Source organism: Sphingobium sp., assembly GCF_041987595.1.
Classification (GTDB): domain Bacteria; phylum Pseudomonadota; class Alphaproteobacteria; order Sphingomonadales; family Sphingomonadaceae; genus Sphingobium.
The window spans coordinates 1-52,187 of the sequence record NZ_JBHIWJ010000009.1; the positions used below are offsets into that span (position 1 = coordinate 1).

A 52,187-nucleotide genomic window follows, 5' to 3' on the forward strand; every position below is an offset into this window, starting at 1 on the left:
GCGGCAAGCTGATCGCGCTCGACTGCGTCAATGCCGTCAAGGACTATGTGCAGGGCCGCGCCCATGTGATTTCCGGCGCCGTGCTGGATCAGGCCCAGCTGGCGGATTCGAGCGTCCCGCTCAAGGAAGTCGGCCTCGCCTGAACTTTGGCGATGAAGGTCAGCCCCTGAAGCTGGCCTTCATCGCCAGTTCCCAAGGCCCGCCGCGATAATGCCAGGCGGCAAGGCCGGCAATCGCGAGCGGCCTTGCCCGGAAATCCTGCCGCAGGTCCGCCGCCAGCGCCTTTGCCCGCGCCGCTTCCACCTTGTTCTGCACGGTGATGTGAAGGCGCGGCCGCCCTTCGTCCTGCGGTATCAGCAGCCCGGCGAAGGCCTCAGCCAGTTCATCGCGCATCGCCATCAGTTCGGCACTCTCCACCCGATAGGCGACGCCCCGCCCCAGCATCATCACTTCCGCCAGCTTCGCGCGCGGCGCCGGCCCGCCGCAAAGCCGCTTCAGCCTTCCCGCCACCTCCTCCAGCGCCGAGGGCGGCAAATGGTGAAACAGGGTGATGTGCGCCGGGACCAGATTGCGCTCCGCCGGGAAATGCGCGCGACGCAGCCCCTCCGCCCAGGCGAAATCATCCGCCCCCATCAGGGCCGTGACGATGATCGGCGCCGCGAGCAAAGCTGAATCTCCTTCCATTTTCACCCCTTCCCGCTTCCGAACGGCCCCGTCAGACTGTATGATGCGCGTCGGCGGCTTCACCAGACCGGCCGCCGACGGAGGGGGAAAAACCATGACCGCACCGCGATCAGTTTCGGCGATCGGTATCATCCTGCTGTTCTGGAACATGATAGGCGTCGCCGCCTTCATCATGCAATATAGCGCCGATCTCAACCAGTTGGCGAAGACCGACGCCTATACCGCGCGCATCTTCGCGCAGATGCCGGGATGGGCGTGGACCGCCTATGGCGTCGCGGTCGGCGCGGGCACGCTGGGCGCGATCCTGCTGCTGTTTCGCAAGGCCGCGGCCGCGCCCGTCTTCCTGCTCTCGGTCATCGCCGTGATCGCGCAGTTCGGCTACAGCTTCCTCGGCACCGACCTGCTGGCGGTCAAGGGCGCCACCGCCGCGATCTTCCCGGCCGTGATCCTCGTCATCGCCGTCTTCCAATGGCGTTATGCGCGCAGCCTGACCGCCAGAGGCATGCTGCGCTAGGGCAGTCGATCCTATCCGCACACACCCTTAAGCCGCCAGCGACGCCTGCCCCACCGCGCCCAGATCGAACGGCGCGGTCTGGTACATTTCGTTGATCCAGTTGCCGAACAGCAGATGCGCATGGCTGCGCCAGTGATTTTGCGGTTCCCGCGCCGGATCGTCGTCGGGGAAATAATGAGCGGGCAACTGCCCTGCCCCGTCGCGCAGATATTCGTCGGCCAGCGTCCGGCTGTCATATTCCAGATGATTGAACATGTGCAGGAAACCGCGCGCCGGATCGCCGATCAGGCAAAGCCCCGATTCATCGCTCTCCGCCAGAATCTGCAAGCCGCGCCCTTCGGGGATGGACTCCCGCCGCACCTCCGACCAGCGCGACACCGGGACGCAGAAATCATCGGACAGGCCGCGCATCCACGGCGAGGACGGCAGATGGTTGCAATGCCGGAACACGCCAAAGGCCTTGCGCTCCAGCGCATGCTTTTCCACGCCGTGAAAATGATGCAGCGCCGCCTGCGCCGCCCAGCAGATGGACAGGCTGCGATGCACATGGGTCTGCGTCCAGTCGAAGATCGTCCGCAACTCGTCCCAATAGCTGACCTGATCGAAGGGCAGCGTCTCCACCGGCGCCCCGGTGATGATGAAGCCGTCGAACCGATCGTCCCGCACATCGCTCCACGGACGGTAGAAGGACGCCATATGGTCCGCCGAGGTGTTGCGCGACACATGATCGCTGATCCGCACCAGCGTCAGTTCGACCTGCAAGGGCGTCGCCCCCAACAGCCGCGCCAGCTGCGTTTCGGTGCTGATCTTGTTGGGCATCAGGTTGAGCAGCGCGATCCGCAGCGGCCGGATATCCTGCCGCACGGCGTCGGCTTCGCGCATGACGACGACGCCTTCCGCCTCCAATGTGCGGCGGGCTGGCAGGTCGTCGGCTATCTTGATCGGCACGTCACGTCATTCCCTGTTGCGGAACGACGCTGATGATGTGGCTTGGGTCCGTTGGATTGCCGGATCGGCCACATCCTCCCGTTAAGGAGTGCCACCTTGCCCGGATCGGCAGGTTGGCGTCGGGCGTCGCCCCAACTCTTGATGCTGGGGCGTATCTAGGCGCGCAGGATCGGTTTGGCAACCGCTGCTTTACGAAAGAAAAGGAAAAGTTTGCGCGTCAAGGCCCTGCCGGTCAGCGGCGCTTCTTCTTCGGACAGGGCCAGGCCTTGCGCGTCGCCGCAAAGACCAGCGCGGAGGCAGAACCGCTTCTTTCGCCGGGATTGTCGCGCAGATAGTCGACCGTGACAGTCTTCAACTGGTTGATCGTCACCTGGGCAGGGATGCAGCTTTTCAGCCTGTTGACCTCCCGCGTCCTGTTGAACGCATCGACGGCCCCGGTGATATAGCCGATGCATTCATAGGTCTTTTCGAAATAGGCCTGACTGTCGCGCCCGGTCGTGCACACCTCATAAAGCGTGTCGCCGGTGTAGAAGCTGGCCCCCGCGCCGGCCGACAAAAGCCCCAGCGCAGCCGACGCCGCAAGATGGCAGGATCGGCGAGCGACCATCAAAGCTCGCCCCGCGCCCGGCGAATTTCGAACCATTTGCGCACATTCTCATTATGCTCTTGCAGCGTTTCGGCAAAGATATGCCCGCCCTTGCCGTCCGCCACGAAATAGAGCGCCTTCGTGTCCGCCGGATGCAGCACCGACAGGATCGACAGCTTCCCCGGATTGGCGATCGGCCCCTTGGGCAGCCCGGTCATCGCGTAGGTGTTATAGTCGTTGACCGCCGAGATCTCCGACTTCCTGATCCGCCGTCCTAGCGGCTTGCCCTTGGTGATCGGGTAGATGATCGTCGGATCCGCCTGCAACATCATGCGGGTCTTGAGGCGGTTGCCGTAGACTCCCGCCACCATCGGTCGCTCGGAGGGAACAGCGGTTTCCTTCTCAACGATGCTGGCCAGGATGATCGCCTCACGGGGCGTCCTGGCGACCGTATTGGGCGCCCGCTCCGCCCACATGGTGCCGAGCGCCTTGCTCATCGCATCCTGCATGCGCTTCAGCACCGCGGCCCGGCTCTCGCCCTTGTCGAAGGCGTAGCTGTCGGGCAGCACGCTCCCTTCCGCCGGCACCTTGATCTCACCGGTCAGCTCTTCATTGGCCATCAGCCGCTCATAGACCAGGATGGAGGGCATCCCCTCCGGTATGGTCACGAGCCGGGTCAGCGTCTTGCCGCCGCCCAATATCCTGAAGATGTCGCTGTTGCTCGCGCCCCTGGGGATCAGGAACTCCCCCGCCTTGATCGACTTGCCGCGCCCGAAGACCTTGGCGCGGGTCAGGAAGGCATCGGCGGAGCGCACCGCGCCCTTTTGCTTCAGCAGCACGGCGGCATCGGCGATCGTCGCGCCTTCGGGCACGACGATCGTGATGTCGCTCTTCGCCGGTCCCGCCTCGGTCCATCCATAGACGAAGCGGAACGCGACGAACGCCGCGACGGCCAGACCGATAGCCAAAATGCTCCAGCCAAGTCGCCGCATCAGAATTGTCTCAGACCGCCTTCATGATGAGCGAGGCATTGGTGCCGCCGAAACCGAACGAATTGTTCAGCACCGCGCGCACCTTGCGCTCCTTGGCCACATGAGGAACCAGATCGACGCCCTTGCAGCTTTCGCTTGGCTCGTCGAGGTTCAGCGTCGGCGGCACGATCTGGTCGCGCAGCGCGAGGATGCAGAAGATGCTTTCCACCGCCCCCGCGCCGCCCAGCAGGTGGCCGATAGCCGACTTGGTCGAGCTCATCGACATGGTGCTCAGATGCTCGCCGAACAGACGCTTGACCGCGCCCAGTTCCAGTTCGTCGCCCAGCGGGGTCGAGGTGCCGTGCGCATTCACATAGTCGATGTCGGCAAGGCTGAGGCCCGACTTTTTGAGCGCCATCTCCATCGAACGGTAGCCGCCATTGCCCTCCGGATGCGGAGCGGTGACGTGATAGGCGTCGCCCGACAGGCCATAGCCGATGACCTCGGCATAGATTTTGGCGCCGCGCGCCTTGGCCCGCTCATATTCCTCCAGCACGACCACGCCCGCGCCTTCGCCCATGACGAAGCCGTCGCGGTTGACGTCATAGGGGCGCGACGCCTTTTCCGGCTGATCGTTGAAAGCGGTCGAAAGCGCGCGTGCCTGCGCGAATCCGGCGATGCCGATGGGGCAGATCGCGCTTTCCGCGCCGCCCGCCAGCATGACGTCGGCATCGTCCATCGCAATCATCCGCGCCGCGTCGCCGATCGAGTGTGCGCCCGTCGAGCAGGCGGTCACGACCGCGTGATTCGGCCCCATCAGGCCATATTTGATCGAAACCTGACCCGAAATCAGGTTGATGAGGCGCCCATGGACGAAGTGCGGGCTGACACGGCCCGGCCCCTTGTTCGCCAGCACCAGCGATTCGCTTTCGATACCCGGCAGACCGCCAATGCCCGACCCGATCGAGCAACCGGCGCGCAGGCGCTCTTCCTCGCTCATATTGTCGAGACCCGCATCGCGCAGCGCCTGGCTGGCGGCGGAAATGCCGAAGACGATGAACGGGTCGACCTGGCGCTGGATCTTGTGGTCGACGTCCAGCCCGGCGTCATAGCCATATTCGTGATCGGCCGGCTTCACCTCGCAGGCGATGCGGCACTTATACTCGCTGGCGTCGAAGCGCGTGATGGTCGCCGCGCCGGATTTGGACGCGATGATGTTCTTCCAGGTCGTTTCCACATCCCCGCCGAGCGGGCTGACCATGCCAAGGCCGGTTACGACAACACGACGCATATGCTTGCTCCGAAAAATTCTCTTTGGCTCAACGCCGCCCATCTAGCCATTGAAAGCCGGCTTGTGAACGGGGACCAGATACGAAAAGGCTCCTCACGACCGGGTTTTGCCGGACAGGAGGAGCCATTTCCTTTGGCAAACGCAGCGGCCACCCTTTGCCGGGCAGGCCGCCAGACGCTCTTACTGCTTGCTGTCGATATAATCGATAGCGTCCTTGACGGTAGCGATCTTCTCGGCCGCATCGTCGGGGATTTCGACGCCGAACTCTTCTTCGAACGCCATCACCAGCTCAACGATGTCGAGGCTGTCAGCGCCCAGATCGTCGATGAAGCTCGCGTCCTCGGTCACTTTTTCGGCTTCGACGCCCAGATGCTCGACGACGATTTTCTTTACGCGATCCGCGGTCTCACTCATGAGTGGTCCTTCTTACTGGGTATCGTTGATGGTTCTGAATATTTGTTAAGGCATGCCCTAGAGGCAAGCCCCTGCATAGGCAAGAGGCAAGAGACAATCGGGAAGCAACTTCCCGTCCGCCTGCATTCACCCCTCTTTACCCCGATGGCACAAGCCGGCGGCTTTGCAAATGCCCAAATTTTCCGGGCGGCATGGAATAAACTGTCGCCGCCGACAATATCAGATCATTGCCATGCCGCCATTCACATGCAGCGTCTGACCGGTGACGTAACCGGCTTCCCTGCTCGCCAGATAGACGACGGCGGCGCCGATATCTTCGCCCGCGCCCAGATCGCCTGCCGGGATCTTGGTGAGAATCGCGCCCTTCTGCGCGTCATTGAGCGCATCGGTCATGGCCGACCGGATGAAGCCCGGTGCGACGCAGTTCACGGTGATGCCGCGGCTCGCCAGTTCCTGGCCCAGCGATTTCGACATGCCGATGATGCCTGCCTTGGACGCGGCATAATTTGCCTGCCCCGGATTGCCGGTGACACCGACGACCGAGGTGATGGAGATGATGCGGCCGAACCGCGCCTTCATCATCGGCTTGGCCGCCGCGCGGGCGAGGCGGAACGCCGCCTCCAGATTGACGGCGATCACCTGCGACCATTCCTCGTCCTTCATGCGCAGGATCAGATTGTCGCGGGTGACGCCGGCATTGTTGACCAGAATGTCGAGCTTGCCGCCCAGCGCGTCGACAGCCTGCGGAACCAGCGCATCGACGGCGGCCGGGTCGGACAGGTTGCAGACCAGTATCTTGTGATCCCCGCCCAGTTCCGCCGCGAACGCCCTGAGCTTCTCCTCGTTGCTCCCCGAAAGGGCGAGCGTGGCGCCCTGCGCGGCAAGGGCCCTGGCGATGGCGGAGCCGATGCCCCCCGAAGCGCCCGTCACCAGCGCCGTCATGCCTGTCAGATCGAACATGTCTCTCATCCTTATTCTGATCAGAAAGCGGCCAGCGCCGCCTCGATATCGTCCATGGTCACGATGCTGCGCACGGTCGCGTCCGGCGCGATGCGCTTGACCATTGGCCCCAGCACCTTGCCGCCCAGCTCGACAAAGTCGGTCACGCCCGCATCCCACATGGCCGCAACGGATTCGCGCCAGCGCACCCGGCCTGTCACCTGCTCGACCAGACGCAGCCTGATCTCCTCCGGATCGGCGATCGCGCTCGCCAGCACATTGGCATAGACCGGCAGCAGCGGCGCGTTGATCGCCGCCTTGCCCAAGGCCTCCGCCATCGCCTCGGCGGCGGGCTGCATCAGCGGGCAGTGAAAGGGCGCCGACACCGGCAACAGCACGCCACGCTTGATGCCATGATCCTTCACCAGAGCCACAGCGCGCTCGATCGCGCCGCGATGGCCGGAAATCACGACCTGCGTCGGGTCATTGTCATTGGCGACGGTGCAGACTTCACCCTCGGCAGCGGCTCCGGCAAGCGCAGTCGCCTTTTCGATGTCCGCGCCCAGCAGCGCCGCCATCGCGCCCTCGCCCACGGGCACGGCCGCCTGCATCGCCTGACCGCGCAGCTTCAGGAGCTTCGCCGTGGTGCCGACATCGAACGCCTCCGCGGCGCAGAGGGCGCTATATTCGCCCAGGCTGTGCCCGGCAACGAAATCGCCCTTCTCGGCCAGCGAAAAGCCGCCTTCCTTCTGCATCACCCGCAGCGTCGCCAGTGCGTTCGCCATGATCGCAGGCTGCGCATTTTCGGTCAGCGTCAGGTCGCTTTCCGGCCCCTCCACCATGATGCGGAACAAATGCTGCGACAGAGCGTCATCGACCTCCTGAAACAGCTCCCTCGCGGTCGGGCTCGCCTCGACCAGCGCCTTGCCCATGCCGACCGACTGGCTGCCCTGCCCCGGAAAAAGAAATGCCCTCATCATCCACCTTCTGACACACAGGCGCTACAAAAGCGCAATTTTTCAAAGTCGTTACACTTTGAGACACAAATGCCGTTGAGGCATTCGGCTCGCTGCCCCACGTTAAATGAAGGCGTCCCTTTAACGATGACGGAGTGCAAGGAAAAGGTGCGATATAAGAGTCTGTGGATCACGGGAAGCGCGCTGGCGGTTTCAGCCTGCGCAGCCGGTCCCGACTATCGCGCCCCCGCCCCCGCAGCGCTGGGCGTGCCGGCGACCTATGGTCAGGCCGACGGCGCAACGGGTTCGGCCGCGATCAGCGAAGCCGATCTGGCCACCTGGTGGACCCGTCTCAACGATCCTGCCCTGAGCAGCCTGATCGATCGGGCGATCGCCAACAATCTCGACATCGTGCAGGCGCAGGCCCGGCTGCGGCAGGCGCGGGAGTCGCTGCGTCAGGCCAACGCCTCCTTCCTGCCGCAGGTCAGCGGATCGGCCAGCGGCGGCAAAAATTACCGTAGCCAGGCGGGCGGCACCCGCGTCGACGACAGCGGCAACGTCATCAGCACCGGCGCCAGCAACTGGTCGAGCAGCTATTCCGTCAGCGCCAGTGCCAGTTGGCAGATCGACCTGTTCGGCGAACTTTCCCGCTCCGCCGAGGCCGCCCGAGCCGATCTTGCCGCTTCCGGCTATGATCTTGCCAATGTGCGGACGACGATCATCGCCGAACTCGTCACCAACTATGTGCAGGCCCGGCTTGCGCAGGAGCAGCTGCGGGTCGCGAGAGAAACGCAGGCAATCCAGCAGGACAATTACAATATCGCCAACTGGCGGCTTCAGGCGGGCCTTGCCTCCTCGCTGGACGAACAGCAGGCCAGGGCGCAGCTGGCCCAGACCAACGCCGCCGTCCCGCAACTGGAAGCCAGCCTCAAGGGCAGCCTCAACCGTGTCGCAGTTCTGACCGGACAGGCACCGGGCGAAGCCACCCGCGCGCTCGAAACCCCCGCGCCGATCCCCGCCGCCTCGACCCGGATCGCCACCGGCATTCCCGCCGACACCCTGCGCCAGCGCCCCGACGTGCGTTCGGCCGAACGCGCCCTTGCCGCAGCCACTGCCCGCATCGGGGTGGCGCAGGCCCAGCTCTACCCCTCGCTCGGGATCAGCGGAAATCTCGGCACCACGTCCAACAGCTTCAAGGATCTGTTCAGCCTGATCACCGGCGGCGTCTTCGCCAATGTCGCGCAGGTGATCTTCGACGGCGGCCGCCTCGCTTCGCAGCTTCGCTCGCAAAAGGCCGCCGCCGACGCCGCCTTCGCCGCCTACAAGCAGACGGTGCTGACCGCACTGGAGGATGTGGAGAACGCCATGGCCACCCTGGCCAGCGCCCGCGCTCGCAAGGCTGAATTCGCCACCGCCTTCGAAGCGTCCAACAATGCCGCGATCATCGCTCGCAGCCAGTATCAGTCGGGCCTGATCGACTTTCAGACGCTCTCGACGACCGAAAACACCCTTTTGAACGCCCGCAACAGCCTTGCCTCCGCGCGATCGGACGAGGTGTTGGCCATCGCCCAGCTCTACAATGCGCTGGGCGGCGGCTGGCAGAATATGGAAAGCCGCCCTCCCAATGAGCCAACCCATGAGCAATGATGTGACGCAGGATCAGGACATCAACGACTTTCTGGGTGCCGCACCTGCAAAGCCCCGACGCAAATGGCTGATCCGCGCCGCGATCGGGCTTGCGCTCCTGCTCCTCATCCTCCTCCTGGCGCGCTGCTTTGCGGGAGATGACAAACCCAATTACGCGACCCGCGAGGCGCGCAAGGGCGATCTCACCGTTTCCGTTTCGGCGACCGGCAATCTGAAGCCGATCAATCAGGTGGATGTCGGGTCCGAACAATCGGGCAAGATCACGGCGGTCTATGTCGACGTGAACGACCGGGTGACCAAGGGGCAGAAGCTGGCCGAACTCGACACGCGCCGTCTGGTCGACACGATCAACCAGAACCGGGCGCAGGTCGCATCCTCGCAGGCCAGCGTCGCGCAGGCGCAGGCGCAGGCCGCGCTGGCCAAGGCAACGCTCGACCGGCAACTGAACGTCTACAGCCTCTCCGGCGGCCGGGTCCCAGCCAAGACCGAACTGGATTCGGCCCGTGCCGATTACAGCTCCGCCCTCGCCAATCTCCGTTCGGCGCAGGCGCAGGTCCGCGTGGCGCAGGCGCAGCTGTCCACCGCCCAGACCAACCTGTCGATCGCGCAGATCGTCTCGCCCGTCACCGGCGTCGTCCTGTCCCGCGACATCGAGCCGGGCCAGACCGTCGCCGCCTCGCTGAACGCCCCCGTGCTGTTCACCATCGCGGAGGATCTCACCAAGATGGAGGTCGAAGTTTCCGTCGACGAAGCCGACGTCGGGCAGGTGAAAGAGGGCCAGACCGCCAATTTCACGGTCGACGCCTTCCCCGGCCGCACCTTCCCGGCCACGGTCACGCGGGTCAATGTCGGCTCGAACAGCTCCAGCAGCAGTTCCTCTTCCTCCGGCTCCTCGACCAGCTCGACCAGCAGCACCAGCGGCACGGTCGTCGCCTATACGGCCGTTCTTTCAGTCGACAATGCGCAGGAAATCCTGCGTCCCGGCATGACGGCAACGGCCGATATCGTGACGCAGGAACTTCACGGCGTGCTGCTGGTGCCCAACAGCGCGCTGCGCTTCAAGCCCAGCGCGGACAGCAAGGGAGGCGGCATCACCAGCCAGATCGTCCCCGGTCCCCGCCGCTTCCGTCAGGGCAACCAGCGTCAGGTCAGCTTCGGGATCGGCAGCAGCCAGACACTCTATGTCCTGGATGAAGCCGGGAATCCCAAGGCGATCAACGTCACCGTCGGCGCCAGCGACGGTGCCCGCACGGTCATTACCGGCGGCAACCTCAAGCCCGGCATGAAGGTCATCACCGGCCAGCTCGCCAGCGGTCAGCAGGCGCCCGCCGAGGACCAGAATGGCGATCCGGACAAGGCCGGCAGCCAGCCCCGGGACCGCAACCGCAGGGCTGGAGAGCATAATGCCGCCGACGGCAGCCCGGCCACGGTAGGCAAGCTCGGCAATTCGGGCGATGCGGTGCCCGAAACCGCACCGGTGGCGCCTTCGGTGCCGCAGGGCCGCAGCGGCGAATCGCGCACCGGCCGGCAGAGCGGGACCTGAGGATGACTTCTCATTCTTCCGGCGACCCCATCATCTCGCTGCGCGGCGTCACCAAAGTCTATGGCTCCGGCCCCACGGCCTTTCAGGCGCTCAAGGGCATCGACCTCGACATCGCGCAGGGCGATTTCGTCGCCGTGATGGGGCCGTCGGGTTCGGGCAAGTCGACGACGATGAATATATTGGGCTGCCTCGACGTCCCTTCAGCGGGGGAATTCCTGTTCAAGGGCCGCCATGTCGAAACGCTGGACCGCGACCAGCGCGCTCTGCTCCGCCGTCGTTATCTCGGCTTCGTGTTTCAGGGCTTCAACCTGCTCTCGCGCACCACGGCGCTGGAGAATGTGGAACTCCCGCTGCTCTATCGGGGGGAGGACAAGAAGACCCGCTATGATGCGGGCATGGCCGCGCTGGACAAGGTGGGCCTCAAAGACTGGTGGGATCACACCCCGGCGGAACTGTCCGGCGGCCAGCAACAGCGGGTCGCCATAGCCCGCGCCATTGTCACCCAGCCGGACGTACTGCTGGCCGACGAACCGACCGGCAATCTCGACTCCGAACGATCGGTGGAGATCATGGAACTCTTGACCGACCTCAACCACAACAGCGGCATCACGGTCCTGATGGTGACGCACGAGCCGGACATGGCCGCCTATGCGCGCACTATCGTCCACTTCAAGGACGGGCATGTGGATGGCATCGAAAATGGGGTGAAGGCCTGATGCTGGGCACCACCGTCATCCTCGCCTTCCGCGCGATCAACCGGCACAAGCTGCGCAGCTTCCTGACGACGCTGGGCATCATCATCGGCGTCGCGGCGGTCGTCACCATGGTCACGCTGGGCAATGGCGCTACCGCAGCCGTGCGCGAACAGATCAGTTCACTGGGGGCCAACGTCCTGCAACTGCGACCGGGACAGGGTTTCGGTCGCGGCGGCGGCGGCCCGCGCCCGCCCGATTTCAAGCCCGCCGACCTCACTGCCATAGAAAACCAGCTTACCGGGGTCCGCGCCGTCGCTCCCATGATCCAGTCGAGCGGCACGGCGATCTACGAAGGCAGCAACTGGTCGACCACCGTCTACGGCACCACCGCCGCTTATTTCGAGGTGCAAAGCTGGAAGGCCGACACCGGGCGCCTCTTCATGCCCGAAGAGGAAGCTGCCGGAAAACCCGTTTGCATCATCGGCAATACGGTCCGCACCAATCTCTTTCAGGGCAACGACCCGGTCGGCAAGCGGATGCGGATCAAAGGAGTATCCTGCCAGGTGATCGGCACGCTGGCGACCCGGGGACAGGGCGGCTTCGGCGATCAGGACGATGTCGTCGTCATGCCGATCAAATTCGTCCAGCGCCGTTTCACCGGGGACCGCGACATCAGCCAGATCATGGTCGCCGTGGACGACGCCTACGACACCAGCGCGGTTCAGTCGAGCCTGGAAGAACTCATGCGCGAACGCCGCAAGATCAAGGGCGGGCGGCAGGACGATTTCAATATCTTCGACACCAAGCAGATCAGCGACACGCTGACCGGCACCACCACCATCCTGACGCAGATCGTCGCGGCGGTGGCAGCCATCTCTCTGCTGGTCGGGGGCATTGGCATCATGAACATCATGCTGGTATCGGTGACGGAGCGAACCCGCGAAATCGGCATCCGCCTCGCCATCGGCGCCATCGCCCGCGAAGTGCTGATGCAGTTTCTCGTCGAGGCGATAGTGCTGTCCTGTCTGGGCGGCCTCATCGGCCTGTTCCTCGCCCTTATCGCCTCTGTCGTGATCGCGCCCCTGATGCAGGTGCCCTTCATTTTCGACGTGAAGGTGAACCTCATCGCCTTCCTCTTTTCCGCCGCGATCGGCGTCGTATTCGGCTATTTCCCGGCACGGCGGGCAGCGGCGCTCAATCCGATCGACGCGCTGCGCCACGAATAGCGATGACGGCCGGGGGGGGGACCCTGGAAAACCGTAATTTATGAACGGCCGTTCAGACTAATTCCGTTCCTGTTACAATTTCCGACATTCTTTGACATCCCCCGGCACAAGCCTGCGACAAATGCCTCCTATCCCTGTCTTCAACGCCGGGAACGGCGGGACGAGATCAAGAAGAAGGAGCAAGTTCATGTTCAAGAAGTTTCTGATGGCCCTGACCGTCACCACGATGGCCGCCAGCCCGATGGTCGCGTCACAGGCTGAGGCCGCGCCCCAGCGCGAAGTCCATCAGGTCGTGAAGCAGGGTTCCCACGGCCGCACGGTCACCAAGACGACCGTGATCCGCAAGGATAACCACCGCCGCTGGGCCAAGGGTCAGCGCTTCGACCGTCGCCACGCGACCAACTATCGCGTGATCAACAACTATCGCGGCTACCGCCTGAAGGCCCCGCCCCGTGGATATCACTGGGTCCGCTCGGGCAATGATGCGGTCCTGGTCGCAATCACCAGCGGCATCATCGCCTCGGTCATCACCGGCGCAATCCGGTAAGCCAGAAACGCCCCGGATATCGTTTCCGGGGCGTTTTTCTATACCAGACCAGTCAGATAATAGACCGCAATCACCACGAACACGGTGAAGGTCTTGATCAGGGTCAGCGCGAAAATGTCCTTATAGGCCTGTCGATGGGTCAGGCCCGTCACCGCCAGCAGGGTGATGATCGCGCCGTTATGCGGAAGGCTGTCCATCCCCCCGCTCGCCATCGACGCGACCCGATGCAGCACCTCGCGCGGTATCCCCGCCGCATCGCCCGCCGCCGCGAACTGCTCCGCCATCGCCGCCAGCGCGATCGACAGTCCCCCCGAAGCCGACCCCGTAATCCCCGCCAGCGACGTCACCGTAATCGCCTCATTGACCAGCGGATCGGGCACGACCTTCAGCGCCTCCTTCACCAGCAGAAAGCCCGGCAGCGCCGCGATCACCGCACCGAAGCCATATTCCACCGCCGTATTCATGCCTGCCAGCAGCGCCCCGCCCACGGCCGCCTTCGACCCATCGGCAAAGCGCCGCGCCACGGGACGGAAGGCAAAGAGCATGATCGTCCCGATCCCCAGCAACAGCGCGCCTTCCACTGCCCAGAGCGCGGCAACCTGCGCCACCTGCACCACCACCGGCCCGGACAGGCCGATCAGCGACACGCTGACCTCCTCCCCCGGCACGATGCGCGGAATCATCATGGTCAGCGCCAGATTGCCCAGCCCCACCACCAGCAAGGGCAGCAGCGCGATCAGGGGATGAACGCCGCCATGCTCCTCCTCCGCCACCGCCTCCGGCTCATTCACCAGCGTCCCGGGCGCGCCATAGCCTTCCCCCGCCGCCATCAGCACCCGCTTGCGCCAGCCCAGATAGGTCAGCCCCATCCCCATGATGCAGACCGACCCGATCAGCCCCAGAACCGGCGCCGCCCAGGCGGTGGTGCCAAAGAAACTGGTCGGGATGATATTCTGGATCTGCGGCGTCCCCGGCATCGCATCCATGGTGAAGGTGATCGCGCCAAGACCGATGGTCGCAGGCACCAGCCGCTTGGGAATGTCGCCCTGCCGGAACATCTCGGCAGCGAAGGGATAGACGGCGAACACCGCCACGAACACCGACACCCCGCCATAGGTCAGCAGCGCCGTCACCAGCATGATTGCCGGGATCGCCCGTTGCGCACCCACCAGCCGGATCACGGCCGTCACAATCACCCGCGAAAAGCCCGAAATCTCGATCAGCTTCCCGAACAGCGCCCCCAGCAGGAACACCGGGAAATAGAGTTTCAGAAAACTCCCCACCTTCTCCATGAACAGGCCTGAAAACACCGCAGGCACAGCCCCCGGATCGGTCAGGAACACCGCCAGCATTGCCAGCAGCGGCGCCATCACTATGACGCTCATGCCCCGATAGGCCGCGATCATCAGCAATATCAGCGACAGCGCCGCGATCCCGACCGCCATTCCACTCCCCCTCGCGTCTCCTGAGCCAGCTTCTATGCATTCCGCAGCAGGACGCCAAGTCTTCCCGCTTTTCTCACCCTTGCCTTTCCGCAGCATTTCCGTCATAGGCGCCGCTTCGCACGACACGGGGTGACTCGCGGCCGTGCGAAAGAATGATTTGAGACGACAGCCGGAGGGGCGTTTCGCATGGGGCGGACGTCAGCGATCGGCCAACAGATGAGGCAATACCCATGGCTCTTTATGAGCATGTGTTCCTTGCGCGCCAGGATCTGGCACAGGCGCAGGTGGACGCGCTGGCGGAAACCGCCACCAAGATCGTCGAGGACAATGCCGGCAAGGTGACCAAGGTGGAAACCTGGGGTCTGCGCAGCCTCGCCTACAAGATCGCCAAGAACCGCAAGGCGCACTATGTGATGCTGAACATCGACGCCCCCGCCGGCGTCGTTGCGGAACTGGAGCGCCAGACCCAGATCAACGAAGACATCATCCGCTACATGACCATCAAGGTCGATGAGCTGGAAGCCGGCCCGTCGGTCATGATGCGCAAGCAGGAACGCGCCGAGCGCGGTCCGCGCGGCGATCGTGGCGATCGTGGTCCCCGCGAAGATCGTGGCCCGCGCCGCGATCGCGAAGAAGCCCCGGCTGGCGAATAAGGAGATCTGAACAATGGCACGCCCGTTTTTCCGCCGCCGCAAGAGCTGCCCCTTCGCCGCCAAGGATGCGCCGAAGATCGATTATAAGGACGTCCGCCTGCTGCAGGGCTTCGTGTCCGAGCGCGGCAAGATCGTCCCCAGCCGCATCACTGCGGTTTCCGCCAAGAAGCAGCGCGAGCTGGCCCAGGCCATCAAGCGCGCCCGTCATCTGGGCCTGCTGCCCTACATCGTGAAGTAAGGGAGAAAGACCCATGGAAATCATTCTCCTTGAGCGCATCGAAAAGCTGGGCGCCATCGGTGACGTCGTCACCGTGAAGGACGGCTATGCGCGCAACTTCCTTCTTCCCAACAAGAAGGCCCTGCGCTCGAACGCCGCCAACAAGAAGGTCTTCGAAGCCAACCGCGCGAAGATCGAAGCCGACAACGCCGCCCGCCGCTCGGACGCCGAAAAGTCTGCCGAAGGCGTCAACGGCAAGCAGATCGTCCTGATCCGCCAGTCGTCGAACGCCGGCCATCTCTATGGTTCGGTCGCCGTCCGTGACGTCGTCGAGGCGCTGCATGCCGAAGGCATCACCAACGTCACCAAGGCGATGGTCGTGCTGGAACGCCCGATCAAGACCCTGGGCGTCTTCGACGTCAAGGTCGCGCTGCACCCCGAAGTCGCCGTCACCATCACGGTGAACGTCGCCCGCTCGCCGGAAGAAGCCGATCTTCAGTCGCAGGGTGTCGACGTGATGGCCGACCTGTTCGAAAAGGACGAGAGCGGCTTCACCGAAGATTATGATCCGAACGCGGAACCTGGCGAAATCGCCGTGGAAGCCGAAGAAGCCCCGGCCGAAGAAGCCTGAGTTTCCAAAACGGACCGAACAGAAAAGCCGCCCCTCACCGGGCGGCTTTTTTATTGGGATGTGACATAAGGCTGCGGCCTGTTCTGGTGGTTAAGGACTGTCTGGTTACAGCCATAAATGCTGGAAAGCGGACACTGAGCCGCTTGGGATTCCGATATGACGGAACGCGATCGATGGATACTCCACATTAAGGAATTACGTGAGCGGCACGGCATCAGCATTTTCGATGCTGAGCGCCTCGCCTTGGTCGACCCACAATGGCGACGCTGGGTGGAGCGTCAGATTAACAATGATGATCGATGCCGCCGGATGGCACTAAGCCATATTCGATATAACCGCGAAATGGCATTGATCGAGAGACAGGGTGATCGCCTCGTTATCCGATAGGGGTGGATTGCGGTCAGGCAAGTTCCGCACGAGCATAGTGGAAAGCGGACACAAAAGCTGGCAGTAATCGGGCATGAAGCACGATCGCCTTTGCGCCATAGGGCATAACCTAGCTGACTCGATGGCCAGCGGTTTAGGGTTTGTGATCGGCTATTATCCCATGGATGTCTTTGGCGAAGCGGCCTTCTCTCCCATGGGTGCGATTGAGGTTGACTTCCTCAACGGACATATCCTGCGGGGCGAAGCATCAGATAGCTTGCAAGCCGCTGCCGCGCACTATGCTGAGGCGCTTCCGGAGTTTTGTCGTGCTAACGGGGCAGACCCTGCGGACTTCGAGAATTTGTCCGCAACATTCGACTCAACCGCGCTCGAACGTCGGGTTGTACTTAAGGTAACAGACCGTCGCGGGCGAAGCTCGACTACGGAATATGCGGGAGTCCCGCTTAAACGGCTGCGGGTGCTGGATAGCCTAGGACGCATTAGGACGACGCCAAGACGAGCAGGGTTGGCAAGCTAAAGAGCGTCGGATTTTAAGGCATCATTGGAAACACAGCAGCGGCAAAAACTGGTCGCCCGCCGCCATTACACGCCCAGCCACTCCAACCCGCCCGCAAGCTCATCTGCCGAGTAATCGATCTGCAAGACTCGACGGTGGCCCATGACGCTCGCCGCCTCCGAGGCATGTAGAATGGGAGTTGAATACACCCACACGTCGCCAGCCTTGGCGAGGCAGGTGTAAATGCCGGATTGGGCAACAACATCATCATATTGTTCGACCGGTACGCGCCCACCGACATGAGAGCCTGGAGCAATCAACAGCGGCGAATTTTGAGCGGGCACGTCGTCCAGATGAACCCGAAGGGTCAACATCCGGGCCAGCAGTTCAAACGGCGGCGCGACATGCTGCATTCCGCCTTTGATCGTCCATGGCCCATAACCCTCGACATCGATCCGCCGCTTCACGCAGATTGTGCGGTCCTGATGCCATCCCAACGACCAGTTCGTTGCAGCGGTTTTGTCAAACAGGATTGCACGAACGGGGCGGCATCGCGATCCAAGAAATTCTGCTGCAACGGAGCCTATTGCGCCTTTTGCAGCCAGAAAAGGCCGGAGGCCTTGGATGCCGTGGATACGAACGCCTGCCTGCTCATGAGGAAGTTCGCGCAACGCCGCACATATGTCTGGAAGCAGCGGCAATACAGCGGCGGGAATGTGCTGTGCCCCGTCTTTGGCGAGAGTAAGGTTGTCGAGGTGCGCCGCTTGCTTCATCGCACCATGTAAAGCACTGACCTACGCCGCAGCAATGTCTGGTTTCGGATCGCTTGCACGGAAGGTGCGAGCAGCAAGAAATGGTCGGAGACGGACATACTTCCTCCGACATCGCTGGCCTGAACCGGGAGCCCGTTGTTTTGGGCTGGCACGCAAAAAACCGGCCGACCGCGCGTAACCCAATGACCACAGTCACCTGAAAAACCGTCCTATTTCTCCAACAGATGTAATATTGCCTGTCCTATTTCCGTGCAGACCTGTTTATCCTGCATCGCTCTTTCAAACACCCCGCAAATCGCGACGCGCCGCCTACGCGCGCCCGGGCACGCGCGCGCATGCACCGTGAACTTCGACGCAAACCGGCGCATTTCCGCCGCTTTTTCCATCAGCGCAATTCCCCTTCCCCCCTTTCCTATCCGCCCCAACCTGCTCTATGGCGGGTGCCACTATTCCCAAGGGGAACGACAACTTGATCCTGGACCTTGCCGCCGCCGCTTCGGGCGCCATCCGTTTCGACCAGCTCGGCCTCAGCCCCGTCGCGCTCGATCTCGGTTTCTTCACGCTGAAATGGTACAGCCTCGCCTATCTGGCAGGCATATTGATCGGCTACTGGTATTTGCTGAAGCTGATCGCCCAACCCGGCTCACCCATGGCGCGACGCCATGCCGATGACATGATCTTCTATGCGACGCTGGGGATCATCATCGGCGGACGGCTGGCCTATGTCTTCTTCTATCAGCCAGAAATCCTGGCGCACCCGCTGGACATCTTCAAATTGTGGAACGGCGGCATGTCCTTCCATGGCGGGGCGCTCGGCGTGTCGCTTGGCATCCTCTACATGGCCCGCAAGGAAAAGCTCAGCTGGTTGAGAATGCATGATTTCATCGCCTGCTGCGTTCCCTTCGGCCTGTTCTTCGGCCGCCTCGCCAATTTCGTGAACGGGGAACTCTGGGGCAAGGAAACCGACGTGCCCTGGGCGATGGTCTTCCCGACCGGCGGCCCCTTCGCCCGCCATCCGAGCCAGCTTTACGAGGCGTTTTTCGAAGGCATCATCCTGTTCCTGATCCTCGCCTTCGCCTTCTGGAAGACCCGCGCCCGCTACAAGCCCGGCATGCTGGTCGGCATTTTCCTGTTCTGCTACGGCATCTTCCGCTTCGGCGTCGAATATTTCCGCGAGGCCGACGCCCAACTCATGGAATTCGCCGCCCGCACCGGCCTGCATATGGGCCAATGGCTTTGCGTTCCGATGATCCTTGGCGGCCTCTATCTGATCGTCACCGCGAAGGGGCGCCGTATCAGGGTCGAACCGATCGCAGGCGGCGCGAGTGTCAGCTGACCTCACGCTTTCGGAGAGACTCGCTCGCCAGATCCATGCGGGCGGCCCGATTTCGGTCGCCCATTATATGGCGGAGGCGAACCAGCATTATTACGGCACCCGCGATCCGCTGGGCGCGGCGGGCGACTTCACCACCGCGCCCGAAATCAGTCAGATGTTCGGGGAACTGATCGGCCTTTGCCTTGCGGATGTCTGGATGCGTTCGGGCAGCCGCCCCGAGGCCTTTTATGTGGAACTCGGCCCCGGCCGCGGCACGCTGGCGTCCGACGCGCTGCGCACCATGGCCGGCGCGACGCTCGTTCCGCGCGTGCATTTCGTTGAAACCAGCCCCAGCCTGCGTGGAAGGCAAAGGGCGCTCATCCCCAACGTCTTCCATCATGAAAGCATTGCCGGTCTGCCCCAACAAGGCCCGCTGCTGGTCGTGGCCAATGAATTTTTCGACGCCCTGCCCGTCCGGCAACTGGTCCGCGTCGGTCAGGAATGGCGCGAACGGGTTGTCGTTCATCCCGACCCCGATCAGCTTCATCAGTTCGCCGCCATGCCCGGCTATCGCCGCATCGAATCGGACATTCCCGCGGTAGCGGCCGATGCCGCCGAAGGAACCATATTGGAAACGCCCCTGGTCGGCGCGGCCATCGCTCTGGAACTGGCCCAGCGCATAGCCCGCCAGGGCGGCGCAGCGATCATCATCGACTATGGTTATGAAGGTCCCGCCGTCGGCGATACGCTTCAGGCCGTGAAGGATCATCAGTTCGCCGACCCCTTTCTCGAGCCGGGCGAAAGCGATCTCACCACCCATGTCGATTTCACCCTGATCGGCAACATGGCTCGACAGGCGGGATTGCGGGTGCTGGGTCCAGTCGGCCAGGGGACGTTCCTGCGACAGCTCGGCATTGACGTGCGCGCCGATCAACTCGCCCGCGCATCGCCCGCCCGCGCCACGGAGATTGAAACCGCCCGCAACCGGCTGGCGGCGGACGATGCGATGGGGACTCTGTTCAAAGCCATGGCCTGGGTCCATCCCGACTGGGCCGGACCGGCAGGCTTCGATCATTCTTCCTGATGATAGCGGCTGAGTTTGCGGATGAAGCCGATGAGGCCGGTCTGACGGCTGCGCTTCATGCGCTCGGCGTGCAGGATCGTCTGCACGCGCTGGAAACAGTCCTCCGCATCGACATTGCACAGAACATAGTCATAGCCGTCCCAGTGCGCGATTTCGTTGGCCGCGCGCGACATGCGCCCTTCGATCACCTCCTCGCTGTCGGTCGCCCGTCCGCGCAGGCGGCGCTCCAGTTCCTCCATCGAGGGGGGCAGGATGAACACGCGCACCACATCGCCGCCAGCGATCTGGTGCAACTGCTGCGCCCCCTGCCAATCGATGTCGAACAGCACGTCGCGACCCGCCTTCAGCATCGCCTCTACCGGCGCGCGGGGCGTGCCATAGCGCTGACCGAAAACGTGCGCCCATTCCAGAAACTCATGGTCCGCCGTCATCCGGCGGAATTCTTCCAGATCGACGAAATGATAATCCTTGCCCTCAACCTCTCCGGGCCGCATCGGCCGCGTGGTCGCGGACACGGACATTGCCAGATCAGGCTCAGCGGCGAGCAGCTTGCGCGCAATGGTGGATTTACCCGCGCCCGAAGGCGAGGAAAGAACGAAAAGGACGCCGCGGCGCTTGAAATCGGGCGTCTCGATGGAGATGCTGTCGGCCATGGCCGCTAGTGGCGCCATGGACGGCATTTGGCAAGAGGTTGTGAACGTCCTACCCTTTACGGGCCTTACGCGCCTCATCGATCAGGATCGGCTGAGCTGCCCTGTCAGGCAACGCCCTGGCCTCTCGCTTCCGGTCGGCCTCGCGTTTGGCTTCGTAAATCTTCCCCGCCATATAGGCCCCGGTCACGAACAGTGCGCCCGCCGGATAGCGCATGATGAGCCGCTTGGCTCCCATCCCGGCGAGCAGGCCGATCACGCCCTTCTTGCCCGTATCCGCAGCCACGCGGGCGGCAACCACCGTGGCCCCGACGCGCGCTGCCTTTTTAAGCAGCCCGGCCTTGCGCGGAGGGCGAACGGCGATCAGCGGCTGGTCAGGGGATTTCTTCTTCATAAGGCGTCAATGTATCGCAGGACGCCGGGTTCCGCCATGCTGATCTGGATCACACCATTTTTTCGGGTCTCACCAGCCGTTCAAAGGTTGCTTCGTCCACCAGCCCCAGCCGCAAACCGGACTCCTTCAGCGTCAACCCTTCCGCATGCGCATATTTCGCAATCTTGGCGGCATTGTCATAACCGATCTCCGGCGCCAATGCCGTCACCAGCATCAGCGAGCGATCGAGCAGTTCCGCTATACGCTTTTCATTCGCCTCCAGCCCCTCAACGCAGCGTTCGGCAAAGCTGTCCATGCCAACGCTCAGCAGGTGAATGGAACGCAGGACCGCCGCACCGATCATCGGCTTGAACACGTTCAGCTCCATATGCCCCTGCAGGCCGCCGACCGTCACCGCCTGATGGTTGCCAATCACCTGAGCGGCCACCATGGTCAGCATTTCGCATTGAGTTGGATTGACCTTGCCCGGCATGATCGAGCTGCCCGGCTCATTGGCGGGCAGGTCCAGTTCGCCAAGCCCCGAACGCGGTCCAGACCCCAGCAAGCGGATGTCATTGGCGATCTTGGTCAATGCCACCGCCAGCGTTGCCAATGTCGAGGACAGATGCACCAGCGGATCGTTGGAAGCGAGCGCCTCGAATTTATTCTCCGCGGTTCGAAAGGGAAGCCCCGTCAGAGCCGCGATTTCCTTCGCGACCGCCCCATCGAATCCTTTTGGGGCGTTCAGCCCGGTGCCGACCGCCGTCCCGCCCTGCGCCAGCGCGGTCATGCCATGCAGGGCCGCCGGTTCGATCCGCTTGCGGCAGCGATAAAGCTGATGGACATAGCCGGAAAATTCCTGTCCCAGCGTCAGCGGCGTCGCGTCCTGCAAATGGGTGCGGCCAATCTTGACGATGGCGTTCCAGGCCTGCACTTTGGCATCGAGCGCCGCATGGAGCCTGTCGAGCGCCGGAAACAGCTGATCCGTCACCGCCCGCGCCGCCGCGATATGCAGCGCGGTGGGAAAGCTGTCGTTGGACGACTGCCCCATATTCACATGGTCATTGGGGTGGACCGGACTCTTGCCACCGCGTTGGCCGGTCAGCGCCTCATTGGCAATGCCCGCGATCACCTCGTTGACGTTCATGTTGGACTGGGTCCCGCTGCCGGTCTGCCAGATGACCAGCGGGAACTGATTGTCATATTGACCCGCAATCACCTGAGCGGCGGCGGCCTCGATCGCATCGGCAAGGCCCGAGTCGAGTCCATGACCCCGGTTCACGCGAGCAGCCGCCAGTTTCACGATCGCCAGCGCATGAACGATGCCGATCGGCATCTGTTCATTCGCGCCGAAGGGGAAATTTTCGATGCTGCGCTGGGTCTGTGCGCCCCAATAGGCGCTGGCGGGCACCTCAATGGCGCCGATACTGTCTGTTTCAGTGCGGGTGTCGGTCAAGGCAGGCACTCCCTCTTATTTTGGAGTGCCGCCAATCTGGGGGCCTTAAGCCCCAGATTCCAGTGCTTATTTCTTTTTGCCGAAATCCACCGTGACGACATTGGAGCCGTCTTCGGAGATCACCTGGGGCGCGTCATTTTCCGCTTCCTCATGTGGTTCGGGGGCGATGTCGGCCTGCGCCTGGAACTGCAGGGCGAAATTTACCGCCGGATCGACGAAAGCCGTGATCGCGGCGAAGGGAATGTAAAGATGCGCCGCCACCTGATTGAAGGTCAAACTGACCCCGAACGCATCGTCGCTGACCTTCAGGTCCCAGAATTTATTCTGGAGCACGATGGTCATCTCATCGGGGAATCGCTCGACCAGATGACGTGGAATGTCGACACCAGCGGCCTGAGTCTTGAAGGTGATGTAGAAATGATGGGCGCCCGGCAGACCGCCCGAACGCTCGATTTCGCCCAATACGCGGCCGACCACGGCGCGCAGGGCCTCCTGCACGATTTCGTCATAGGGAATCAGGCTGTCGGGCAGGTCTTCGCTCATGCGCCCATGTCCTAACGGCGCGGCGGCGCTGGTCAAGTGCAAGCCACCGATTGCAGGGCCACATTGTAACGCCACATTGCATGCCGCCGCCACTTCGCTATAGGGCGCATCATGCGCACGGCCGACATTCACCGCAACACTGCGGAAACGCAGATCGACGTGACCGTCAACCTCGACGGCACCGGCATCTATACCGTTTCGACGGGCATTGGCTTCCTCGATCACATGATCGAGCAACTGTCGCGTCACTCGCTGATCGACATGGATGTGAAGACGGTCGGCGACCTCCATGTCGATCAGCATCACACGACCGAGGATACCGCTATCGCCATTGGCGAGGCGATCGCCAAGGCGCTGGGCGACAAGCGCGGCATTTCCCGTTACGGCAGCGTCTATTCGCCGATGGACGAGACGCTCACCCGCGTTTCGCTGGACGTTTCGGGCCGACCCTGGCTGGTGTTCAAGGTACCCTTCACCGTGCAGCGCATCGGCGAATGGGACAGCGAAATGGTGGAGCATTTCTTCCAAAGCTTTGCCCAGGCGGCGGGAATCACGCTGCACATCGAGAATCTCTACGGCTCGAACAATCACCATATTGTCGAGAGCTGCTTCAAGGGACTCGCCCGCGCGCTGCGTCAGGCGGTGGAGATCGATCCGCGCAAGGCCGACGCCATTCCGTCGACCAAGGGGATGCTGTGACAACGCTGGCCCTGATCGACTACGGCGCAGGCAACCTTCATTCGGTCCATAATGCCCTGCGCAAGGCAGGTGCGGACAATGCCGTCATCACTGACGATGCCGATGTCGTGGCAAAGGCCGACCGGATCGTCCTGCCGGGCGTGGGCGCCTTTCGGGCCTGCCGCGATGCGCTGGTGGCGATCCCCGGCATGGTCGAGGCAATGAACGAAGCCGTGCTTCAGCGTGGCGTTCCATTTCTGGGCGTTTGCGTCGGCATGCAACTGCTGGCGGAGGCGGGCGAGGAATTTGGACGGCATGAGGGGCTGGGCTGGATTCCCGGCACGGTCAGGCTGATCGAACCGGCCGATCCATCGGTCAAGGTGCCGCACATGGGCTGGAACGACGTCACCCTGCGCGGCAGCCCGCCTTTGCTGGAGGCCGGGGAAGCCTATTTCCTGCACAGCTATCATTTCGACGTGGCGCGGGAGGATCATATTGCCGCGGTAACGGATCATGGCGGCCCGTTGGTCGCTGCCGTGGCGCGCGATACGATCATCGGCTGCCAGTTCCATCCGGAAAAGAGCCAGAGCTATGGCCTTTCCTTCCTTTCCCGCTTTCTGGAGTGGAGGCCGTGAGCCTGATCGTTTTTCCTGCCATCGACCTCAAGGGCGGACAAGTTGTGCGCTTGGCCGAGGGCGACATGAACCGCGCTACCGTCTATGGCGACAATCCCGCCGCACAGGCGCTGCTGTTCGCCGAGGCAGGCGCCCAACATCTGCATGTCGTCGATCTCGATGGCAGCTTTGCGGGCCGTGCCGTCAACGCCGAAGCGGTCGAAGCGATCGTAGCCGCCTTCCCCGGCCATGTGCAGCTGGGCGGCGGCATCCGCAATCGCGAGGCGGTGGAGCGCTGGTTCGACCTTGGCGTCTCGCGGATCGTGATCGGCACGGCGGCGCTCAAGGACCCGGAATTCGTGAAGGCAGCCGCCCGCGATTTCCCGGGCGGCATCGTGGTCGCGGTGGATGCCCGCGACGGCTTCGTCGCGACCGACGGCTGGGCCGAGAAATCGGACATGCCGGTGGTCGACCTTGCCCGCCGGTTCGAGGATGCGGGCGTCGCCAGCCTGCTCTTTACCGATGTGGGTCGCGATGGGCTGCTCAAGGGCTGCAATATCGACGCGACCGTCGATCTGGCGCGGGCCACCGACATTCCGGTGATCGCCAGCGGCGGGGTCGCGGGAATCGCGGATATTCGCATCCTCAGCCTGCACGCCGATGAGGGCATTGAAGGCGTGATCACCGGCCGGGCGCTCTATGACGGGCGGCTCGACCTCAAGACCGCGCTGACGGTGGCTCAGGCCGCAGCTTAAGGAAAGCGATCATGACCGTCCGCACCCGCGTCATCCCCTGCCTTGACGTCGCCAATGGCCGGGTGGTCAAGGGCGTCAACTTCGTCGACCTGCGCGATGCGGGCGACCCGGTCGAGCAGGCCAAGGTCTATGACGCGGCGGGCGCGGACGAGCTTTGCTTCCTGGACATCACCGCGACCCATGAGGCGCGCGGGACCATATTGGACGTCGTGCGCCGGACAGCAGAGGTCTGCTTCATGCCCGTCACCGTCGGCGGCGGCGTGCGCAGCCCGGAAGATGCGCGGGCCTTGCTGCTGGCCGGAGCGGACAAGGTCGCCGTCAACAGCGCCGCCGTCGTCCGCCCCGAAGTGGTGGCCGACATTGCCGACCGCTTCGGCAGCCAGTGCGTCGTCGGCTCCGTCGATGCGCGGCGCGTCAGCGAAGGCCGCTGGGAAATCTTCACCCATGGCGGGCGCAAGCCGACCGGCATCGATGCGCTGGAACATGCGATCCGGCTGGCGGAGCTTGGCGCGGGCGAACTGCTGGTGACCTCCATGGACGGCGACGGCACCAAGGCGGGCTATGACCTTGCCCTAACCCGCGCCATTGCCGATGCGGTATCGGTTCCGGTGATCGCCAGCGGCGGCGTCGGCACGCTGGAACATCTGGTGGAGGGGGTGATCGAGGGGCATGCCAGCGCCGTGCTGGCGGCATCGATATTCCATTTCGGCCAGCACACGATTGCCCAGGCGCATCAGGCGCTTGCGGCAGCCGGCGTCCCCGTCCGGGCAGGCTGAACGAACGGATTTTCTCCCGCCGTCATCAGGCATAAGTCAGTTTTCATTTGACGGGTCGCATGCCCCGCGCTTCATGGCGCCATGCGCACCACCCTTTTCGATCTTGAACGGACCATTCGTCAGCGGCGGCAGGCCGATCCGTCCCAAAGCTATGTTGCCAAGCTGACGGCCAAGGGGCGCGGTAAGATCGCGCAGAAGGTCGGCGAGGAAGCCGTCGAGACGGTGATCGCCGCCATGGCGGCCGACCGCGACGGCGCGATCGGCGAAAGCGCGGACCTGCTGTTTCACCTGATGGTACTGCTCGCCGATCTCGACATTTCGCTCGACGATGTGCTGAACGAACTGGACCGTCGCGAGGGCATGTCGGGCATTGCCGAGAAGGCTGCGCGCAAAGCAGACTGATTTTCCGGAAAGATATTGCCCCCCCTGCGTTTGTCCGTCAGCCTCTCTGACCATGGAGAGCACAGGAGGGCATATGTTCCGAACCTTGCTTGGCGGCCTGATTGGCGGGGTCGCCATGTATCTCGTCGGGTTTCTGTTTTGGGGGACCCCGCTTAGCGCGCTCGCCTATCATCGCGCCGATCCCTCGGCGGGTAGCCAGTTGCAGGCTGCGATGGCGCAGGCGCTGACCGCCTCGGGCACCGGGGTCTACGTGATTCCCGATCCTGCGACAGCCCAGGGCACGGTGCTGTATGGCAAAGGCCCCGTCGCGATGGTCTTCTACAATAGCGGTGGATTTCCGGTGACGGATACCGGAGCGCTGGTAGGCGGACTCATACTGGCGCTGACCGTGGGCATGCTGATCGCGCTGATGTTGCGTTTCATGGGCGGCGATCTGTACCGGAGCGTGCGGGTCACCCTGCTGTTTTCGTTGATTGCTGTGCTATGGCTGCATGTGGGGCAAGCGGTGTTCAATCACGCGCCCTGGGGCTATATTCTTTACCTGGCGTTCAGCGATTTTGCCGCACTCGTTGCGGCTGGGCTGGTGGCAGCGAAGATCATGGAGAGCAGCAACCCTCCCGCCGAACCGGTTGTCGGAGAGACGGTCCATTGACCCGTCCTCACGCCTCGCCGGGGCGCGTCAGTTGCGCCAAACGGATCATGCAGTCTACATGCCGCCGAGCAACCGCCATGCGATCCTCGCCATAACCTCCGCCCATTGTGCTAGCGAGCGGTATGGCCCGATCGCGGGCTGCCCGGATGACCATCTGATCGCGCGCGGCCAGCCCTTCATCGCTCAGAGCCAGCCGTCCCAGCCGATCGTCGGCATGCGTATCCACGCCGGCCTGATAGAGAATGAGATCAGGCCGAAATCCCTCCAGCACGTCGGGCAAAATCTTGGCGAGCGTCGCCATATAGGCTTCATCCTCCACGCCATCGGGCAGGCCGACGTCCAACGTCGAACGGGCCTTGCGAACCGGGAAATTCTTCTCCGCGTGGATCGACAGGGTGAAGATATCCTGCCGTCCCGCCATCAGCGACGCCGTTCCGTCGCCCTGATGCACGTCAAGGTCGAGGATCAGGATGCGCCGGGCGTCCCCCTCCTCGATCAGACGATGAGCGGCAATGGCCAGGTCATTGAAGATGCAATAGCCCGCCCCGCTGTCATGCAGGGCGTGATGGCTTCCTCCCGCCGCGTTGGCGGCATAGCCGTGCTGCTTCGCCAGTCTCGCGGCAAGCCATGTCCCGCCGGGCGACAGCATCGACCGGCGCGCCACCCGATCCGTCACCGGAAAGCCGATGCGCCGCTCCTTCTCCGGCGGCACGGCAAGGGTTGCGACCTGATCGACATAGGCGGGGTCATGCACCGCCTCGATCCAATGGCGGGGCATGGGTTCGGGTTCATGCACAGTAAAGGCCGCGCCGCTATGCTGGAGCGCTTCCATAACCAGCCCATATTTGTCAAAGCGGAAATGGCTGCCCGATTTTGCCGGAGAGACATAAGCCGGATGGTGAACGACGTGTAGCATCATCTTTTCCGCGATCTTCGAGTTTGAACGATGCGGGCTTTGCGCTATCTGGTCCAGCATGAAACGTCCCAAATTGATCCGTTTTTCCATTTTTTCCCTATTGGGTGTCTCTGCATTGCCTGCGGTGGCGCAGCCTCCGGCAGTCGCACCCACGCTGCCTGCCCCGCCCCAGCCCCAGGTCATTCTGCCGCCCGCCATCGTGACGCCACCGCCACCTTTGCCGTTGCCGCCCCTGTCCGCAGCGCAGGAAAAATGGCTGAACGTCTGGCTGACCGGCGGCGCGCAGCAAGGACTGATGGCGCGGAGCAAGGCGACCGGCCCTTTGACTGGTGAAGCGCTGATCTCCGCCGTGCTGGATCGGGCCAAAGCGCTGAGCACAGGTCGCGTGGATACCGCAGATTTCCTGCAGATCTGGGCGTTGCGCCCTGCTCCTTTCGATCCGCGTCCCGGCCTTGCCAAGGCAATAGCGGAGGATCGATTGCCGCAATGGGCACTGAACCTGACCCCGCCCTATGCGGGCTATGACGGGCTGCGCAAGGGCCTGGCCAATTATGAACGTATTCGCGATGCGGGCGGATGGCCGGTCCTGACTGCGCAATCCTCCCCCGATACGGTGCGCGCACGCATCGCCATCGAAGATAAAAGCGTCACGCCTGCGGAAAAGCTGATCGATGTGCTGCAGCGGGCGCAGCGCCGATACGGGCTTAACCCCACCGGCCTGCTGGATGCGCGCACGCTCAAGGAACTGAACGTTCCGGTAGAGGATCGAATCGCAGCGATCATGGCGAATATGGAACGCTGGCGCTGGATGCCTCGCGATCTGCCCGTCAATCGGGTGCAGGTGAACATCGCCGCAGCCGTGCTGACCGTGTTCGAAGGCGATCAGCCCGTCACCTCCATGCGCGCGGTCACTGGCGCGCCGGACAATGCGACGCCGATGCTGTCGTCCAGCATTCACTCGATCGTCGTCAATCCTCCCTGGAACGTCCCGGCTTCCATCGCGAAGCGGGAATTGTGGCCGAAGGGCCGCGCCGCGCTGATCCGTCAGGGCTACAAGATCGTGGGCACGCCCGAAACGGGCGAGCGGATCGTGCAGCCCGCCGGCCCCGGCAGCGCGCTGGGACGGTTGAAGTTCGACTTCAACAATCCCTTTGCCGTCTATCTGCACGACACGCCCTCAAGGGCGAAATTCTCCAGCTATGACCGGCTGGCGAGCCATGGCTGCATCCGTCTCGAAAAGCCGGTGCCGCTGGCCGAACTGATGGTGGCCGGCAATCCCGATCTGGCGGGCAAGATCCAGTCGCTGATCGACACCGGCAAGACCCAGCGGGTGTCGCTGCCCAAGGAAGTGGCGGTCTATCTGCTCTATTGGACGGCCTTTGCCAGCAACAACGGCACGATGAGTTTCCGTTCCGACCCCTATGGCTGGGACAAGCTGCTGGCCGCGAAGATCGAGGCGTCGAGCCGCCGCGTCGATCCAACCGCCGCATCCAACCCCACCATCGCATCCAAGGACTGATTTCATGCGCAAGATCGCTTTCATCGCCCTCGCCGGCGCGCTCGCTTTGGCCGCCTGCGGCAAGAAGGAGGAAGAGGCACCGGTGACCAATAATCTGGTCGAGCCGCCGGTGGAAAATGTGATCGTGGAGGAGCCGGAAGTGCCTGCGCCGGAAACGGGCAACAATGCAGCAGCTGCCAAACCCGCCCCTCCGCCCAGCATTTCCGAACAGCAGCAGATTCAGGACGATGCCGATGCGACCGGTATGACAGCGCGCCTGGACCGCGACACCTCGGAAGAAGCCGCCAACGCGACCCAATGACCTCCTGCGCTCGCCTCGCCGTAAAATCGGGGCCAGACGGCGGTATTGCCGGGCCGGATCAGACAAATGGATGAGGCCGCACGGCCTCGCCCTTGGAGTGATCCGGTACATTTGCTATATAGGATTTATGGATCGTCGTAGTTTCACAAAGTTCGCTTTAAGCGGGCTGGCTTTTTCGTTTCTAGCTGACAGTGCAGGGCGCGCAGCTTCGCTGCGCGATGCGGCGCCCCTTCCGGGCACCCCGACTGCCCCGCGCCCGACCTCGTCCGCGCCTCTGGCGACACAGCCCTATGCCAAATTGCTGGAGCGGGCCAAGGCGGCCCTCGATCAGCATGGCCATAGATTCGAATTGCGCGACAGGGTCGCGCTGGCCGATTTCAACGCGCCCTCACGGGAATTGCGCTTTCACGTCGTCGATCTGATCGGCGGACAGTCCAGTTCCTATCTGGTTGCTCATGGGCGCGGATCGGACCCCGAACATTCCGGCTGGCTTCAGTCCTTTTCCAACGAACCAAATTCGTTCGCCAGTTGCTCCGGCGCGTTCAAGACGGGCGAGATTTACGAGGGTCAGCATGGGCGCGCGATGCGTCTGGCGGGCCTTGATCCCCAGAATGATAATGCGGAAATGCGGGCGATCGTCGTTCATGGCGCCGATTATGTGAGCGAAAATCACATCGCGACCTGGGGCAAGATCGGCCGCAGCGAAGGCTGCTTTGCCCTCGCCCGCCATATGTTGCCGCAGTTCATCGGCCTTCTTGGGCCGGGGCGGTTGCTTTATGCCGACAAGATCATCGGCGGAGTGGCCTGAACGGGGCTTATCCTGAATGAAGGAGGACGGAAAGCGCGATCAGCTTCCCGCCCCCTTGCTGGTCCTTAGCCTGCCTTTTCACCCGCCATGGCCTGAATGGAAGGCTTGTTCATCGCGTCTATGGTGCCATCGCTCAACATCGCCTTGCCCATGCTGAGCGCTTCGTTGGTAAGCGCCGGATCGTTGGCCGTCTGGCTGGCGCCGATCAGGGCGGAAAGCAGGATGTTCCTGGACGTGGCATCGGTGCCATTCTCCGCAACCGACTTGCGCGCGAACGTCAGAGCTTCCCTGTAAAGCGGATCGGCGCCGGTCTTGTCCTGCCCAGCCAGCTTCTGATTGCCCATCTGGATCAGGATCCCTGCGAAGATATTGCGGCTGGCGGCGTCACTCGGCTTGGCCTCCACCACCTTACGCCAATAGGGAACGGATTCGCCGTAGAGCGCGATCACCTTGTCCATCTTGCCCAGCGCACCCTGAGCGGCGGCATCGGCATAAAGGGCGTTGGCGAGGAAGTTCACATTTTCAATCTTGGCAGGATCGGTCTGGACGGCCGCCCGGATGGCGGGGAGCGCCGCTTCATATCTGGCGGCCGCGGTGCCGTTGTCGCCGCCCTGCTGGGCCGTCTGGCCGGCGGTAAAATCGGTCACGGCCTGGTTGAAAGCAGCGATCTGCTCAGGGGTCATCTGGGCAGCGGAGGGGGCCGCGGCATCCTGAGCGAGAGACGGGGCGGCAAATGCCAGCGGCGTTCCAGCGGTCAACAGGGCAATCAAAAAAGTGCGGGGCAGCAAGGTCATGGTCTCCTTGGATATCTTGTTCCAGACAGATGCAAGGCGCCCCCCGCGCCTTGCCTATCCAATTGACCAGAGATGCAATCCCGCGCCCACCCGATCAGGCTCAGGTCATCCCGCAAAAGTCCCGCGCCATGGCAAACTCGTTCCTGCGCAGCGCCGAACGGGCCGCCGCTTCGGCATCTTCGCCCCATTGCTCGACTTCCCAGGCTTCGTCGACCTCGGAGGCGGTCCAGATAGCGTCGGCGTCATGGCCGCCATCGACGATAGCCAGACCGCAGACCAGCGATCCCGACAGCGTCACCAGCGTGGACAGCCCTGCCAGCGTGAAGGGATCGAAGGCAGCAACGGCTGCCGCAAGGCGCTCCAGCGTCTCAACCGGCTGGTCGACGGGGATGATACCGTGCGTTACCCTGAACGTGACATCATAGCGATGGCGCGCCCAATCCAGCAGCGGATCCCATGCGGACGCTTCGCGGGCGATAAGTTCGGCAGGCCCCTCGGCACGATAGCAGAGCAGATCGCTGGTGCCGTAACGGGCGATGCCCTCGGCGAAACTCTCACGATTGGGCGCGATCTGATCGATCGCGCCATTGGCAAGCCCGGTGAAGGGCATTGAGCGCGGATCGACGGTTTCCCCCTGACAGCGCCACTCCCCGGCTATGGCTTCGGCCAGACTGACATTGGGCAAGGCGAGCGAGGCCCGGGCAGGCGTGCGAACGGGACGGCCATCCAACTGAATCTCAAAGCCGGCCGCGCCGGGGACGACAGCTACATCCTTGTAAAAGCGCTTCATGGCTGGGGAGGCTTTCGGAACAGAGCGAGCAGCAGGCGGGGCACGATGACGAACTGGAACAGGCCGACGACAACGAAGATCGCGCCCATCGCCTTGGCCTTGCTCCCCTGAACCCAGTGGAAGCGCTGCATCAATATGAGGAAGCCGAACATTACCAGCAACGCGCCCGACAGGCGGAACAGGCCCAGCGCAAAGAAGCGCTGGCGGGCGACCTTTTCAGGGTCGGCGGGCGGGGTCGGAGGCAGATCGGTCATCTTGCGTCGATATGACTGCGCAGTTCGCCACTGTCCATCGCCACGCTATGGGCGCCCGCCGCGATCAGGTCCTGCGGCGTGTGATAGCCCCAGCCGACCCCAAGTGCGCGCGTACCAGCAGCCCGCGCCATATCGATGTCGAAACTGGTATCGCCGATCATCACCGTGGTTTCAGGCGCGGCGCCAGCATCGGCCATGGCCGTCAGCAGCATTGAAGGATGCGGCTTGGACGGGTGGCGATCTGCGGTCTGGAGCGTCACGAAATGAGCGTGAATGCCATGATGGGTCAGGCAGAGCTGAAGTCCCCGATCCGACTTGCCGGTCGCGACGCCCAGCAGCCAGCCGTCGCTGTCCAGTTCCCGGATCAGATCGGCGATGCCGGGATAGAGCGGTTCCGACACTGCGTTCTCGCGGCGCAATTGCTGGAATGCCAGCTTGTAGCTTTCCGACAGATGGTCGTGATAATCGGCCTCAGCCTCCGGAAGCAGGCGCGCCATGGCGAGCGGCAGCGACAGGCCGACCACCGACAGGATCGTGGCCCGTTCCGGCGCCACCAGCTTCTCGCCCTCGAACGCGCGGATCATGGCGGCGCAAATGCTGTGCTGGCTGTCGACCAGCGTGCCGTCGCAATCGAAAACGGCGAGACGATTGGTCATTTCTTCCGCGGCGCTCCACCGCTCCTGCCGCCGCCGGACGCGCCTCTTGCGCGACGTTCGCCCTTGCGGCCCTTGCGGATCTGCTTGGCGTGGGCACGGGCGGCCTTCTTCTCATCCTCGCGGGTGGGCTTGCGCTCGACCTCCTCGTCCAGCGGGAGGTCGCCCGCATGAATGTCGAACCCCAGGGAGGTCAGGCTGGCGGCGAAATGGTCGGGCAATTCCGCGCGAACGTCGACGCGGCCGCCATCGGGATGGTCCACCCTGATGCGGCGGGCGTGAAGATGCATCTTGCGGCTGATCGTGCCGCTCAAAAAGGCTTCCTTGCCGCCATATTTGCCGTCCCCGACGATAGGATGCCCGATCGCCGCCATATGGACGCGCAACTGGTGGGTGCGGCCGGTATAGGGTTGCAGTTCCACCCAGGCGGCGCGATTGCCCGCCCGTTCGATCACGCGGTAGCGCGAGCGGGCGGGAAGCCCCTCCTCCTCATCCACATGCATTTTTTCGCCACCGGTGCCGGGTTGCTTGGCGATGGGCAGTTCGACCATGCCGTCCTCGATCGAAGGGACGCCCATGACGATGGCCCAATAAACCTTGCGCGCCGTGCGGCTGGAAAAGGCCTTGGCGAAATGCGCGGCCGAGCGCGCGGTGCGGGCGATCAGCAGCGCGCCGGACGTGTCCTTGTCGAGCCGGTGGACCAGCTTCGGGCGCTGGTCGAGTTCATATTCCAGCGCATCGAGCAGCCCGTCGACATGGTCGTCGGTCTTGGTGCCGCCCTGGGTGGCAAGACCCGGCGGCTTGTTGATGACGATGGCCTGAGCGTCGCGATGAATGACCAGACTCTGCGCGAAGGCGATCTGGTCTTCGGTCAGTTGCGGGCGAACCCGCTTGGGCTTGGCGCTTTCAGCGGCCTTGGGTTCGGCGGGAGGCACCCGGATCGTTTGCCCTTCGGCGACGCGATCGCCGGGGGTAGCGCGGGCGCCATCGACGCGAAGCTGGCCGGTGCGCGCCCAGCGGGACACGCTGTTGAAACCGATGTCGGGCAGATGCCGCTGGAACCAACGATCGAGCCGGATGCCGTCGTCATCGGCAGCCACGCGAAACTGCCGTACATCGAGCGATACCCCCTTGGCCGGGGAAGATTTGGCCGCCGCCGGTTTTGCTACCGGCTTCGGCGCCGCCTTGGGCGCATCGGGCTTACGGGCACGCGCAGCCTTTGCCGCGCCGCGGGCTCGGCCGTCCTTAGCGATGGCAGGCTTGCGCGGGCCTCGTGATGGTCCGGAAGATTTCTCCTTCATGCGACGCTCCTCATTACCGCAAGTCCGCCCGCAAGCGCGCCCACCGCGCCCAGAACGGAAAAGACGGCATAGGCAAGGCCCATGCCCAATTGTCCGCGCTCGATCATCAGCACGGTTTCCAGACTGAAGGAGGAAAATGTCGTGAAGCCGCCGAGCACGCCCACCGCCAGCAGCAGGCGGATCGGTTCCCCCCATCCGCTGCCGAAGCGCCCCAGCCAGCCTGCCAGCAGGCCCATGGCAAATCCGCCGATAATGTTGGCGCCGAAAGTCCCCCAGGGCCACGAAGCGCCGGGAACCATCATGCCTGCAAGACGTCCGAGCAGATAGCGCAGCGCCGATCCGGCAGCACCGCCCGCCATGACGAGAAAGATATTGGTCATGCCGCCCGCCCTAGAGCATTTTCAGAAGAATTGGGAAGCAATCATTGGGCAGGAACATGCGGCTGCCGGCAAAGAGCCGCCGAAATGCCAGGCAGCATCGGCGATTTTGGGCTTATCGGCCGTTATCCGCGATCACATCGACATTGGTCCGACCGCCCGGTGCGCTGGTGAACAGCAGGAAATAGGCGCTGCCATCATCCTTGCGCGTGCCGCCAAGCACATGGTCGCCGCCCATCAGCTTATGTTCGGCGTCGAAGCCAGCGCGGCGGGCCTGGGTATAGTAAAAGTCCATGACGCTCTGCCGCGGCACGGGCGTCACAAAGGATGCGGCGCGCAAAGTGCAGCCATTCTTGTCCGCGCCCGCCGCTTCGACCAACGTTGCGCCGGGATAGAGGGTAAAGGGTTCCGGCATCCGGCTGGCCCACTGATTGCCATAGGCCAGTTGCTTGCGGCAGGCCGCATTTCCCCCCGGTCCCTGTTGTCCGCGGGCGACCTCCGCCAGCGTTTCCGTCGATTCCAGTGCCTCGCCCTCCGCAGGAGCTGGCGTTGCAAGCAGCTTGCCGCCTGCCAGCTTGACCGATGCGGCCAGCGCCTTCGCAGCGTCGCCCTTCAGTGCGGGCAATTTGGCCGCGGATCCGCCGATCCTGTCGGGGTCCACGACGATCTGCCCTTCGACCACATTGTTGGTGAGCGCCTCATCCAGTGCGTTGAGATCAGCTTTCCTGTCTCCCTTGCCGCAACCGGCAAGCGGCAGCGCCAGGACAAGCGCCAATAATGTGACGGATCGAACAGACGCCATGGCTTCACTCCCTCGGTAAACAAGGCATGAAGAGTAGAGGTTAATTTTTCGTTAGGGATTTTGGTGAATCGCTGATTTTTTCTTAGCGGGCCATTTTCTGCCGACTGGCATTGCCCCGCTCCTTGCAGCGACTGCTTCAGGAGGCCATCTGGAACGCCATGCTCAATATATTGTCAGGCCTGATCGGACTTGTAACCCTGATCTTCATGATTCCGGCGCTATTCCCGCTGCTGGGCGCGCTCAACTGGCTACTTGTGCCAGTGGCGCTGATAGGCGCCTTTGTCGGCATGCTGTCCAGCCGGAACAGCGGACGCAATTTCTGCCTCACGGTCGCAGCATTCGGAGCGCTGCGCCTGTTCCTGGGCGGAGGCATATTCTGACCGAAGAGGCAGCCCGGATGCGCGGCGGCCTGCTTGCGGCGGCGGGCGCCTATGGAGCATGGGGTCTGCTGCCGATCTTCTTCCGGCTGCTGCACCATGTCGGCGCGGTGGAAATCGTGGCCCAGCGAATACTCTGGTCGCTGCTTCTGATCCTTGCCCTGCTGGCCGCGCAACGAAGACTGGCGGCCCTGTCCGGCCCGATGCGCGACAGAAGACTGCTGCTGCCTCTGATCGTCTCGGCTCTGCTGATCGGGGCCAACTGGCTGATCTATGTGTGGGGTGTCAACAATGGCCATGTGGTTGCGGCAAGCCTCGGCTATTTCCTCAATCCGCTGATCAGCGTCGGGCTGGGCGTCCTGATCCTCAAGGAAAAGCTGCGGCGCGGGCAAGCCGTGGCGATCGGCCTCGCCGCCCTCGGCGTCGCCATCATGGCCGCATCGGCGCTGACGACCTTGTGGATCAGCTTCGGACTGGCGTTGAGCTTCGCCTTTTACGGACTCGTCCGGAAACTGACTCCCGTGGCGCCGATGAGCGGCCTCGGCGTGGAGACGGTGTTGCTGGCGCCCTTCGCGCTCGGCTTTCTGGTCTTCCAGGGCCACACGGCGCTGGGACAGGATATCGGCACGACGCTGTTGCTGGTCGTTTCCGGCGCGGTGACCACCGTTCCGCTGGTCCTGTTCGCCACGGCGGCCCATCGCCTGCCGATGGCGATGCTGGGGCTGCTCCAATATCTGGCGCCGACGCTTCAGTTCCTCTGCGGCGTTCTGCTGTTCGGCGAAAAGTTGACCACCGGCCAGATGGCAAGCTTCGCCCTCATCTGGCTCGGCCTCGCCCTGTTTGCGGCGGACAGCATTTCAGCCGCCCGCCGCAACCGGATGGCGATGGCTTAAGCGAATTCCGTCGCTTCGAAACGGACAGGCTCGCCGACCGCTTCATTGGCGAGGGTATCTTCCCACATCACGCGATGGCCGCGGATGATGGTGCCGACCGCCTTGCCGGTCAGATCCATCCCCTCGAAGGGCGACCAGTTGCAGCGCGAGGCAAGCCAGTCGCTGCCGACCGTCCAGCGCTTCTTGAGGTCGACGATGGTGAAGTCCGCGTCATAGCCAAGGGCGATGCGGCCCTTACCCACCAGCCCGAACACGCGCTGCGGACCGGAAGAGGTCAGTTCAATGAACCGGCGCAGCGACAGGCGCCCTTCCGTGATATGGTTGAGCAGCAGCGGCACCAGCGTCTGAACGCCGGGCATGCCGCTGGGCGAAGCGGGATAGGATTTCGCCTTTTCCTCGATCGTGTGCGGCGCATGATCGCTGCCCAGCACATCGGGGACGCCCTGATTGAGCCAGTGCCACAGACCATCGCGATGCGCGCCCGAACGGATCGGCGGGTTCATCTGCGCATAGGTGCCAAGGCGCGGATAGGCGTCCTCCGCCGCGAGCGTCAGATGTTGCGGCGTGACCTCGCAGGTCGCGATGTCCTTGTGCTTCGCGATATATTCCAGCTCGGCGGGCGTCGTCACATGCAGGATATGAATGCGGCGGCGGGCCTTGCGGGCAAGGTCGATGATCCGCTTGGTCGCGATCATCGCACTTTCATCGTCGCGCCAGACCGGATGCGAGGACGGATCGCCCTCCACCCGCAGATCCTTGCGGACATTCATGCGCGCTTCGTCTTCGGCATGGATGGCGACGCGGCGCGTGCCGCTGGCCAGAACGCGGGACAGGGCATCGTCATCGTCGACCAGCAGACTGCCGGTCGAGGCGCCCATGAAGATCTTGACCCCCGATGTGCCCGGAATGCGCTCCAGTTCCTTCAGTTGTTCCGCATTGTCGGCAGTGGCGCCGACATAGAAGGCATGATCGCACCACATCCGATGATGGGCGCGCTTCAGCTTGTCATGCACGCGATCGGCCGTGTCGGTGTTGGGATTGGTGTTGGGCATTTCGAACACTGCCGTGATGCCGCCCAGCACCGCTGCGCGGCTGCCCGATTCGAGATCCTCCTTATGCTCCAGCCCCGGCTCCCGAAAATGCACCTGACTGTCGATACAGCCGGGCAGCACGTCAAGGCCGGTGCAGTCGATCACTTCCCCCGCATCACCGAGCGCCCCGCCGATGGCGACGATCCTGCCGCCGCGCACGCCCACATCCACGCTTTCCGATCCGCCGGGCGTGTGGACAGTGCCGTTTTTGAGGATGAGGTCGAAAGTTTCGGACATGATGGTTCACCGCTTGGATATGGTTAGGGAGTGTCCTACCTAAAGCCGATGACCGGCACCACCCTCAGCGACCGCGCCCTGATCAGAATTTCCGGCGAAGAAGCGAAACCCTTTCTCCAAGGCCTGCTGACGCGCGATGTGCTGGGGTTGAAATTCGACGCACCGCGCTGGACGGCGATGCTGACGCCACAGGGCAAGGCGCTGTTCGATTTCATCCTCTGGGCAGATGGCGAAGATGTGCTGATCGATTGCGAAGCGGCGCAGGTCGACGCCCTGATGAAGCGGCTGACGCTCTATCGGCTTCGGCGCAAGGTCGTGATCGGGCGGGAAGACGTCCTGGCTGTGCATTGGGCGCTGGAGGCGGAGGGCAAACCGTTCGATCCCCGGCTGAACGCGCTGGGGCATCGCTGGATTGCGGAACCGGACGGCGGCGATGCATCGGCTGCCTTTCGCGCGCACCGGCTGGCGCTGGGCGTGTTCGTGGGCGTGGGCGAGTTGGGGCAGGACCAGATTCTGTGGCTGGAAACCAATGCCGAGGAACTGCATGGCGTCGATTATGACAAGGGCTGCTATGTCGGGCAGGAAAATACCGCCCGGATGCATTATCGGAACAAGGTGAACCGGCGGCTGGTGGCCGTTCCGCTGGCGGAGGCCGATGACAAGCGTCAGAAGGCCGCCCTGCCCGACCTTGGCCTGTCGATCGAGTTGCGGCGTGTCGACGATATGGACCCTGCGATCCTGCCCGGCTGGCTTGCCAGCGCCATGGCGGAGCAAGCGGCAGAATGAACCCCGTTTTTGGAGCGCTGCTGGGCGCGCTTCTGCTGGCGGCCCCGGCTCAGGCGGAGACCCGCTGGACGCTCGTTAAAAGCTATCCTCACGATCCGGGCGCCTTCACCGAAGGCCTCTTCTTTCATGACGGCGCCTTTTACGAAAGCACGGGCCTGGAGGGCCAGTCTGAAATCCGCAAGGTCGATCCCAGAACCGGCAAAGTATTGAGCCGGAGAGTTCTGCCCCGCCCCTATTTTGGCGAGGGCATCGTCAACTGGAAGGACCGGCTGATCAGCCTCACATGGCGGCATCGGCAAGGCTTTATCTGGAAACTCAATGATTTATCCCCGGTTTCCGATTTTCGTTATGAGGGCGAAGGCTGGGGGCTGACGCAGGACGGCCGAAACCTCATCATGAGTGACGGCACGGCTCAACTGCGTTTTCTCGACCCGGAAAAGCTGACTGAAATACAGCGCATCACCGTTACGTGGAATGGCCGTCCCGTCGAACGGCTCAATGAACTCGAATATGTTAAAGGCGAGATATGGGCGAACATCTGGTATGACGACCATATCGCGCGAATCGATCCCCATACCGGCGCCGTGATCGACTGGCTGGACATTTCTCCGCTCGTTCGGGCCAGCGGCGCAAGTGACAGCGAAGCGGTGGCCAATGGCATCGCCTATGACGCAAAGTCCAACCGGCTGTTCGTGACCGGCAAGAATTGGGCGAAGCTGTTCGAGATCAGGCTGGAGAATTAGGGCTTTCGAGCTTCATCCATGCGCTTTCCTGCGCCGGGTTTCCCAGCCCTTCCTGGCAGCGGCCGATCGATCAGCCGCCGACCGTTTGGCTGAGGCAGCCCCACCTTTTCTGCCGCCCGTGCGTGAGGACACCTGGCTGTCGGGCTTGCCGCGTCCAGAGCCGGATTTGTTGCCGCCGCCCGATTCCTTGTTCACCGTCGCCCAGGCCCGTCGCTCCGCCTCCTTCTGGGAAACGCCGCGATCTTCATAGCCTTCCTCGATATGCTCGGCCTTGCGCTTCTGCTTGTCGGTATAGCCGCTCTTGTCGCCTCTGGGCATGATCGTCTCTCCATCTGGCCCGCCGTTCCTCCGCCTTTAACGACCCAGCGCGCATTCCCGTTCACATCGCTCCACTGCCGTTACGAATTCCGGGAACAGAGGAGGCAGGGCGGCGTTCAGACGTCATGGAGCAGCGCACGCTTATCGAACGGCTGGCCCGTCATCTGGCTGCTGGTGACCCCGATCGCTGGCAGACGAAGGTGGAAGATGCGGCCAGCCTGCTCGCCCTCATGAAAAGTCCCGACGAAGCGATGGTCGATGCAGGCGACACACGCATATGGCAGGCCATGATCGACGCCGCTCTGCGTGAACGGTGGTCCGTGGCGCAGGCTCCCCATACGGCCGAACCTCCGGCGGGCACCGACGAAGAAGGCGAAATCGCCCTGCCGCCCGGCAGCGTCAGTGACAATCGGGCGGATTGGGTCCATCTGCATGACCGACAGGAGAAGCCGACATGAAGGGGTTTTTGAAACTCGCCTTGCTGACCGGACTGGGGGCTGCGGCCTGGAAGGGCTGGAAGGAATGGCAGCTCAGGGCAAAGGAGGTCAGGTGGCCCCCTGCCAAGGCGCTCGGGACAAGTTCCGGGCCGGTCCGCGATGCGGGACCGGCGGAGCAGCATATCGACGCCCGGGACTGGGACCTGATCGACGAGCAGATCGACGAATCCTTCCCCGCCAGCGACCCGCCGGGCAATTATCGCGGCCTTCACTGATCGGCGTAGAGCATTGCCCCTGTCCGGTCCGACCATTATGAGGCGGCTTCGGGCGCCATTCCGGCGCTGACAGGGGAATAATATCAATGCCTTCGGGTCTGATTGCGCTGCTGGACGACGTAGCGGGAATTGCCAAGCTCACCGCCAGTTCACTGGATGACGTCGCCGCCGCCGCGGGCAAGGCAGGATCGAAGGCGGCCGGGGTCGTGATCGACGATACCGCCGTCACGCCGCGTTATGTCATGGGCCTGACGCCGGATCGCGAACTGCCGATCATCTGGAAGATCGCCAAGGGATCGCTGCGCAACAAGCTGTTTTTCCTGTTGCCCGCCGCGCTCGCGTTGAGCGCCTTTGCCCCATGGCTGCTGCCGCCTCTGTTGATGCTGGGAGGCGCTTTCCTTTGTTTCGAGGCTGTGGAAAAGCTGCTGGAAGCCGTGCAGGGCGGCCATGATCTGGCCGAAGAGGCGCTGACCACGCATAGTTCGAAGGAACTGGAGGACCAGAAGGTTTCCGGCGCCATCCGAACGGATTTCATACTGTCTGGCGAGATCATGGCAATTGCGCTGGACACAGTGGCGAGCGAGCCGATCTGGGAACAGGCGATCATTCTGGCGGTCGTCGCGATTCTGATCACCGCGGGCGTCTATGGCGTGGTGGGCTTCATCGTGAAAATGGACGATATCGGCCTGCACCTTGCCGAACGGCGTTCCGTTGGCGCCCGGTCGCTGGGACGCGCCATGGTGAAGGCCATGCCGGTTCTGATGACGATATTGGGCGTGGTCGGCACGGCGGCGATGCTCTGGGTCGGTGGCGGGCTGATCGTCCATGGACTGCATGAATTTCATTGGGAGACCATCCCCGGCACGATCCATCGGGTGGCCGAAGGTGCCGCCCATGGCCTCCCCACCGTCGCGCCCGTCGCGGAATGGGTGGTGAACGCCATCGGGGCGGGAATCGTGGGTCTGGCCGTGGGCGCGGCCGTTGTTGCGGTGCTGCACCTCTTCAAAAAGCATTGATGGCGTCGCCATGGCGCATTGAGGCCGGGGCGCTGACGGCGCTCGCGCTGCCGATGATCGCGGGCAACATCGCCTGGGCGGGCATTGCGGCGACCGATCTGCTGTTGCTGGGACGGCTGGGGGCCGGGGCGGTGGCATCGGGGGCTCTGGCGATCAATCTGTTCAACGCCTTCCTGATCTTCGGCATGGGTCTGGTCACGGCCGCAGCCCCGCTGATCGCCAGCGAGCGCGGGCGGCGTCGCCATTCTGTCCGCGACGTCAGACGTACCGTCCATCAGACCCTGCGCGCGGCGGCACTGTTCGTGCTGCCCGCTTGGGCGCTGTTATGGGAATGCGAGGCCCTGTTGCGCGCCATGGGGCAGGAACCGGACCTTGCGCATCAAGCTGGCCTGTTGATGCGCGGACTGCAGTGGGCCTTGCTGCCCTTTCTGGGCTTCACAACGCTGCGCAATTTCATATCTGCACTGGAGCGGCCGGTTTGGGGCCTTGTCATCATGGTCTGCGCCATTCCCTTCAATGTTTTGGCCGGATGGGCACTGATCTTCGGGCATCTGGGGTTCCCGGCGCTGGGCCTCTTCGGCGCGGGCATCGCGAGCAGCCTTTCCTCCTCCTTCCTGTTCCTGGGCCTGCTGGCCGTCATCCTGATCGACCGGCGCTTCCGGCGCTATCGCCTGCTGGGTCGGTTCTGGACCCGGGATCGGGAACGGCACCGCGCCGTCTGGGCGCTAGGCCTGCCGATCGCGATCACGCTGGGCTTTGAAACGACGGTGTTCAACGCCTCGGCCTTTCTGATGGGGCTGATCGATCGCGACTCGCTGGCGGCGCACGCCGTCGCGATCCAGATCGCCGCGCTGGTCTTCATGGTCCCCATGGGGATCGGCCAGGCCGCGACGGTCCGGGTTGGCCTGGCCTATGGAAGAAGAGACCGGGCGGCGATTGGGCGGGCAGGATGGCTGGCGCTGGCGATCGGAACCGGCTTTGCGCTGATGGCGGCTATGCTTCTTCTTGCCATGCCCCGAACCCTGATCTCAGCCTTTCTCGATCCTGGCGATCCCGCCAATGGGAGAACCGCTTCGCTGGCCATAGGCTTTCTCGGCGTGGCGGCGCTGTTTCAGCTCGTGGATGCCGCGCAGGCGGTCTGCGCGGGCGTTTTGCGCGGCATTCAGGACACGCGCATGCCGATGATCTTTGCCCTTGTCGGCTACTGGATCATCGGCATAGGCGTGGGCGTCATCCTTGCCTTTCCCTTTGGATTGAAGGGTGTTGGCATCTGGCTGGGCCTTGCGAGCGGACTTGGAGCCGTGGCGCTGCTGCTGCTTGTCCGATGGGCAATGAGGGCGAGGCTGGGCCTGCTATCGCACACGCAAAATCTGTGAAGGCATTCGTCCCGGAAATCCGCCAAGTTGCATCATAGTGTGATGGTGCGACGCACAAAGCAATTGAACGATTGCGCCGAATCAGTAATGAAAACCCATTATGACCTCTCCGACCACCATTTTCGAAGCGATCGCGCTCCAGAAATGCCTGATGGCGACCTATAACAAGATGGTCGTGAAGCTGGCGCCGCATATCCTCTATACCCGCCACGACGAAATGTTCATCGACGCCGTTACCATAGAGCGTGAAGGCCGGCCGCCGCGTGAACTGAAGCTGGGCACGTTCAAGCTGGCCGGGCTGAATGAAGTCAGCGTGCTTGACGAGACGTTCGATGCCATGCACGGCCTTTATGACGAAACAGACGACAAATATAAGGGCGTGACCCTGTTCGCCATCGCCCCCGAAAGCGCCGCGGCTTAAACGCCGGACGATCGAGACGTAAAAGGGCGGTTCGATCAGGCCACCCATTTTACGTCGATCCTATTTTTTCAATCGGTAGCCGGTGCGGAACATCCAGCCGATGACGCCAAGGCAGAACGCCAGCATCCCGCCGATAAACAGCAGGCTGTATTCGATTCCCACATCGCCCCGGCCGAAGAAGGTCCAGCGGAAACCCGAGATCAGATAGACGATCGGGTTGAACAGCGTGATCGTTCGCCAGGGCTGGGCCAGCATATGGATCGAATAGAAGGCCCCGCCCAGAAAGGTCATCGGCATGATGATCAGCAGCGGGATCACCTGCAACTGCTCAAAGCTTTGCGCCCAGATGCCCAGGATGAAGCCGAAAAGGCAGAAACTCACAGCGATCAGCATCATGAACGCAACCATCGCCAGCGGATGCGCGACCTGGATATCGACGAACAGGTGGGCAGTGGCCAAGATGATCGATCCGACGATCAGCGACTTGGTCGCCGCTGCGCCGACATAGGCGATGATCGTTTCCGTCGCAGACACCGGCGCGGACAGCAATTCATAGATGGTGCCAGTGAATTTGGGCATATAGATGCCGAAACTGGCGTTGAAGATGCTCTCAGTGAACATCGACATCATGATGAGGCCCGGTACGATGAAGGCCGCATAGGGGATGCCGTCAATCTGCGTCATACGCGATCCGATGGCTCCGCCAAACACCACAAAATAAAGCGATGTCGTGATGACCGGCACCAGCAGCCCGGTCAGCAGCGTGCGACGGAAGCGGTGCAGTTCGAATTTGTAGATCGACCAGATGGCGCGATGGTTGAAACCGCTCATGCCGCTTTCTCCTGGTGGACGAGGCTCACGAAAATATCCTCCAGGCTGCTCTGTTCGGTATTGAGGTCCTTGTAGCCGATGCCCAGGTCGCCCAACCGGCGCAACAACGAGGAAACGCCAGTGCGTTCGGCCTGAGTGTCAAACACATATTCAATCTCGTGGCCATCGCTTTTCAGCGTCACATGCCACTCAGCCAGTTCCGGAGGCAGGGCGGACAGGGCATCGGACAGCGAAACCGTGAGCGTCTTCTTGCCCAGCTTCTTCATGAGCGCGGTCTTTTCCTCGACCAGCACCAGCTCACCCCTGTTGATCACGCCGACACGATCGGCCATTTCCTCAGCCTCTTCGATATAATGAGTGGTGAGAATGATGGTGACGCCAGTCTGGCGCAGTTCGCCGATCAGCTTCCACATGTCGCGGCGCAATTCGACGTCGACCCCCGCCGTCGGCTCGTCGAGGAACAGGACGCGCGGTTCGTGGGACAGCGCCTTGGCGATCATCACGCGGCGCTTCATGCCGCCCGACAGCTCCAAAATCTTGCTGTTGCGCTTGTCCCAGAGCGACAGATCGCGGAGCACTTTTTCGACATAGGCATCGTTGCGCGGCTTTCCAAACAGCCCGCGTGAAAAGCTGACCGTGTCGATCACCCGCTCAAAGGCGTCCGTATAGAGTTCCTGCGGCACCAGCCCGATGGCGGATCGCGAACCGCGATAGTCGCTGACGATGTCATGCCCTGCAACCGTGACGGTGCCGCCGCTCGGCCGGACATTACCGCAGATGATGGAGATCATGGTCGTCTTGCCGGCGCCATTCGGCCCCAGCAGCGCGAAAATTTCACCTTCCTCAATCTCCAGATCGACGCCTTTAAGCGCCTGAAAACCCGAAGCATAGCTTTTGGTCAGGCCGGAAACGCTGATGATGGATGCCATGCGCGGCAATGCCCCCTTCTTGCTGAGCGGCAAAGATAGGACGCCGCGACCCCGAAGCAAGCAGCGGTCTATTCGCCCCTGCGGAAAAAGCGGAAAACCGTGGCCGGGGGGAAGTTGCGGACGGTCTGCCCGACGCGCACGACGTCCAGGTCGAGCGCGTCGAGAATTTCGCGATTGACCGGCGGACGCATCGAGTAGGTGAACTGGATGAAGCCGGCGCCAGGCCGTAGCATGCGAAAGCTCTCTGACAGGATATCGGCGTGCATCTGACGATCCATAGCCAGCAGCGGCAGACCGCTGATGACCGCCTGATACTCGCCGGACTGTCCGGCGGCCGCCGTGGACACGATCTGGGCTGGAGTTTCAAGGACAGACACATGGGGGAAGTGCCGTCGCAGGCCGCGGGCGAAGGCGGGGTTGATCTCAACCACTTCCAGTTTTTCCGGCGGCAGGCCCGTTCCCAATATGGCCCGCGTAAAAACCCCGGTCCCTCCGCCCAACTCGATCACGCGACCATCATCGGGGTTGATATGCTCGACCATCAGTCGCGCAAGATAACGGCTGCTGGGCACCACTGATGCGGTCTGCCGCGGCTTCTTCACCCACGCAGCCAGAAAATCCAGATACTCGGTAGCCCGGGTGCGGAACTCGCTGTTGGGCAGGGCGACCGCCCGGCTGCGCTTGGGCTTATGCTGCATGAGCGAACTGCGACCATAGGCTTGTCATGACGACTCCCTTAGCGGGCTGGAAAGGCGCCGTCGATTGGCTTTAACAGCGTTTCCAGGTCCTTTTGCCGCGCCAGGTCAGCATTTCAGGGTTTCGATACGCTCCTGCAACCATGCAGCAACGGCAGCGATCCGTGGCAGTTTCTTGAGGTCGCCATGAGTGACCAGCCAGAAACTGCGGGTGATCTCTACCGCCTCGCCGATCACCGGCACCAGCGCGGGATCAGATCGGGCAATGAAGTCCGGCAGCACGCCGACACCCGCCCCCTCCGCAATCATGCGATGCTGCATGTTGATGCTGGTTGCCCGCAGGCTGGCCTCCAGCCCGGCCTCTACCTCATCCAGATAGTCAAGTTCGGGCGAAAAGATGAATTCGGGGACATAGCCGACCAGCACATGGTTGCTGAGATCGGCGGGCCGCTGCGGCGTCCCCGCCCCAGCCAGATAATCCGGGGAGGCATAGAGATGCAGCCGATAATCGCCCATCCGGCGGACCGATAGCCTTCCCCGCTGCGGCCGGGCCAGCATAACGGCCATATCCGCTTCCCGCTTCGACGGATTGAGAAAACCCGAAGCGGTAATCAGATCCAGCCTGATGCCCGGATGACGGCGGCTGAAATCGGCGAGACCCGGCGCCAGCACCCACGTCCCAAAACCCTCCGCTACCGAAAGCCGTACCTGACCGCTCAGATGATGTTCCTGGCCGGTCGCGTCTTCCATTGCGGCCAGAGCAGCGCTTTCAACGCTCTCGGCATGGCGCAGCAGGGCTTGCCCGCGCACGGTAAGCGTCCGCTCCCCTGCCCCCAACTCAAACAATTCCAGCCCCAGATTACGTTCAAGCCGGGCTATCCGGCGGGCAATGGTGGTCGCGTCGATCCCCAGAGCGCGGGCAGCCGGCGCCATCCTGCGCGTCCGCGCCACTGCCAGAAACACCCTGAGATCGTCCCAATCGAACATCCGCCGCCCGCCAAAACTGCAAAATCGCTGGGACGATATGCATATCTGCGTTGTTGCGTGCAATTCCGCATCTTATCTACAGACAGTTTCAAAGTGCATGTCAGGGAGAGCTTGTGAGCCAGTTCGATCTCACCGAGGACCAGTTGGCCATTCAGGACATGGCGCGCCGGTTCACCGCCGACGCCATTACGCCCCATGCGGCGGAGTGGGATGAAAAGCATATCTTCCCCCGCGACACGATCCGCGCGGCCGCGGAGCTGGGCTTCGGCAGCATTTACGTGTCGGAAGAGGCTGGCGGGATCGGGCTGGGCCGATTGGAAGCGGCGCTCATCATGGAGGCCATGGCCTATGGCTGCCCATCCACCAGCGCTTTCATCTCCATTCACAATATGGCCGCCTGGATGATCGACCGATTCGGAGCCCCGGCGGTGAAGGCCAAATATCTGCCTTTCATGGTTCCGATGGAGCGAATCGGCAGCTATTGCCTTACCGAGGCAGGCTCCGGGTCGGACGCGGCCGCGCTCAAGACCAGAGCGGTCAGGGACGGCGATCATTATGTCGTCACCGGCTCCAAACAGTTTATTTCGGGCGGCGGCGAGAATGAGATTTACGTCGTCATGGTCCGCACCGGCGAGGAAGGCCCCAAGGGCATCAGTTGCCTCGTCATCGAAAAGGACATGCCCGGCGTCAGCTTCGGCGCGCCGGAGCGCAAGCTGGGCTGGCATTCGCAGCCCACCGCGCAGGTCAATTTCGACGGCGTCCGCGTGCCCGTGGAAAATCTGGTCGGCGGGGAAGGCGAAGGTTTCCGCATCGCGATGATGGGCCTGGACGGCGGACGGCTCAACATCGGCGCCTGTTCCCTCGGGGGCGCGCAGCGCTGCATCGATGAGGCCGTCAGTTACACCAGGGACCGCAGGCAGTTCGGGCAGGCCATCGCCGAATTCCAGAATACGCAGTTCATGCTGGCCGACATGCAGACCGAACTGGAGGCGGCGCGAACCCTGCTCTATGCGGCCGCCGTCAAGGTGACGGAAAATGCGCCCGACAAGACGCGTTTCGCCGCCATGGCCAAGCGCTTTGCGACCGATACCGGATCGTCGGTGGTCGACCGGGCGCTGCAACTGCATGGCGGCTATGGCTATCTGATGGACTATCCGATCGAGCGCTTCTGGCGCGACCTTCGCGTCCATTCGATTTTGGAAGGCACCAATCAGGTGATGCGCATGATCGTCGCCCGCGACATGCTGCGGCAGTGAGCGCCGGGGGACGGATATGAATGATGAGGTTCTGATTTCGGTCGAAAATGGCGTTGGCCGCATCCGGCTGAACCGGCCGAAGGCGATTCACGCGCTGACCACGGGCATGTGCAGCGCCATCATCGACGCGCTGCTGGCATGGCGGACGGATGAAAGCGTGATTGCGGTGATGCTCGACCATGCCGAGGGCCGCGGCTTTTGCGCAGGCGGCGACATTGCGATGATCGCCAACAGCGCAAAGGGGGATTGTTCGGAGGCGGAGCAATTCTTCCATACCGAATATCGGATGAACCATCTGCTGTTCGTCTATGAAAAGCCGATCCTTGCCTTCTTGGACGGCATCGTCATGGGCGGCGGCGTCGGAATCTCCGATCCCGCCCGCTATCGGGTCGCCACGGAACGCACCCTCTATGCCATGCCGGAAACGGGCATCGGCCTGTTCCCGGACGTCGGCGGCGGCTGGTTCCTGCCGCGCATGCCGGGACGCACGGGGGCCTGGCTCGCCACCACCGGGGCACGGATCAAGGGCGCGGATTGCGCCGCGATCGGCATCGCCACCCACTATATGGCGTCGGACAAGCTGGAAGCGGTGAAAGCGCGGATCATCGCCGATCCCTATGGCGTGGGCGAGATACTGGATGAGATGGCCGACACGCCGCCTCCATCCGGGTGGGAGACACACCGGGAGCAGATCGACCGGCTGTTCGCGTCGGATATCTATGAGGAGATTCTGGCCGCGCTGAAGGCGGACGGATCGGATTGGGCGCAGGCGCAACTCGCCACGCTGGCCGCCAAATCGCCGCAGACGATCAAGGTCGCCCTGCGCCAGATGGTGGAAGGCGCGGCCTTTACCGACTTCGCCGACAATATGCGCAACGAATATCGCATCGGCTATCATGTCATTCGGCGGCCCGATTTCGTCGAAGGCGTGCGGGCCGTGATCTTCGACAAGGATAATGCGCCGCAATGGAATCCGGCGCGACCGGAGGATGTGTCTGACGAACTGATAAACAGCCTGTTCGCGCCGCTGCCTGCAGACAAGGAATGGACCCCGCTGCCCCAGTTGCGCGGCTGAGATCGATCGAGAGGAGTGCCCTGAGATGAGCCAGACCATCGCCTTTGTCGGCCTTGGCAACATGGGCGGCGGCATGGCCGCCAACCTGCTGAAAAACGGCTTTGCCGTGCGCGCCTTCGATCTGTCCGAAGAGGCGCTGGCCAGGGCGGAACAGGCAGGAGCGAAGCGTTGCTCCAGCGCGGCGGAAGCGGCGACGGGCGCCGATGCGGTCGTCACCATGCTGCCCGCGGGCAAGCATGTCGAAAGCGTCTATACCGGCGAGGTATTCGGGGCGGCCAAAGACGGCGCCCTGTTTATCGACTGTTCGACCATCGATGTCGCCACCGCGCGCAGGGTGGAGGACGCGGCCGCAGCGAAGGGTTTCGAAATGGTCGACGCGCCGGTCTCTGGCGGCATCGCGGCGGCCAATGGCGGCACACTGACCTTCATGGTCGGCGGCTCCGATCAGGCCTTCGGTCGGGCCAGATCGATCCTGTCCGCCATGGGCAAGGCGGTGATCCATGCCGGCGGCGCCGGCAATGGGCAGGCGGCGAAGATCTGCAACAACATGCTGCTGGGCGCGACCATGGTGGCGACCTGCGAAACCTTTGCGATGGCCAAGAAGCTCGGTCTCGACCCGCAGACCTTCTACGATATTTCCAGTGTGTCCTCGGGTCAGAGCTGGTCGATGACCAGCTATTGCCCGGTGCCGGGCGTCGGCCCGCAAAGCCCCTCCGACACTGGCTATCAGGGCGGTTTCGCGGTCGGGCTGATGCTCAAGGATCTGAAGCTGGCGAGCGAGGCGGCGGCCTCCGTGGGCGCCAGCGTGCCGATGGGCAACACGGCGGAATCGCTCTATCAGTTGCTTGCCAATCGGGGCGAAGCGGGACGGGATTTCTCGCTGATGATCGAGATGCTGGAGGGCAAATAAAGCCCGTCCAACCTTGGGGATGATGGGGCGGAAATTTCTCCGCCCCTCGCCTAATGGATCAGCGCCCTTTCCAGACGCCGGGGCGCTTTTCGACGAAGGCGGTCATGCCTTCCACCTTATCCTCGGTCGCCGTGAGGATCTGGAACAGACGGCGTTCGGTCAGGATGCCCTGCGCCAGCCCGGTCTCAAAGGCCAGATTGACCATCTCCTTGTTCACCATCGCAGCCATGGGCGGCATCCCCGCGATGGTAGCCGCCGTCTTCAGCGCATCATCGAGCAGGTCCGCCGCGGGCACGATCCGGGCGACCAGACCAGCGCTCTCGGCCTCCTCTGCGCCCATCATCCGGCCGGTCAGGCACATTTCCATCGCCTTCGCCTTGCCCACGGCGCGGGTCAGCCGCTGCGATCCACCCATGCCGGGCGCCACGCCCAACTTGATCTCGGGCTGCCCGAATTTCGCCGTGTCGGCGGCCAGAATGAAGTCCGCCATCATCGCCAGTTCGCACCCGCCACCCAGCGCAAAGCCTGCGACCGCTGCGATCCACGGCTTGCGCGTGGCCACCACATTGGTCTGCCAGCCGGAAAAGAAATCCTGAAGGAAAAAGTCGGCAGCTTCCTTCTCCACCATTTCCTTGATGTCGGCGCCTGCGGCAAAGGCCTTTTCGCTGCCGGTCAGCACCAGACAGCGTTGCGAGGGATCGGCATCATAAGCGGCAAAGGCTGCGCTCAGATCCTCCAGCACCTGACCATTGAGCGCGTTGAGCGCCTGCGGACGGTTGAGCGTCACCAGCGTCACCGCCTCGCGCTGTTCCACCAGGATCGTTTCATAAGCCATAGCCATATCCCTTCCTCTGACGGCCGTGTCTGAACGGCCCTTTGCGGTTCGCTCTATGCAGGGCGAACGCCCTTGACCAGCCCCTGAAAATCGCAGCTTTGCAGCCGCTATCGGCACAGATGCATGAAATCCCGCTCATAGCTGCGCAGATGCGCGCCGCCGTCGACATAGACGGTCTGTCCGGTCACCGCGCTCGCGCTGGCGAGGAACAGCACCGCTTCCGCAATCTGCTCCGCTTGCGGCAGGCGCGCCAACGGCATCATATTGGAGAGCCGCCCCATCTGAGCGTCATCATAATCGGCCGTGGCGATGGTCAGTCCCGGCGCTACGGCATTGACCCGCACCTGCGGCGCCAATGTGGATGCCGACAGCCGCGTCAGGCCCGCCAGCGCCATTTTCGACAGGGTATAAGCCAGCTGATCGTCATGCGGATGATCGATGCGCTGGTCCAGTATGTTGATGATGCACCGATCCCCCGTCCCCGCCGGAACCGTCGCAAAGGCCTTGGTCAGCAGGGCGGGTGCAACGCAGTTGACGGCATAGTGCCGCATCAGGTCCTCCGCCGTCACGCTGGCGAGCCGGTCCTGACCGAAGATCGCCGCGCTGTTGACGAGAATGTCGGGCGGGCGGCCAAAGCGTTCCGCCACCAGCGCGATCAGTTCCTCCGCGCCCTCCGGATCCGTAAAGTCGACCGTAAAGCCATCCCATTCGGTCGCATGCTCCTCCAGCGTCAGCGCCAGATGGGAATCGAGCCGCGTGTCATGGCTGCCGTGAATCGCCAGCGAATAGCCCGCAGCCGCAAAGGCGGCGGATATGATGCCGCCCAGCCGCCGGTGGCCGCCCGTGACCAGTGCCAGACGCTTTTGCGCCAGCGGCAGCGCGCCGGACGCTTTTTGGGTCCTCGCCCCGCCGAGGGGGCGATAGGTGGGCAATTCTTCTCCGCTCACGAGCCGATCAGCTTCAGCACTTCTTCCCGGCTTTTTTCGTCTTCCCGGAAGATGCCCAACATGCGGCTGGTCTTCATGACGACATTGGGAGTGCGCACGCCGCGGCCCGTCATGCAACCATGAGTCGCTTCGATCACGACGGCGACGCCCTGCGGCTTCAGATGCTCCCAGATGCAGTTGGCGACTTCGGACGTCAGCCGCTCCTGCACCTGAAGACGGTGGGCGAAGGCATGCAGCACGCGCGCCAGCTTCGATATGCCGACGACATATTGGCCGGGCAGATAGGCGATATGCGCAACGCCCACGATCGGCGCCATATGATGTTCGCAATGCGACTGAAACGGAATGTCCTTGAGCAGAACTATGTCGTCATAGC

Annotated in this window: 65 protein-coding genes and 1 riboswitch (1 of these 66 running past the window's edge); of the genes, 34 read left to right on the forward strand and 31 right to left on the reverse strand. The window is 63.1% G+C overall.

Annotation, left to right across the window (positions count from 1 at the left end):
- A partial coding sequence (locus ACFC3J_RS04040; RefSeq protein ID WP_375194993.1) for an oxidoreductase C-terminal domain-containing protein occupies window positions 1-143 on the forward strand: 143 nt, incomplete at its 5' end.
- A gap of 16 nt (window positions 144-159) precedes the next feature.
- Here the strand turns inward: ACFC3J_RS04040 and ACFC3J_RS04045 are convergent.
- Window positions 160-684, reverse strand: coding sequence for a 2'-5' RNA ligase family protein (locus ACFC3J_RS04045; RefSeq protein WP_375194923.1), 525 nt, complete (start codon window positions 682-684; stop codon window positions 160-162).
- Window positions 685-778: 94 nt separating this feature from the next.
- Between ACFC3J_RS04045 and ACFC3J_RS04050 the strand changes: the two genes are divergently transcribed.
- Entirely contained in the window at window positions 779-1,198 is a 420-nt protein-coding gene (locus tag ACFC3J_RS04050) for a sugar transporter (RefSeq protein WP_375194924.1), read from the forward strand.
- Between the two features lie 27 nt (window positions 1,199-1,225).
- On the opposite strand, the gene metA is transcribed toward ACFC3J_RS04050, so the two are convergent.
- From metA to fabD, 7 genes are all read right to left on the reverse strand, one after another.
- The gene (gene metA, locus ACFC3J_RS04055; protein WP_375194925.1) at window positions 1,226-2,146 is read right to left on the reverse strand and encodes a homoserine O-succinyltransferase; all 921 of its coding nucleotides are present in this window, start codon (window positions 2,144-2,146) and stop codon (window positions 1,226-1,228) included.
- A 42-nt stretch (window positions 2,147-2,188) separates the two neighbouring features.
- Window positions 2,189-2,296, reverse strand: a riboswitch (SAM-I-IV-variant riboswitch).
- Between the two features lie 82 nt (window positions 2,297-2,378).
- The gene (locus tag ACFC3J_RS04060; protein WP_375194926.1) at window positions 2,379-2,753 is read right to left on the reverse strand and encodes a Rap1a/Tai family immunity protein; all 375 of its coding nucleotides are present in this window, start codon (window positions 2,751-2,753) and stop codon (window positions 2,379-2,381) included.
- Window positions 2,753-3,724 carry an endolytic transglycosylase MltG gene (mltG, locus tag ACFC3J_RS04065; protein WP_375194927.1) on the reverse strand — a complete coding sequence of 324 codons (972 nt, stop codon included), beginning with the start codon at window positions 3,722-3,724 and terminating at the stop codon, window positions 2,753-2,755. The genes ACFC3J_RS04060 and mltG overlap by 1 nt, the downstream gene beginning before the upstream one ends.
- Window positions 3,725-3,734: 10 nt before the next feature.
- Window positions 3,735-4,994 carry a beta-ketoacyl-ACP synthase II gene (gene fabF / locus ACFC3J_RS04070; protein WP_375194928.1) on the reverse strand — a complete coding sequence of 420 codons (1,260 nt, stop codon included), beginning with the start codon at window positions 4,992-4,994 and terminating at the stop codon, window positions 3,735-3,737.
- Between the two features lie 180 nt (window positions 4,995-5,174).
- Window positions 5,175-5,408 (reverse strand): acyl carrier protein, encoded by a 234-nt coding sequence (locus ACFC3J_RS04075; protein ID WP_007689016.1) that lies wholly within the window; start codon window positions 5,406-5,408, stop codon window positions 5,175-5,177.
- A 219-nt stretch (window positions 5,409-5,627) separates the two neighbouring features.
- Window positions 5,628-6,368 carry a 3-oxoacyl-[acyl-carrier-protein] reductase gene (gene fabG / locus ACFC3J_RS04080; RefSeq protein ID WP_375194929.1) on the reverse strand — a complete coding sequence of 247 codons (741 nt, stop codon included), beginning with the start codon at window positions 6,366-6,368 and terminating at the stop codon, window positions 5,628-5,630.
- Between the two features lie 20 nt (window positions 6,369-6,388).
- A complete protein-coding gene (fabD, locus tag ACFC3J_RS04085; RefSeq protein ID WP_375194994.1) occupies window positions 6,389-7,324 on the reverse strand; it encodes an ACP S-malonyltransferase in 936 nt (311 codons plus the stop codon).
- Between the two features lie 126 nt (window positions 7,325-7,450).
- On the opposite strand from fabD, the gene ACFC3J_RS04090 reads away from it, so the two are divergent.
- The 5 genes from ACFC3J_RS04090 to ACFC3J_RS04110 all read left to right on the forward strand — a co-directional run bounded on the left by ACFC3J_RS04090 (window position 7,451) and on the right by ACFC3J_RS04110 (window position 12,961).
- On the forward strand, window positions 7,451-8,950 hold the full coding sequence (locus tag ACFC3J_RS04090) for an efflux transporter outer membrane subunit (protein ID WP_375194930.1): 1,500 nt from the start codon (window positions 7,451-7,453) through the stop codon (window positions 8,948-8,950).
- The gene (locus ACFC3J_RS04095; RefSeq protein WP_375194995.1) at window positions 8,940-10,493 is read left to right on the forward strand and encodes an efflux RND transporter periplasmic adaptor subunit; all 1,554 of its coding nucleotides are present in this window, start codon (window positions 8,940-8,942) and stop codon (window positions 10,491-10,493) included. Before ACFC3J_RS04090 ends, ACFC3J_RS04095 begins: the two co-directional genes overlap by 11 nt.
- Before the next feature lie 2 nt (window positions 10,494-10,495).
- Window positions 10,496-11,209: an ABC transporter ATP-binding protein gene (locus tag ACFC3J_RS04100; protein WP_375194931.1), complete on the forward strand. Its 714-nt coding sequence runs from the start codon at window positions 10,496-10,498 to the stop codon at window positions 11,207-11,209.
- Window positions 11,209-12,414 (forward strand): ABC transporter permease, encoded by a 1,206-nt coding sequence (locus ACFC3J_RS04105; RefSeq protein ID WP_375194932.1) that lies wholly within the window; start codon window positions 11,209-11,211, stop codon window positions 12,412-12,414. The genes ACFC3J_RS04100 and ACFC3J_RS04105 overlap by 1 nt, the downstream gene beginning before the upstream one ends.
- A 187-nt stretch (window positions 12,415-12,601) precedes the next feature.
- A complete protein-coding gene (locus ACFC3J_RS04110; RefSeq protein WP_375194933.1) occupies window positions 12,602-12,961 on the forward strand; it encodes an RcnB family protein in 360 nt (119 codons plus the stop codon).
- A gap of 38 nt (window positions 12,962-12,999) precedes the next feature.
- Here the strand turns inward: ACFC3J_RS04110 and ACFC3J_RS04115 are convergent, their stop codons facing one another.
- On the reverse strand, window positions 13,000-14,406 hold the full coding sequence (locus tag ACFC3J_RS04115) for a GntP family permease (protein WP_375194934.1): 1,407 nt from the start codon (window positions 14,404-14,406) through the stop codon (window positions 13,000-13,002).
- A 230-nt stretch (window positions 14,407-14,636) separates the two neighbouring features.
- On the opposite strand from ACFC3J_RS04115, the gene rpsF reads away from it, so the two are divergent.
- From rpsF to ACFC3J_RS04135, 4 genes are all read left to right on the forward strand, one after another.
- Window positions 14,637-15,059: a 30S ribosomal protein S6 gene (gene rpsF, locus ACFC3J_RS04120; protein WP_375194935.1), complete on the forward strand. Its 423-nt coding sequence runs from the start codon at window positions 14,637-14,639 to the stop codon at window positions 15,057-15,059.
- Window positions 15,060-15,072: 13 nt separating this feature from the next.
- Window positions 15,073-15,297, forward strand: a complete 225-nt coding sequence (rpsR, locus tag ACFC3J_RS04125; RefSeq protein ID WP_004212076.1) for a 30S ribosomal protein S18 — start codon at window positions 15,073-15,075, stop codon at window positions 15,295-15,297.
- A 13-nt stretch (window positions 15,298-15,310) separates the two neighbouring features.
- A complete protein-coding gene (gene rplI, locus ACFC3J_RS04130; protein ID WP_375194936.1) occupies window positions 15,311-15,907 on the forward strand; it encodes a 50S ribosomal protein L9 in 597 nt (198 codons plus the stop codon).
- Between the two features lie 460 nt (window positions 15,908-16,367).
- Window positions 16,368-16,811, forward strand: coding sequence for a hypothetical protein (locus tag ACFC3J_RS04135; protein ID WP_375194937.1), 444 nt, complete (start codon window positions 16,368-16,370; stop codon window positions 16,809-16,811).
- A 65-nt stretch (window positions 16,812-16,876) separates the two neighbouring features.
- Here the strand turns inward: ACFC3J_RS04135 and ACFC3J_RS04140 are convergent, their stop codons facing one another.
- Complete coding sequence (locus tag ACFC3J_RS04140; protein WP_375194938.1) at window positions 16,877-17,563, reverse strand: phytanoyl-CoA dioxygenase family protein; 687 nt, start codon at window positions 17,561-17,563, stop codon at window positions 16,877-16,879.
- Window positions 17,564-17,996: 433 nt separating this feature from the next.
- On the opposite strand from ACFC3J_RS04140, the gene lgt reads away from it, so the two are divergent.
- Together lgt and ACFC3J_RS04150 are read left to right on the forward strand one after the other, a co-directional pair.
- Window positions 17,997-18,899 (forward strand): prolipoprotein diacylglyceryl transferase, encoded by a 903-nt coding sequence (lgt, locus tag ACFC3J_RS04145; RefSeq protein WP_375194939.1) that lies wholly within the window; start codon window positions 17,997-17,999, stop codon window positions 18,897-18,899.
- Window positions 18,889-19,962, forward strand: a complete 1,074-nt coding sequence (locus ACFC3J_RS04150; protein ID WP_375194940.1) for a class I SAM-dependent methyltransferase — start codon at window positions 18,889-18,891, stop codon at window positions 19,960-19,962. Before lgt ends, ACFC3J_RS04150 begins: the two co-directional genes overlap by 11 nt.
- Here ACFC3J_RS04150 and gmk read toward each other — a convergent pair.
- The 4 genes from gmk to ACFC3J_RS04170 form a co-directional block, all read right to left on the reverse strand.
- Window positions 19,950-20,615 carry a guanylate kinase gene (gene gmk, locus ACFC3J_RS04155; RefSeq protein ID WP_375194996.1) on the reverse strand — a complete coding sequence of 222 codons (666 nt, stop codon included), beginning with the start codon at window positions 20,613-20,615 and terminating at the stop codon, window positions 19,950-19,952. The two genes, ACFC3J_RS04150 and gmk, sit on opposite strands and share 13 nt — an antisense overlap.
- Window positions 20,616-20,664: 49 nt before the next feature.
- Window positions 20,665-21,006: a hypothetical protein gene (locus ACFC3J_RS04160; RefSeq protein WP_375194941.1), complete on the reverse strand. Its 342-nt coding sequence runs from the start codon at window positions 21,004-21,006 to the stop codon at window positions 20,665-20,667.
- 49 nt (window positions 21,007-21,055) lie between these two features.
- Window positions 21,056-22,441, reverse strand: a complete 1,386-nt coding sequence (gene fumC, locus ACFC3J_RS04165; RefSeq protein ID WP_375194942.1) for a class II fumarate hydratase — start codon at window positions 22,439-22,441, stop codon at window positions 21,056-21,058.
- Between the two features lie 66 nt (window positions 22,442-22,507).
- Entirely contained in the window at window positions 22,508-22,984 is a 477-nt protein-coding gene (locus tag ACFC3J_RS04170) for an SspB family protein (RefSeq protein WP_375194943.1), read from the reverse strand.
- A 111-nt stretch (window positions 22,985-23,095) separates the two neighbouring features.
- On the opposite strand from ACFC3J_RS04170, the gene hisB reads away from it, so the two are divergent.
- The 6 genes from hisB to ACFC3J_RS04200 all read left to right on the forward strand — a co-directional run bounded on the left by hisB (window position 23,096) and on the right by ACFC3J_RS04200 (window position 26,861).
- Window positions 23,096-23,683, forward strand: coding sequence for an imidazoleglycerol-phosphate dehydratase HisB (gene hisB / locus ACFC3J_RS04175; protein WP_375194944.1), 588 nt, complete (start codon window positions 23,096-23,098; stop codon window positions 23,681-23,683).
- Window positions 23,680-24,297, forward strand: coding sequence for an imidazole glycerol phosphate synthase subunit HisH (gene hisH / locus ACFC3J_RS04180; protein WP_375194945.1), 618 nt, complete (start codon window positions 23,680-23,682; stop codon window positions 24,295-24,297). The genes hisB and hisH overlap by 4 nt, the downstream gene beginning before the upstream one ends.
- Window positions 24,294-25,031: a 1-(5-phosphoribosyl)-5-[(5-phosphoribosylamino)methylideneamino]imidazole-4-carboxamide isomerase gene (hisA, locus tag ACFC3J_RS04185; protein ID WP_375194946.1), complete on the forward strand. Its 738-nt coding sequence runs from the start codon at window positions 24,294-24,296 to the stop codon at window positions 25,029-25,031. Before hisH ends, hisA begins: the two co-directional genes overlap by 4 nt.
- 11 nt (window positions 25,032-25,042) lie before the next feature.
- The gene (gene hisF, locus ACFC3J_RS04190) at window positions 25,043-25,807 is read left to right on the forward strand and encodes an imidazole glycerol phosphate synthase subunit HisF (protein ID WP_375194947.1); all 765 of its coding nucleotides are present in this window, start codon (window positions 25,043-25,045) and stop codon (window positions 25,805-25,807) included.
- Window positions 25,808-25,888: 81 nt separating this feature from the next.
- The gene (locus ACFC3J_RS04195) at window positions 25,889-26,209 is read left to right on the forward strand and encodes a phosphoribosyl-ATP diphosphatase (RefSeq protein ID WP_375194948.1); all 321 of its coding nucleotides are present in this window, start codon (window positions 25,889-25,891) and stop codon (window positions 26,207-26,209) included.
- Between the two features lie 73 nt (window positions 26,210-26,282).
- The gene (locus ACFC3J_RS04200; RefSeq protein ID WP_375194949.1) at window positions 26,283-26,861 is read left to right on the forward strand and encodes a hypothetical protein; all 579 of its coding nucleotides are present in this window, start codon (window positions 26,283-26,285) and stop codon (window positions 26,859-26,861) included.
- Between the two features lie 7 nt (window positions 26,862-26,868).
- On the opposite strand, the gene ACFC3J_RS04205 is transcribed toward ACFC3J_RS04200, so the two are convergent.
- Window positions 26,869-27,777 (reverse strand): histone deacetylase, encoded by a 909-nt coding sequence (locus ACFC3J_RS04205; RefSeq protein WP_375194997.1) that lies wholly within the window; start codon window positions 27,775-27,777, stop codon window positions 26,869-26,871.
- A 58-nt stretch (window positions 27,778-27,835) separates the two neighbouring features.
- Here ACFC3J_RS04205 and ACFC3J_RS04210 point away from each other — a divergent pair, with 58 nt between their 5' ends.
- From ACFC3J_RS04210 to ACFC3J_RS04220, 3 genes are all read left to right on the forward strand, one after another.
- Complete coding sequence (locus ACFC3J_RS04210; protein ID WP_375194950.1) at window positions 27,836-29,296, forward strand: L,D-transpeptidase family protein; 1,461 nt, start codon at window positions 27,836-27,838, stop codon at window positions 29,294-29,296.
- A gap of 4 nt (window positions 29,297-29,300) precedes the next feature.
- Entirely contained in the window at window positions 29,301-29,597 is a 297-nt protein-coding gene (locus tag ACFC3J_RS04215) for a hypothetical protein (protein ID WP_375194951.1), read from the forward strand.
- A 127-nt stretch (window positions 29,598-29,724) separates the two neighbouring features.
- Window positions 29,725-30,405 (forward strand): murein L,D-transpeptidase catalytic domain family protein, encoded by a 681-nt coding sequence (locus ACFC3J_RS04220; RefSeq protein WP_375194952.1) that lies wholly within the window; start codon window positions 29,725-29,727, stop codon window positions 30,403-30,405.
- Between the two features lie 65 nt (window positions 30,406-30,470).
- Here the strand turns inward: ACFC3J_RS04220 and ACFC3J_RS04225 are convergent, their stop codons facing one another.
- The 7 genes from ACFC3J_RS04225 to ACFC3J_RS04255 all read right to left on the reverse strand — a co-directional run bounded on the left by ACFC3J_RS04225 (window position 30,471) and on the right by ACFC3J_RS04255 (window position 35,376).
- Window positions 30,471-31,199: a hypothetical protein gene (locus ACFC3J_RS04225; RefSeq protein ID WP_375194953.1), complete on the reverse strand. Its 729-nt coding sequence runs from the start codon at window positions 31,197-31,199 to the stop codon at window positions 30,471-30,473.
- A gap of 100 nt (window positions 31,200-31,299) precedes the next feature.
- On the reverse strand, window positions 31,300-31,989 hold the full coding sequence (locus tag ACFC3J_RS04230; RefSeq protein ID WP_375194954.1) for an ATP12 family chaperone protein: 690 nt from the start codon (window positions 31,987-31,989) through the stop codon (window positions 31,300-31,302).
- A complete protein-coding gene (locus tag ACFC3J_RS04235; RefSeq protein ID WP_375194955.1) occupies window positions 31,986-32,243 on the reverse strand; it encodes a hypothetical protein in 258 nt (85 codons plus the stop codon). Before ACFC3J_RS04235 ends, ACFC3J_RS04230 begins: the two co-directional genes overlap by 4 nt.
- On the reverse strand, window positions 32,240-32,899 hold the full coding sequence (locus tag ACFC3J_RS04240; protein ID WP_375194956.1) for an HAD-IA family hydrolase: 660 nt from the start codon (window positions 32,897-32,899) through the stop codon (window positions 32,240-32,242). Before ACFC3J_RS04240 ends, ACFC3J_RS04235 begins: the two co-directional genes overlap by 4 nt.
- Window positions 32,896-34,197, reverse strand: a complete 1,302-nt coding sequence (locus tag ACFC3J_RS04245; RefSeq protein ID WP_375194957.1) for an RluA family pseudouridine synthase — start codon at window positions 34,195-34,197, stop codon at window positions 32,896-32,898. Before ACFC3J_RS04245 ends, ACFC3J_RS04240 begins: the two co-directional genes overlap by 4 nt.
- Window positions 34,194-34,577: a fluoride efflux transporter CrcB gene (gene crcB, locus ACFC3J_RS04250; protein WP_375194958.1), complete on the reverse strand. Its 384-nt coding sequence runs from the start codon at window positions 34,575-34,577 to the stop codon at window positions 34,194-34,196. Before crcB ends, ACFC3J_RS04245 begins: the two co-directional genes overlap by 4 nt.
- Window positions 34,578-34,689: 112 nt before the next feature.
- Complete coding sequence (locus tag ACFC3J_RS04255; RefSeq protein ID WP_375194959.1) at window positions 34,690-35,376, reverse strand: hypothetical protein; 687 nt, start codon at window positions 35,374-35,376, stop codon at window positions 34,690-34,692.
- Window positions 35,377-35,534: 158 nt separating this feature from the next.
- Between ACFC3J_RS04255 and ACFC3J_RS04260 the strand changes: the two genes are divergently transcribed.
- Window positions 35,535-35,756: a hypothetical protein gene (locus ACFC3J_RS04260; protein ID WP_375194998.1), complete on the forward strand. Its 222-nt coding sequence runs from the start codon at window positions 35,535-35,537 to the stop codon at window positions 35,754-35,756.
- Between the two features lie 17 nt (window positions 35,757-35,773).
- Window positions 35,774-36,646 (forward strand): EamA family transporter RarD, encoded by an 873-nt coding sequence (gene rarD / locus ACFC3J_RS04265; RefSeq protein WP_375194960.1) that lies wholly within the window; start codon window positions 35,774-35,776, stop codon window positions 36,644-36,646.
- Here the strand turns inward: rarD and ACFC3J_RS04270 are convergent.
- Complete coding sequence (locus tag ACFC3J_RS04270; RefSeq protein WP_375194961.1) at window positions 36,643-37,974, reverse strand: dihydroorotase; 1,332 nt, start codon at window positions 37,972-37,974, stop codon at window positions 36,643-36,645. The genes rarD and ACFC3J_RS04270 overlap by 4 nt on opposite strands.
- Before the next feature lie 48 nt (window positions 37,975-38,022).
- Here ACFC3J_RS04270 and ACFC3J_RS04275 point away from each other — a divergent pair, with 48 nt between their 5' ends.
- Both ACFC3J_RS04275 and ACFC3J_RS04280 read left to right on the forward strand, forming a co-directional pair.
- Window positions 38,023-38,760, forward strand: a complete 738-nt coding sequence (locus tag ACFC3J_RS04275; RefSeq protein WP_375194999.1) for a YgfZ/GcvT domain-containing protein — start codon at window positions 38,023-38,025, stop codon at window positions 38,758-38,760.
- A complete protein-coding gene (locus ACFC3J_RS04280; protein WP_375194962.1) occupies window positions 38,757-39,503 on the forward strand; it encodes a glutaminyl-peptide cyclotransferase in 747 nt (248 codons plus the stop codon). The genes ACFC3J_RS04275 and ACFC3J_RS04280 overlap by 4 nt, the downstream gene beginning before the upstream one ends.
- A gap of 12 nt (window positions 39,504-39,515) precedes the next feature.
- Here ACFC3J_RS04280 and ACFC3J_RS04285 read toward each other — a convergent pair whose 3' ends face one another.
- Window positions 39,516-39,821, reverse strand: coding sequence for a plasmid stabilization protein (locus ACFC3J_RS04285; protein ID WP_375194963.1), 306 nt, complete (start codon window positions 39,819-39,821; stop codon window positions 39,516-39,518).
- 125 nt (window positions 39,822-39,946) lie between these two features.
- Here ACFC3J_RS04285 and ACFC3J_RS04290 point away from each other — a divergent pair, with 125 nt between their 5' ends.
- The 5 genes from ACFC3J_RS04290 to ACFC3J_RS04310 all read left to right on the forward strand — a co-directional run bounded on the left by ACFC3J_RS04290 (window position 39,947) and on the right by ACFC3J_RS04310 (window position 43,346).
- Window positions 39,947-40,279, forward strand: a complete 333-nt coding sequence (locus ACFC3J_RS04290; protein WP_375194964.1) for a hypothetical protein — start codon at window positions 39,947-39,949, stop codon at window positions 40,277-40,279.
- Complete coding sequence (locus tag ACFC3J_RS04295; protein ID WP_375194965.1) at window positions 40,276-40,533, forward strand: hypothetical protein; 258 nt, start codon at window positions 40,276-40,278, stop codon at window positions 40,531-40,533. The genes ACFC3J_RS04290 and ACFC3J_RS04295 overlap by 4 nt, the downstream gene beginning before the upstream one ends.
- 86 nt (window positions 40,534-40,619) lie before the next feature.
- Window positions 40,620-41,549 (forward strand): DUF808 domain-containing protein, encoded by a 930-nt coding sequence (locus tag ACFC3J_RS04300; protein ID WP_375194966.1) that lies wholly within the window; start codon window positions 40,620-40,622, stop codon window positions 41,547-41,549.
- Window positions 41,549-42,925 (forward strand): MATE family efflux transporter, encoded by a 1,377-nt coding sequence (locus ACFC3J_RS04305; RefSeq protein ID WP_375194967.1) that lies wholly within the window; start codon window positions 41,549-41,551, stop codon window positions 42,923-42,925. The genes ACFC3J_RS04300 and ACFC3J_RS04305 overlap by 1 nt, the downstream gene beginning before the upstream one ends.
- 100 nt (window positions 42,926-43,025) lie before the next feature.
- Entirely contained in the window at window positions 43,026-43,346 is a 321-nt protein-coding gene (locus tag ACFC3J_RS04310) for a hypothetical protein (RefSeq protein ID WP_375194968.1), read from the forward strand.
- Between the two features lie 60 nt (window positions 43,347-43,406).
- Here the strand turns inward: ACFC3J_RS04310 and ACFC3J_RS04315 are convergent, their stop codons facing one another.
- The 4 genes from ACFC3J_RS04315 to ACFC3J_RS04330 form a co-directional block, all read right to left on the reverse strand.
- Entirely contained in the window at window positions 43,407-44,177 is a 771-nt protein-coding gene (locus tag ACFC3J_RS04315; RefSeq protein WP_375194969.1) for an ABC transporter permease, read from the reverse strand.
- Complete coding sequence (locus ACFC3J_RS04320) at window positions 44,174-45,106, reverse strand: ABC transporter ATP-binding protein (RefSeq protein WP_375194970.1); 933 nt, start codon at window positions 45,104-45,106, stop codon at window positions 44,174-44,176. The genes ACFC3J_RS04315 and ACFC3J_RS04320 overlap by 4 nt, the downstream gene beginning before the upstream one ends.
- A 68-nt stretch (window positions 45,107-45,174) precedes the next feature.
- A complete protein-coding gene (locus tag ACFC3J_RS04325; RefSeq protein ID WP_375194971.1) occupies window positions 45,175-45,804 on the reverse strand; it encodes a class I SAM-dependent methyltransferase in 630 nt (209 codons plus the stop codon).
- A gap of 105 nt (window positions 45,805-45,909) precedes the next feature.
- Window positions 45,910-46,788, reverse strand: a complete 879-nt coding sequence (locus ACFC3J_RS04330) for a LysR family transcriptional regulator (protein ID WP_375194972.1) — start codon at window positions 46,786-46,788, stop codon at window positions 45,910-45,912.
- Between the two features lie 113 nt (window positions 46,789-46,901).
- On the opposite strand from ACFC3J_RS04330, the gene ACFC3J_RS04335 reads away from it, so the two are divergent.
- The 3 genes from ACFC3J_RS04335 to mmsB are packed head-to-tail and all read left to right on the forward strand — an operon-like array spanning window position 46,902 to window position 50,029.
- Window positions 46,902-48,044 (forward strand): acyl-CoA dehydrogenase family protein, encoded by a 1,143-nt coding sequence (locus ACFC3J_RS04335; protein ID WP_375194973.1) that lies wholly within the window; start codon window positions 46,902-46,904, stop codon window positions 48,042-48,044.
- Between the two features lie 16 nt (window positions 48,045-48,060).
- The gene (locus tag ACFC3J_RS04340) at window positions 48,061-49,119 is read left to right on the forward strand and encodes an enoyl-CoA hydratase/isomerase family protein (RefSeq protein ID WP_375194974.1); all 1,059 of its coding nucleotides are present in this window, start codon (window positions 48,061-48,063) and stop codon (window positions 49,117-49,119) included.
- A 25-nt stretch (window positions 49,120-49,144) separates the two neighbouring features.
- Window positions 49,145-50,029 carry a 3-hydroxyisobutyrate dehydrogenase gene (mmsB, locus tag ACFC3J_RS04345; RefSeq protein ID WP_375194975.1) on the forward strand — a complete coding sequence of 295 codons (885 nt, stop codon included), beginning with the start codon at window positions 49,145-49,147 and terminating at the stop codon, window positions 50,027-50,029.
- 58 nt (window positions 50,030-50,087) lie between these two features.
- On the opposite strand, the gene ACFC3J_RS04350 is transcribed toward mmsB, so the two are convergent.
- From ACFC3J_RS04350 to folE, 3 genes are all read right to left on the reverse strand, one after another.
- On the reverse strand, window positions 50,088-50,864 hold the full coding sequence (locus ACFC3J_RS04350) for an enoyl-CoA hydratase-related protein (protein ID WP_375195000.1): 777 nt from the start codon (window positions 50,862-50,864) through the stop codon (window positions 50,088-50,090).
- A gap of 107 nt (window positions 50,865-50,971) precedes the next feature.
- Entirely contained in the window at window positions 50,972-51,811 is an 840-nt protein-coding gene (locus tag ACFC3J_RS04355) for an SDR family oxidoreductase (protein WP_375194976.1), read from the reverse strand.
- Window positions 51,808-52,187: the 3' portion of a GTP cyclohydrolase I FolE gene (gene folE, locus ACFC3J_RS04360; protein WP_375194977.1), read on the reverse strand. 229 nt of this gene lie beyond the right edge of the window; 380 of the gene's 609 nt are visible here — the last part of the coding sequence; the start codon falls outside the window, past its right edge; it ends in the stop codon at window positions 51,808-51,810. The genes ACFC3J_RS04355 and folE overlap by 4 nt, the downstream gene beginning before the upstream one ends.

What these genes read in the sequence shown, in the direction of transcription:
- crcB (WP_375194958.1), bottom strand. Translation starts at nt 34,577, where the DNA reads ATGACCAATATCTTTCTCGTCATGGCGGGCGGTGCTGCCGGATCGGCG.
- ACFC3J_RS04075 (WP_007689016.1), bottom strand. Translation starts at nt 5,408, where the DNA reads ATGAGTGAGACCGCGGATCGCGTAAAGAAAATCGTCGTCGAGCATCTG.
- ACFC3J_RS04315 (WP_375194969.1), bottom strand. Translation starts at nt 44,177, where the DNA reads ATGAGCGGTTTCAACCATCGCGCCATCTGGTCGATCTACAAATTCGAA.
- ACFC3J_RS04260 (WP_375194998.1), top strand. Translation starts at nt 35,535, where the DNA reads ATGCTCAATATATTGTCAGGCCTGATCGGACTTGTAACCCTGATCTTC.
- hisB (WP_375194944.1), top strand. Translation starts at nt 23,096, where the DNA reads ATGCGCACGGCCGACATTCACCGCAACACTGCGGAAACGCAGATCGAC.
- fabG (WP_375194929.1), bottom strand. Translation starts at nt 6,368, where the DNA reads ATGTTCGATCTGACAGGCATGACGGCGCTGGTGACGGGCGCTTCGGGG.
- lgt (WP_375194939.1), top strand. Translation starts at nt 17,997, where the DNA reads ATGGCGGGTGCCACTATTCCCAAGGGGAACGACAACTTGATCCTGGAC.
- rarD (WP_375194960.1), top strand. Translation starts at nt 35,774, where the DNA reads ATGCGCGGCGGCCTGCTTGCGGCGGCGGGCGCCTATGGAGCATGGGGT.
- ACFC3J_RS04200 (WP_375194949.1), top strand. Translation starts at nt 26,283, where the DNA reads ATGTTCCGAACCTTGCTTGGCGGCCTGATTGGCGGGGTCGCCATGTAT.
- ACFC3J_RS04340 (WP_375194974.1), top strand. Translation starts at nt 48,061, where the DNA reads ATGAATGATGAGGTTCTGATTTCGGTCGAAAATGGCGTTGGCCGCATC.
- rpsF (WP_375194935.1), top strand. Translation starts at nt 14,637, where the DNA reads ATGGCTCTTTATGAGCATGTGTTCCTTGCGCGCCAGGATCTGGCACAG.
- ACFC3J_RS04225 (WP_375194953.1), bottom strand. Translation starts at nt 31,199, where the DNA reads ATGACCTTGCTGCCCCGCACTTTTTTGATTGCCCTGTTGACCGCTGGA.
- ACFC3J_RS04325 (WP_375194971.1), bottom strand. Translation starts at nt 45,804, where the DNA reads ATGCAGCATAAGCCCAAGCGCAGCCGGGCGGTCGCCCTGCCCAACAGC.
- ACFC3J_RS04230 (WP_375194954.1), bottom strand. Translation starts at nt 31,989, where the DNA reads ATGAAGCGCTTTTACAAGGATGTAGCTGTCGTCCCCGGCGCGGCCGGC.
- fabF (WP_375194928.1), bottom strand. Translation starts at nt 4,994, where the DNA reads ATGCGTCGTGTTGTCGTAACCGGCCTTGGCATGGTCAGCCCGCTCGGC.
- rpsR (WP_004212076.1), top strand. Translation starts at nt 15,073, where the DNA reads ATGGCACGCCCGTTTTTCCGCCGCCGCAAGAGCTGCCCCTTCGCCGCC.
- ACFC3J_RS04195 (WP_375194948.1), top strand. Translation starts at nt 25,889, where the DNA reads ATGCGCACCACCCTTTTCGATCTTGAACGGACCATTCGTCAGCGGCGG.
- ACFC3J_RS04210 (WP_375194950.1), top strand. Translation starts at nt 27,836, where the DNA reads ATGAAACGTCCCAAATTGATCCGTTTTTCCATTTTTTCCCTATTGGGT.
- ACFC3J_RS04305 (WP_375194967.1), top strand. Translation starts at nt 41,549, where the DNA reads ATGGCGTCGCCATGGCGCATTGAGGCCGGGGCGCTGACGGCGCTCGCG.
- ACFC3J_RS04330 (WP_375194972.1), bottom strand. Translation starts at nt 46,788, where the DNA reads ATGTTCGATTGGGACGATCTCAGGGTGTTTCTGGCAGTGGCGCGGACG.
- rplI (WP_375194936.1), top strand. Translation starts at nt 15,311, where the DNA reads ATGGAAATCATTCTCCTTGAGCGCATCGAAAAGCTGGGCGCCATCGGT.
- ACFC3J_RS04100 (WP_375194931.1), top strand. Translation starts at nt 10,496, where the DNA reads ATGACTTCTCATTCTTCCGGCGACCCCATCATCTCGCTGCGCGGCGTC.
- ACFC3J_RS04205 (WP_375194997.1), bottom strand. Translation starts at nt 27,777, where the DNA reads ATGCTACACGTCGTTCACCATCCGGCTTATGTCTCTCCGGCAAAATCG.
- ACFC3J_RS04090 (WP_375194930.1), top strand. Translation starts at nt 7,451, where the DNA reads ATGACGGAGTGCAAGGAAAAGGTGCGATATAAGAGTCTGTGGATCACG.
- ACFC3J_RS04170 (WP_375194943.1), bottom strand. Translation starts at nt 22,984, where the DNA reads ATGAGCGAAGACCTGCCCGACAGCCTGATTCCCTATGACGAAATCGTG.
- ACFC3J_RS04095 (WP_375194995.1), top strand. Translation starts at nt 8,940, where the DNA reads ATGAGCAATGATGTGACGCAGGATCAGGACATCAACGACTTTCTGGGT.
- ACFC3J_RS04215 (WP_375194951.1), top strand. Translation starts at nt 29,301, where the DNA reads ATGCGCAAGATCGCTTTCATCGCCCTCGCCGGCGCGCTCGCTTTGGCC.
- ACFC3J_RS04310 (WP_375194968.1), top strand. Translation starts at nt 43,026, where the DNA reads ATGACCTCTCCGACCACCATTTTCGAAGCGATCGCGCTCCAGAAATGC.
- mltG (WP_375194927.1), bottom strand. Translation starts at nt 3,724, where the DNA reads ATGCGGCGACTTGGCTGGAGCATTTTGGCTATCGGTCTGGCCGTCGCG.
- ACFC3J_RS04300 (WP_375194966.1), top strand. Translation starts at nt 40,620, where the DNA reads ATGCCTTCGGGTCTGATTGCGCTGCTGGACGACGTAGCGGGAATTGCC.
- ACFC3J_RS04235 (WP_375194955.1), bottom strand. Translation starts at nt 32,243, where the DNA reads ATGACCGATCTGCCTCCGACCCCGCCCGCCGACCCTGAAAAGGTCGCC.
- ACFC3J_RS04255 (WP_375194959.1), bottom strand. Translation starts at nt 35,376, where the DNA reads ATGGCGTCTGTTCGATCCGTCACATTATTGGCGCTTGTCCTGGCGCTG.
- ACFC3J_RS04275 (WP_375194999.1), top strand. Translation starts at nt 38,023, where the DNA reads ATGACCGGCACCACCCTCAGCGACCGCGCCCTGATCAGAATTTCCGGC.
- ACFC3J_RS04115 (WP_375194934.1), bottom strand. Translation starts at nt 14,406, where the DNA reads ATGGCGGTCGGGATCGCGGCGCTGTCGCTGATATTGCTGATGATCGCG.
- ACFC3J_RS04280 (WP_375194962.1), top strand. Translation starts at nt 38,757, where the DNA reads ATGAACCCCGTTTTTGGAGCGCTGCTGGGCGCGCTTCTGCTGGCGGCC.
- ACFC3J_RS04060 (WP_375194926.1), bottom strand. Translation starts at nt 2,753, where the DNA reads ATGGTCGCTCGCCGATCCTGCCATCTTGCGGCGTCGGCTGCGCTGGGG.
- ACFC3J_RS04350 (WP_375195000.1), bottom strand. Translation starts at nt 50,864, where the DNA reads ATGGCTTATGAAACGATCCTGGTGGAACAGCGCGAGGCGGTGACGCTG.
- ACFC3J_RS04290 (WP_375194964.1), top strand. Translation starts at nt 39,947, where the DNA reads ATGGAGCAGCGCACGCTTATCGAACGGCTGGCCCGTCATCTGGCTGCT.
- gmk (WP_375194996.1), bottom strand. Translation starts at nt 20,615, where the DNA reads ATGGCCGACAGCATCTCCATCGAGACGCCCGATTTCAAGCGCCGCGGC.
- ACFC3J_RS04050 (WP_375194924.1), top strand. Translation starts at nt 779, where the DNA reads ATGACCGCACCGCGATCAGTTTCGGCGATCGGTATCATCCTGCTGTTC.
- ACFC3J_RS04320 (WP_375194970.1), bottom strand. Translation starts at nt 45,106, where the DNA reads ATGGCATCCATCATCAGCGTTTCCGGCCTGACCAAAAGCTATGCTTCG.
- mmsB (WP_375194975.1), top strand. Translation starts at nt 49,145, where the DNA reads ATGAGCCAGACCATCGCCTTTGTCGGCCTTGGCAACATGGGCGGCGGC.
- hisF (WP_375194947.1), top strand. Translation starts at nt 25,043, where the DNA reads ATGACCGTCCGCACCCGCGTCATCCCCTGCCTTGACGTCGCCAATGGC.
- ACFC3J_RS04135 (WP_375194937.1), top strand. Translation starts at nt 16,368, where the DNA reads ATGAAGCACGATCGCCTTTGCGCCATAGGGCATAACCTAGCTGACTCG.
- ACFC3J_RS04220 (WP_375194952.1), top strand. Translation starts at nt 29,725, where the DNA reads ATGGATCGTCGTAGTTTCACAAAGTTCGCTTTAAGCGGGCTGGCTTTT.
- ACFC3J_RS04285 (WP_375194963.1), bottom strand. Translation starts at nt 39,821, where the DNA reads ATGCCCAGAGGCGACAAGAGCGGCTATACCGACAAGCAGAAGCGCAAG.
- ACFC3J_RS04160 (WP_375194941.1), bottom strand. Translation starts at nt 21,006, where the DNA reads ATGAAGAAGAAATCCCCTGACCAGCCGCTGATCGCCGTTCGCCCTCCG.
- ACFC3J_RS04270 (WP_375194961.1), bottom strand. Translation starts at nt 37,974, where the DNA reads ATGTCCGAAACTTTCGACCTCATCCTCAAAAACGGCACTGTCCACACG.
- ACFC3J_RS04140 (WP_375194938.1), bottom strand. Translation starts at nt 17,563, where the DNA reads ATGAAGCAAGCGGCGCACCTCGACAACCTTACTCTCGCCAAAGACGGG.
- ACFC3J_RS04110 (WP_375194933.1), top strand. Translation starts at nt 12,602, where the DNA reads ATGTTCAAGAAGTTTCTGATGGCCCTGACCGTCACCACGATGGCCGCC.
- fabD (WP_375194994.1), bottom strand. Translation starts at nt 7,324, where the DNA reads ATGAGGGCATTTCTTTTTCCGGGGCAGGGCAGCCAGTCGGTCGGCATG.
- ACFC3J_RS04105 (WP_375194932.1), top strand. Translation starts at nt 11,209, where the DNA reads ATGCTGGGCACCACCGTCATCCTCGCCTTCCGCGCGATCAACCGGCAC.
- ACFC3J_RS04295 (WP_375194965.1), top strand. Translation starts at nt 40,276, where the DNA reads ATGAAGGGGTTTTTGAAACTCGCCTTGCTGACCGGACTGGGGGCTGCG.
- ACFC3J_RS04240 (WP_375194956.1), bottom strand. Translation starts at nt 32,899, where the DNA reads ATGACCAATCGTCTCGCCGTTTTCGATTGCGACGGCACGCTGGTCGAC.
- ACFC3J_RS04045 (WP_375194923.1), bottom strand. Translation starts at nt 684, where the DNA reads ATGGAAGGAGATTCAGCTTTGCTCGCGGCGCCGATCATCGTCACGGCC.
- ACFC3J_RS04245 (WP_375194957.1), bottom strand. Translation starts at nt 34,197, where the DNA reads ATGAAGGAGAAATCTTCCGGACCATCACGAGGCCCGCGCAAGCCTGCC.